Here is a 56,894-nt window from a genome sequence, read left to right as displayed (position 1 = left end):
TCTGGGCCGCCGCGGCGACCTGGGACGGCGTACGCCCCGTCACGGTCCTCGACTGGGCCGAGCCCGCGCTCGCCCTCGGCCGTGAACTCGCCGAAGCCGCACCGCAGTTGAGTTCCGCACAGTGGCGGCGGGAACGCATCGGGGCGTCACTCGCCATCGACGACACCGACCTCGTCACCGTGTCGTATGTCCTGAAGGAGCTGACGGAGGCCGACCGGCGCTCCGTCATCGACGCGGCGGCCGCCGCGGCCACGCAGGCCGTCGTCATCGTGGAGCCGGGCACCCCCGACGGCTACGCGCGCATCATCGAGGCGCGTGACCGGCTGATCGCGGCGGGATACCGCGTCGCCGCACCCTGCCCGCACAGCGCGGCGTGCCCCATCGAGCCCGGCACGGACTGGTGCCACTTCTCGGCGCGCGTCAGCAGGTCGTCCCTGCACCGCCAGGTCAAGGGCGGCTCACTGGCGTACGAGGACGAGAAGTTCAGCTACGTCGCGGCGACCCGCTTCGACCCGGTCCCGCCGGTCGACCGCGTCATCCGCCGGCCGCAGATCCGCAAGGGGCAGGTGCTCCTCGACCTGTGCGGGGCCGAGGAGCGGCTGCGCAGGGAGACCGTGACCAAGCGCCACGGCCCCCTCTACCGCGCGGCACGCGACACGGACTGGGGCGACGCGTGGCCGCCCCGGTCCGCGGGGTGACTCAGGCGCCCCAGGTGCCCTGGTCGACGGCGCAGTTCCAGCCGTTGCCGCGCACGGCGAACTTCACCTTGTAGGTGTTCTTGTTCAGCAGGCGCGTCCGCACCTTGACGCCGAGCTTGGCCTTGCCCGCGAGGCTCTTGTCGTACACCGAGACGGTCTTGGACGTCTTGTGCGTGACCTTGCCGCCCTTGGGCGTCGCCCGGCCGAAGCGGATGTTCTTCACGTTGGTCACGGTGAAGGTGACCTTCTTGAAACTCTTGCTGCTCTTGTTCTTCAGTCCGAAGTACAGGCCCCCGTTGGTCACCCACCCGTTCCTGTCGATCTGGAAGCGGGACGTGTAGACGATGTCGATCGGGCAGCCCGAGCTGCGCGGAGCGGCGCTCGGCGCGGCCGAGGCGGCCCGTGCGGCCGGCCCCTCCGACGCGGAAGCGGCGCCCGCGACGCCGAGCTGACCTGCGGTGAGTGCTCCTGCGGTGGCCAGGACCGCGACGGACGTGCGCATGCGATTCACTGCGCTGATACCTCTTCTTCCCCCGGGGCCCGGGTGGGCCCGCTCTTCGGTTCTCGTGGAGCGACGCGAGAAAGCCGTTCGTGGTTCCCGCGCGCCCGCATTGGTACCACGAGGGCCCGCGGCACGTGGAGTTGACCCACTCCTCACCACGTTTCTCACAACCCTCTTAGAAGCGATGACTATCCACGTCCCCATGACTGCCACGACTGGTTCTCCCGGTTCCCCCGGCCACGCCCGCAGGCGGCCGGGCGGCCGCTTCCTCGCCTCCGCCACCGCCCTTGCCCTCGCCGCGGCCGGAGCCACCACCTACGCCTTCACCGCCGACGCCGAGCCCCCGCACGGCCACCGGGTCGAACTCGCCGTCGACGGCGGCACGGCGTACGTCGACACCGCCTCCCTCGCCGTACGCGCCCACACCCGCGACGGCCGCGACGTCACCCTCTCCGAAGCCGCCGGCACCGACCTCGGCCGACCCGGCCCGGTCACCCGTACCGGCAAGGAGCGAGCCCGCTGGAGCTACCCCGAGCGCGGCATCGACGTCACCGCCCGCACCGACCACGGCCGCCTCTCCCTGCGGCTGAGGGCGCACCGCGACACCGCCGTCAGCTGGCCCGTCACCGGCACCGACGCCACCGCGTCCGCCCTCCAACTCCCGCGCGGGGAAGGCCTGGACATCCCCCTGGAGGACGCCTTCTGGACCACCGGCGAGGGTGCGCTCGCGGGCAGCTCCGTGGACGTCGGCGCCGATCTGACCCTGCCACTGTGGGGCTACTCCCTCGGCGGGCGCACCGGCGTCAGCTACCTCACCCCCACCGGCATCGGCACGACCCTCGGCTTCACCGCCCCCGGCGGCCGGCTGCGCGCCACGGCCGAGCACACCTTCGACGGCGGCGACGGCACCCGCGACTACTCCGTCACCTTGGCACTGACCGACGGCAACCCGGTCGCGCCCGCCACCGACTACCGCTCCTACCTCGCCGAGCGCGGCCGGCTGGGCAGCCTCAAGCGGAAGATCGCCGCGAACCCCGCCACCGGCCGCCTTCTCGGCGCCTTCCACGCCTACACCTGGGGTGAGGCCCGCAAGACCACCGGGATCGAGCAGCTCAAAAGGCTCGGCATCGACCGGATGTGGCTCGGCTACGACGGGAAGCCGTACCCGGACAAGGCGGCGGTGAGCGCCGCGAAGCAGGCCGGGTACCTCATCGGGCCCTACGACTCCTTCGCCAACGGCCAGGACCCGAAGACCGCCGATGCCCCGAACTCCGTCTGGCCCGGCACCGTCTACCCGGACTTCTGCGTACGGGACGCCGAGGGCGGGCCGGTGACCGGCTTCGGCGGACGTGGCTGCTACGTCAGCTCACAGGCCTTCGAGCGGGCGGAGAAGAAGCACCACTACCTCGCCGACCGCACCCGCTCCATGGTCGCCAACGGCGCCGACAGCTACTTCCTCGACGTCGACGCCACCGGTGAACTCTTCCGCGACCACGGCAAGGGCCACCGCATGACCAAGGCCGAGGACCGCGCGAACCGCCTCGCGCGGATGCGGCGCATCGCGGACACCGGCCTCGTCCTCGGCTCGGAGACCGCGCAGCCCTGGGCGAACAGGGCCCTGGCCTTCGACCACGGCGGGGCGACGCCGGTCGCCGACGGCATGTGGAAGCTCCAGAAGGACCGCGAGAAGTGGGGCGGTTACTACCCGGAGAGCGCGCCGGGCGTCTTCTTCAAGCCGGTCGACCTCCCCGCCGGACTCGCCAAGGCGATGTACGACCCGCGCTACCGCGTCCCGCTGTACGAGACCGCGCTGCACGGCTCGCTCGTCAACACCGAGCGCTGGGAGCTCTCGTACGAGAAACTGCCCGCGCAGAAGACCACCCGCGCCCTGCTCGCGATGCTGTACAACACGCCCCTCAACTACGTCCTGGACGGCCCCTCGCTGAGGAAGCACGGCACCGAACTGGCCGCCCTCCAGAAGTACTTCTCGCCCCTGCACAAGGCGGCCGGCACCGAACAGCTCACCTCCTTCCGGCAGTTGACCAAGGACCGCACAGTCCAGCGGACGGTCTTCGGCCGCGGCACGCTGACCGTCACGGCCAACTTCGGCACCACGGCGTACGGCGGACTGCCGGGCGGCTGCGTCGACGCCCGCCTCAAGGGCGACGACGAGCCGCGCCGGCTCTGCCCGGCCGCACTCCAAGAGGGTTAGGCCCGCAGCTCCTGCGTGCAGCACTTCACGCTGCCGCCGCCCTTGAGCAACTCGCCCAGGTCCATCCCGATGGGTTCGTAGCCGCGCTCGCGCAGCGGCCCGAAGAGCCCCACCGCGGCCTGCGGGAGCAGCACGTGGAGCCCGTCGGAGACGGCGTTGAGCCCGAGGGCCTCGGCGTCGGCCTCTTCGGCGATCACCGCGTCGGGGAACAGGCGCCGCAGGACCGCCTGGCTGCCGGGCGAGAAGGCGGGCGGGTAGTACATGACCTCGTCCGCCGCGTCGTCCAGGACCGCGAGCGCGGTGTCCAGGTGGTAGTAGCGCGGGTCGATCAGGTCGAGCCCGATCACCGGGCGGCCGAAGAATTCCTGCGCCTCGCCGTGCGAGAGCGGACTGGCCCGGAAGCCGCGGCCGGCCAGGACGTAGGAGGAGGTGACGGCGAAGTCGCCCTCGCCCTCGTTGATGTGGACGGGTTCGTGGATCTCGGCGAAGCCGTGCGCGCGGAACCACTCCAGGTGGGCCGCCGCCTCCTCCTCGCGCTCGCGGTAGGCGAAGCGCGCGCCGAGCACCCGCCCCTCGATGACGGTCGCGCCGTTCGCGGCGAAGACCATGTCCGGCAGCCCGGGGCGGGGGGTGAGCTCCTCGACGGTGTGGCCGAGCGAGCGGTAGCGGTCACGCAGGTCTTCCCACTGGGCGACGGCGAGCGGGACGTCGACGGGCTTCGCGGGATCCATCCAGGGGTTGATGGAGTAAGTGACCTTGAAGTGTGCCGGTGAGCACATCAGATAGCGCCGGGGTGTGGCGCGCCGAGGAGAGCGAGGAAAACGGGACAAAGAAGGCTCCTCACGTACCGCTGGGTCAGGTGCTGCCCGGTGTGGGTCAGCTGCTGTCCATGGTGAGGCAGCAGCCGCGTCCTGTGGGGCGGTTACTGCCATGATGCGTGTGCCATGGTGCGTCCTGCGATGTTCGCGCGCTGTGCACCGAACGGGTGGTTGCCGCGCGAGACGGCGCGTATTGCTTAGACGGTACGTCTCGGTTCGGCGCTGCTACATTCGACGCCATGGCCCAGAAGACCACCCCGGACTCCACCCGCCGCAGCGAACGCTCGCGCCGCGCCATCTACGACGCCGCCCTCGCCCTCGTCGGCGAGGTCGGCTACGCCAAGCTGACGATCGAGGCCATCGCGGCCCGCGCCGGTGTCGGCAAGCAGACGATCTACCGCTGGTGGTCGTCCAAGGGCGCCGTGCTCCTCGACGCCTTCCTCGACCTCGCCGAGCAGGCCGCCGAGGCCGCGAGCGCGGGCCACGACACGGTCCAGACCGAGATCCCCGACTCGGGGGACCTGGAGGCCGACCTCAAGTTCGTGATGCGGGCCACCGTCGACGAGTTCAACGACCCCAAGTACGACGCCCCCTACCGCGCGCTCGCCGCCGAGGGGCTGCTCAACCCCGAGCTGGGCCGGGAATTCGTGGAGAAACTCCTCGAACCGCAGCTCCAGCTCTTCGTCGACCGTGTGCGCCGGGCCCAGGACGCCGGGCAGGTGAGGCCCGACGTCGACCCCCGCATCGCCCTGGAGCTGTGGGCGAGCCCGCTCGCCCAGCGCTGGCTGATGCGCTCGGGCGCCCTGACCCACGAATACGTCGACAAGCTCGTCGAGTACGCGCTCCACGGCATCGCCCCGCGCCCCGCCTGATCACGCGCGCTTCAGCGCCTGTACCGCTTGGCCGGCGTACGCGCGAGCCGTTTGCCGGGCGTACGGGTGAGCCACGGGGCGGGCGTACGCGTGAGCCGTTTGACCGGGGTGCGGGCGAGGAGCCCGGGAGCGTCCGTGATGACGCCGTTGCAGCCCAGCCGCAGCACCCGGTCACGCTGGCGCGCCGTGGTCACCGTGTGCGCCCACACGCGTGGGATGCCCGAGTTCACCGCGCGCAGCAGATCGCGGTCGCGCGCCTTGTGGTCCACGTCCAGGACGTCCACATACGGCCGCCAGCGCTCGGGCCGGTCGGTGCGCATCTGCGCCTTGGAGCGCCACAGCTGGGTCAGCAGGCCCAGGCGGTGGGCCCGGCGCGCGACCGCGGGGCTGTTGGAGTTCACGAAGACCGAGCGGGTCAGGCCGCGGGCGCGGATCAGCCCGGCCAGCTCCCGGAGGCTCCGCGGATCCTTGGCCTCCAGCATCAGCATGATCCGACCGCCGAACCGGTCCAGGACCTCCTCGACCGTCGGTGCCCGCTCCGGACGCCACCGGCCGGGCAGCGAGGCGGCGGGCCGCAGCAGGACGCCGTGCCAGCCGGCCCGGTCCATCAGCCGCACCGGGCCCGCCGCGTACGTGGTGCGGTCCAGGGTCTCGTCGTGCATGACCACCAGCGTGCCGTCGCGCAGCATCCGCGTATCGAAGTCGATGACCTGCGCGGTGCCGCGTTCGTACGCGGCCAGCAGCCCCGCCATGCTGTTCTCCGGCACCTCCAGGGCGCCGCCGCGGTGCGCGGTGTAGACGACGCGGGGCAGCGCGTCCACGGTCAGGGGGGAGCGGCCCCACTCGATCGGGGCGAGGAAGCCGCTCGGTGCCGCGACGGCCAGCGCCGTGAGGCCTGTCAGCGCAGTCCTAATGACCATGGCGACACCGTAGGTGGGCAAATCAGTACTTGCCACACAATGGCGTCCAATGTGGTCCGCCGTCGGCATCGCCCCGAGCACCCCGGATGTGGGCTCCGGCCCCCGGAGGCGCAGGATGGTGGGACCATGGGTCATGCTTTCGGCACAACGGCGAGGTGAGGGGCTAGATGGGCGCGGAGTTCGGCAGCCGGTCCGGCGGGCAGGGCAAGATTTCCCAGTGGCTCCGGCGTCGCCCCAAGGACACGGCCGGGGATGACAGGGCCCGCGAGGACCTGCTGCTCGCCGCCGCCGCGGCCGGGCTGCCGCTCGCCCCGGCCGCGTACCCCTCGGGCTACCGATGTTCCTGCGACCGCATCGGCTGCCCCACGCCCGCCCGCCACCCCGTCTCCTTCGCCTGGCAGACGCAGTCCACGACCGACCGCGGCCAGATCGAGCGCTGGGCCCGCCATCAGCCGCAGGCCAACTTCATCACCGCGACCGGCATGGTCCACGACGTCCTGGACGTGCCGCTGAACGCCGGGCGCGAGGCCCTGCGGCGCCTCCTCGCGGCCGGTATCGACGTCGGCCCCGTCGCCGAGTCGGGCGATGACCGGATGCTCTTCTACACCGCCACCCGAGGCACCCCCGAGGACGAGGACGAGTGGTGGCCCTGCGAGCTGGACTGCCACCCCGAGACGATGGACGAGCACCCGGGCCTGCGCTGGCACTGCCGCGGCTCGTACGTCCTGGTGCCGCCCGCCAAGCTCCCCGGTGACCTGGACGTGCGCTGGGTGCGCGGGCCCGAGCATCCGCTGCCGGACCCGCTGACGCTCCTGGAGACGCTCACCGACGAATGCGCGCGGGTCGCGGGAGAGCCCCAGCAGGACATCGCCGCCTGGCCGCTGCGGGGCTGACGGACGGCGCCGTCCGGGTTCTACTCGCCCTTCGCCCCCGTGAGCCCCTGGATGCGGCCGAGGAACGCCACCTTGTCGCCGCCGGACCGCGCCGGGTCCACGACCACCTGGTTGGCGGCGCGGGTCAGCAGCAGGGACTGCCGCACCTCGCCCTTGAGCAGCGCCTTGGCGTCCGCGTCGACCCTCGGGCTCAGGCCCTTGAAAGCGGTCTGCTTCTCGTAGTGGCGCGTGGAGAAGAACACCAGCGCGCCGCCGTCCTCGGTGCGCAGCCCCAGCGGCGCGAACGAACCGGCGTTCTGCGGCTCGTCGATGTACTGCACCGCAAGACCGGCCCGCTTGGTGTTCTTGTCGCGGATCGCCTTCCAGCCGCTCGTGTGGTCGCCCGGCGCGAAGTCCTCGCCGCCCGACTTCAGATACGACGTGTACTTCTCGCCGAGAGCCGCGGGGGATATCGCGAGGTTCTTCGCGGCCACGTCCACCGGCTCCGCCCAGCCGTCCTTGTCCTTCCTCAGCTCGGGCATCTTCTTCGGCGACACCAGGTTCAGGTACGTGGCCCGCCACACCTCGTCCGGGCCCGCCTTGGTGAAGACCCACAGCCAGCGCAGGTCCGAGCGGCGGTTGGCCTTGGTGTCCGCCATGAACCAGCGGGGCCAGCCGGCCTTCTTCGGGATCGAGTACGTCACGTCCGTCAGTTCCAGCGGCACATGCTGCTTGTTGCCGCCCGGGTGCTGCACGCCCCGCGACTTCAGGCCCGCCTGGTTGATGGCGCCCAGCGGACCCGTGATCCGGGCCGCGTCGAGCGTCGGATCCAGCTCCTTGTCCGCCTTGTTGTACGCGGCGAGGAAGTCCTTCAGCGCCTTGGCCGCCTCGGCCTTCGTCGCCGCCGGGACGACCTCGCGCTCGCCGTGCACCGTCACACAACCGGTCGACGTCATCGCCAAGGAGGTCACCGCTGCCGCCGCCGCGACCGGACGGCAGTGACCGCGGAGCCTGCGCACCTTACTCATGGGGTCCCTTCACCTACGCCCTTTCCGGGCCCGAACCCTACCGGGGCCGCACAGCCGCCTCGGCCCCGGTGGGGGGCTCGGCCGCCGCCCGCGCCGGGGCGAAGAAGAACACCAGCGTCGGCACCAGATACAGCAGCCAGACCACGACCTGGAGAACCGTCGGATCCGGCTGGAAGTTGAACACGCCCTTCAGGAGCGTGCCGTACCAACTGTCCGGCGGGATCGTCGCGCTGACGTCGAACGCCTTGTCCCGCAGACCGCCGACGAACTCCGCCTCCTGGAGGTCGTGCACGCCGTACGCGAGGACACCCGCCGCCACGACGACCAGCATCGCGCCGGTCCAGGTGAAGAACCTCGCGAGGTCGATGCGGACCGCGCCCCTGTAGAACAGCCAGCCCATCGCCACCGCCGTCAGCAGCCCGAGGACCACGCCGATCAGCGGCCCGTGCGAACCGTCGCCGGAGGCCCGCACCGACGCCCAGACGAACAGGGCCGTCTCCAGGCCCTCCCGGCCCACCGCGAGGAAGGCCGTCGCCACCAGCGCGGCCGTGCCCATCCGGAGCGCCGCGTCCAGCTTGCCGTGCAGCTCCGCCCTCAAGTGCCGTGCGGTGCGCCGCATCCAGAAGACCATCCACGTCACCAGGCCCACGGCGATGATCGACAGCGAACCGCCGAGCGCCTCCTGTGCCTTGAACGTCAGCTCCTGCGAACCGAAGGTGAGCGCGCAGCCGAAGCCGAGCGCCAGCGCCACCGCGACGCCGATACCGGCCCAGACCGGCACCAGCGCGTCCCGCCGCTCCGTCTTCACCAGATACGCGATGAGGATGCAGACGACCAGACTGGCCTCGAGCCCCTCACGCAGACCTATCAGATAGTTGCCGAAGCTGAACATCCGTTCATGCCTTCCCGGTGAACAGGCCCCTGCCCCACCAGTCGTCCTCGTCGCGGACGCCCGGCGGGACCGCGAAGACCGCGGAACCCACGTGCTGGATGTATTCGTTGAGCGCGTCGGAGCGCGCCAGGTTGCGCTGCACCGGAATGAATCCGGTGCGTACGTCCCGCTGGTAGGCGAGGAAGAACAGCCCCGCGTCCAGGCGGCCGAGGCCGTCGGTGCCGTCCGTGAAGGAGTAGCCGCGCCGCAGGATCGTCGCCCCGCCGTTGGCGTCGGGGTGCGCGAGCCGGACGTGCGCGTCGGGCTTCATCGCCTTCAGGAACGGCTCGTCGTGCTCCTTGGCCCTGCCGACCGGCGCGCCCTCGCCCTTGTCGCGCCCGAACACGTCCTCCTGCTCACCGAGCGAAGTCCGGTCCCACGTCTCGATGTTCATCCGGATGCGCCGCGCCACGAGATACGAGCCGCCCGCCATCCAGTCCGGCCCGTCCTTCTCGCCGACCCACACGTGCTTGGCGAGCGCCGCGCGGTCCTGCCCCGAGACGTTGCGCGTGCCGTCCTTGAAACCGAACAGGTTACGAGGGGTCTGCGCGTCCGGTGTCGTCGACGACGTCTTGCCGAAGCCGAGCTGCGACCAGCGCACCGCGACCTTCCCGAAGCCGATGCGGGCGAGGTTGCGGACGGCGTGCACGGCGACCTGCGGGTCGTCCGCGCAGGCCTGCACGCACAGGTCACCGCCGCTGCGGGCCTTGTCGAGGTTGTCGCCGGGGAACTTGGGCAGGTCGACCAGGGCCTTCGGTCGCCTGCCGGACAGGTCGAACCGCTCGAACAGGGAGGGGCCGAAGCCGATCGTCAGCGTCAGCCGGGACGGCGGGAGACCGAGCGCCTCTCCGGTGTCGTCCGGCGGCGCCTCGGCGAGCCCGCCGTGGGCGCCCGCGCCGACCGTGCGCCCCGCCGTCATCCGCGCCGCGGCCTTCGTCCACTCCTTGAGGAGCCCCACGAACTCCTCGCGGTCGTCCGTCTTCACGTCGAACGCCGCGAAGTGCAGCCGGTCCTGCACGGCGGTCGCGATCCCGGCCTGGTGCGCGCCGTGGAAGGGGACGGCACCCCCGGCGGGCGCCACGTCATCATCGCCACCGCGCGCCATCGCGGCCGCGCCGCCGGCCGCCGCCGCGCCGAGCGCGAGCCCGGCACCGCCCCAGCCGAGCAGCGCACGCCGCGACGGCGGCCGGATGTCGTCGTCAGCCATCGTTCCCCCTTGCCGCTACTTGGACTTCGCGACGGCCGCGGCCAGCTTCGACAGCGGCTCCGCGAGGGCGTTCACACCGTCGGACAGTTCCTTGCGGTCCGCCTTGCCGACCTTGTCGTACGAGGTGAACTCGTAGGAGTCCGCACCGCCTTCGCGGTACTTCTCCAGGAGCTTGTCCAGGGCCGCGAACTGCTTGTCGAGCTCCTTCGTGAGCTTCGGGTCGTTCTCGGCGGCCACCGGCTTCAGCAGCGCGTAGGACTTCTCGGCGCCCTCGACGTTGGCCTTGAAGTCGACCAGGTCGGTGTGCGAGTAGCGCTCCTCCTCACCGGTGACCTTGCCGGTGGCGACCTCGTCCAGGAGCTCCTTGGCGCCGTTGGCCATGGAGGTCGGGGTGATGACGGCCTTGCCGACGCGGTTCTGCCAGTCCTTCAGATCCTTGTCGAGAAGGGTGGCCAGCTCCTTCTCGCGCTTGCCGATCTTCTTGTCCTGCCACAGGGCCCGCTCCAGACGGTGCCAGCCCGTCCAGTCCTTCTCCGCGTCCTGGCCGTCCTCCAGACCGTCCTCGCGGACGTCGACCTTCGGGTCGATGTCACCGAAGGACTCCGCCACCGGCTCGGTGCGCTCCCAGCCGACGCGGGAGGCGGCGTACGCCTTCTTCGCGGCCGGCAGGTCGCCCGCGCGCACCGCGTCGGTGAAGGCCTTCGCCTTCGGCAGCGTCGCGTCGGCCTGCTCCTGCGCGTACGAGCGGTAGGCGGCGACGGCCTCGTCCAGCCGGGGGTCGCGCTTCGCGGTCGTGCCGCCACCCGTGACGGTGACCTTCTGGCGGATGCCGTCGCCCTTCATCCCGGGCTTGCAGGCTATCTCGTACGCACCGGCCTTCACCTCGGCGGTGAGCTTCTGCTTCGTGCCCGGACCGATGTTCTCGCGCTCGCTGACGATGCGGTCGTCGGGGAAGAGGAGGTAGACCTCGGTGACCTTGGATCCCTTGTTCTCGATGGCCAGCTCCACGTGACCGGCGGAGAGCTTCTTCTTGGAGACCTCGCACGTGTCGTCGGTGGCCGTCACGCGCACGCTGTTCGCGCCGCCGCCCTTGGCGTCGCTCTTCTCCGTGCAGCCCGTGACGGCGGTCAGGGCCGCGACGGTCGCGACGGCGGTGACGACGGACAGGCGGGCGGGGCGCACGGGTCGCATAGAGGGCTCCAAGAGGGATTCACGGACGAGTGCCGGGCCCCACCACAAGCCAGCGAGGCGGACCTAACTTAACCGACCCTTACCTCGGCGATACCCGCCCGTTCCGTGATTCGGCTCTCACGTCGCGCCACGGCTCACGGGCCGATCACGGGCGGCTGATGGGGCGCCCATGACCGGGCAAAGCGCCGGTCAAGGGCTGCGGCGGGGAGTGACGACGGGGGCGCCGGTGCGCGGGTGCGGGAAGACCTCGACCGGCTGCCGGTACACCTCCGAGAGCAGCCTCTCCTCGAATACGTCACCGGGGGCGCCCTCCGCCGCGAGCGCCCCGCCCCGCAGCACCGCGACCCGGTCCGCGTACGCCGCCGCGAGGCCGAGGTCGTGCAGGACCACCACGACCGCGTCACCGGCGGCGGCCCGCTCCCGGCAGATCCCGAGGACCAGCTCCTGGTGGCGCAGATCGAGCGCGGCGGTCGGCTCGTCGAGCAGCAGCAGCGGGGCGCGCTGGGCGAGGACGCGGGCGAGCGCGACGCGGGCCCGCTCGCCGCCGCTGAGCGCGGAGAACGGACGTACGGCGAAGTCACCGACCTCGGTGGCCGCCATCGCCTCGCGCACGATTCGGTCGTCGTCGTCCGCCAGGCGCGTCCCGGCCCACGGCGCCCGCCCCATCCGGACGACGTCCTCGACCGCGAAGGGGAACGAGAGCGCGGCGGACTGCGGCAACACGGCTCGCCGCAGGGCGAGTTCGGCCGCCGTCCAGTCGGCCGCCGGGCGCCCGCAGACACGTACGGCCCCGGCCCCGGCCGGCAGGTCGGCGGCGAGCGCGGCCAGCAGCGTCGACTTCCCCGCGCCGTTCGGCCCGACCAGGGCCAGCACCTCGCCCGCGCGGGCGGCCACGGACACCCCCGCGAGGACCTCACGGCCGCCGAGCCGCACTCGCAGGCCCTCGGCCTCGGCGAGCACGTCACCGGCGGCGCTCGACCCCGGCAGCGCACGCCCCCGCCCCGCGAGGAGCTTCCTGCCCAGCTGTCCGATCACGCCCAACCACCCTGCCTGCGACGGGTCCTGCGCAGCAGCCAGAAGAAGAACGGGCTGCCGAAGAGAGCGGTGAGCACACCCAGCGGCAGCTCGGCGGGCGCGGCCACCGTACGCGCGGCCAGGTCGGCCGCGACAAGCACCACCGCACCGCCGAGCGCGCTGCCGGGCACGAGGAAGCGGTGCCCGGGGCCCGCCGCCATCCGCAGCAGGTGCGGGACGAGGAGGCCCACGAAGGTGATGATCCCGGCGACGGCCACGGCGGCCGCCGTCAGCAGCGCCACCACCAGGACCAGCACGAGCCGCAGCCGCTCGACGTCCACACCCAGGTGCCGGGCGGGCCGCTCGCCGAGCGCGAGCAGGTCGAGCCTGCGGGAGAAGAAGGGCGCGACGGCCAGACCGAGCAGCGCGCACGGCAGCACGGCCAGCACCTTCGGCCAGGTCGCCCCCGCGAGCGAACCCAGCTGCCAGAACGTGATCTGGCTCAGCTGCGCGTTGTCCGCGAAGAAGACGCACAGGCCGATGAGCGCGCCCGCGAACGCGTTCACGGCGATGCCGGTGAGGATCAGCGTGACGACTTCCGTCCGGCCGCCCTCGCGCGACATCACGTACACGAGGAGAACCGTCGCGAGCCCGGCGACGAACGCGCAGACGGTCACCGTCCAGTTGCCGAAGAAGTTCAGCCCCAGCGCGATGGAGGCGACCGCGCCGACCGCCGCGCCCGACGAGATGCCGATGACGCCGGGCTCGGCGAGCGGATTGCCGAACACGCCCTGCATCAGAGCTCCGGCGCAGCCGAGCGAGGCACCGACGAGCAGGGCGAGTACGACGCGGGGCAGGCGCACGTTCCACAGCACGCTCTCGCCGACCCGGTCCAGCGGGGCGCCGCCGACCCCCATGCGGTGCTGGACGGAGGAGACGACGTCGCCGAGAGGGATGTCGTACGCGCCGATCCCCGCGGAGAGCAGGCAGAGCAGGGTGAGGGCGGTGAGCAGCCCCACGACCAGCGGGAGGGCCGCCCGGCGGCGGCGCGGGGCCGCTGCGGCGGGGGTGGCCGGGGTGGCCGCTTTGGTCAGCACGGTCACTTGGTGTCCCCGTGGAGCTGCTCGACCAGGGACTTCAGCACCTGATCGGTGCGCGGCCCGTAGTTGAGGAGCACGCCGTCGTCGATCGAGACGACGCGGCGGTCCAGGCCGGCCGGGGTCTCGGCGACGCCGGGGACCTTCAGCAGGCCGTCGACGCCGTTCACCGAAGCCAGGCCTTTCGTCATCACGAGGATCGCGTCGGGCGCGGCCTCGGCGAGCGCCTCGCTGGTGATCGCGGTGAAGTCCTTCTTCAGCCCCGACTCCTTGCCCGCGTCGACCGCGCCCGCCGCCTCCAGGAGCGAACTCGCACCGGAATCACGGCCGCCGAGCAGGTAGACGGAGGCTGAACCGCGCAGATAGAGGAAGGCGACCCGCGGCTTCTTCGCGCGGCCCCCGGCGGGGATGCCCTTCCGGGCCGCGTCGATCCGTCGCTCCGTACGCCGCGTCAGTTCGGCACCGGACTTCTCGACGCCCAGGGTCTTGGCCACCGCCTCGATCCGCGGGCTCACGTCGTCGAGGCTCTTCGCGGGGTCGAACACGACGAGGGGGACGCCGGCGTCCCGGATCTGGTCGATGGCCTCGGCGGGCCCCGTGGTGGTGTCGGCGAGGACGACCGTCGGCTTGAGCGAGAGCACGCTCTCCGCCGACACGTCGTGGGCGCGCGTCACCACCGGCAGCTTCTCGGCCTGTTCGAAGGTGGCGGTGATGTCGCGGGCCACGACGTTCTCGCCGAGTCCGAGGGTGAAGACGATCTCGTTGAGGCTGCCGGTGAGCGGCACGATGCGGTCGGCGTCCCGCACCGTCACCCGGCGCCCGTCGGCGGAGGTGACGGTCACGGGCAGCTCGGGCTTCGCACCGCTCTTCACGGGCTCGACCCGGTCGGGCGCGGCGGCCCGCGACGCCGCCTTGCGTGGCTGCGCGGAGGCGTCGCCGTCCGGCGCGGCGCACGCCGTGAGGCCGAGGGCGAGCGCGGCGGCCCACGCGCCGGCGATACGGAGTGAGCGCGGCATACGCACCGAAGTCCACCGTCCTGTCGTGCGGTTGAGGTTCGAGGGAACCGGGGCGGGGTTCCAGCTGAAGCGATCGTAGTTTAGGTTAGCCTTACCTAATTAACTAGTCCGTCACCCCGCCGTGGAGGAGCCCCCCATGCTGTCGTCGAGACAGTCGACACAGTCGAGACAGGCACGCGCCCGTTCCCGCGTCCGCGCCGCGGCCGTGGCCGTGCTCACCGCCCTGCTGGCGGCGCTGCTCCCGGCGGCCGCCGCGCACGCGGAAGACCGCACGGTGCAAGGCGGACGGCTCGACTGGGGCGTCAAGACCTCCTTCCAGAGCTACGTCACCGGGCCCATCGCCCAGGGCGCCTCGACGCTCCAGGGCGGGGCCGTGACCGTCGGTGGCAGCCAGTTCCGCTTCCACTCGGCGAAGGGCTCGTACGACCCGGGCAGCGGGGCGTTCAGCGCGGGCTTCTCGGGCGGGGTGCGTTTCACCGGCCACAAGAAGGGCGGCTCGTACGAGCTGGACCTGACGATCAGCCGCCCCACGGTGAAGGTCTCCAAAGGCTCCGGGACGCTCTACGCCGACATGGTCAGCAAGGAGAAGGGCACCGGCAAGGTCACCTCGACCGCGCAGGTGCCACTGGCCGCGCTCGACGTCCGCGGCATCAACATGAAGGGCGGCACCGGCCCCATCGCCCTCAACAACCTTCCCGCCACCCTCACTTCGCAGGGCGCCAAGGCCTTCGCCGGTTACTACACGGCGGGCACGGCGCTCGACCCGGTGAGCCTGTCGACGGACCTCGTCGCGAAGTCCGGGACGGGGAAGGCCCCGAAGGCGAAGTCCGGCAAGGCGAAGGACGCCGAGGGCAAGTCCGGCAAGGCGAAGGACGGCGAGCGGGCGGCGGGCCGCATCGAGGACGCCGCCGTCGACTGGGGTGTGCGCCGCACGTTCCGGGAGTACGTCACCGGATCCATCGCCCAGGGCGAGTGGAAGCTCTCCGGCGGGGCCGAGGACGGGGGAGCGCTCTTCCGCTTCCCCAAGGGCGAGGGCACGTACGACGCGAAGAAGCGGTACCTCGCCGCGGAATTCGCGGGCGCCGTCCGCTTCACCGGCGAGCACGGCCTGGACCTCACGCTGAGCGGGATCGCCGTCGAAGTGAAGGACGGCAAGGGGACGTTGTATGCGGACGTCGACGACGGTGAGGATGGCGCCGGTGGTGATGAGGGCGTCATGAAGAAGGCCCCGCTCGTCACCTTCGCCGCCTCCGAGAAGGAGCTGCGGCCCGAGGACGGCTTGGTCTCGCTCACCGAGGTGCCCTCGAAGCTCACCACCGACGGGGCCAAGGCCTTCGGCGGCATGTACAAGGCCGGCGCCGACATGGACCCGCTCTCCCTCGCCGTCGCCCTCGACGCGGACGCCACGCTGCCCGCGCTCCCGGACCTCGGCTCCTCCGCGAGCCCCGCCCCGGCCCCGCGGCCGAAGAAGGCCGCCGCCCCCGAGGCCGAGAACGCGGCGGACGCCTCCGACTCCGCCGGTTCCTCGTCGAACGCCGTACCGATCGGGGTCGGCGCGGGCGTGGCGGTGCTGCTCGCGGCGGCGGTCGCGTTCGGAGTCGTACGCAAGAAGCGCGCGCGGGGCGGCGCGAACGCCTCGGACTCCTGACCCTCACGCCTCACTTCCACCTCTCCCAACATCCACCTCTCCCCACTTCCACCTCTCTCAAGGAGGAGCCTGACCATGTCCACGAACCGTCGCCCCCTCACCCTCGCGGCAGCCGTCGCCACGGCCGTCACGCTCGGCGCGTCAGCCCTCGCGCTCCCGGCGCTCGCCGCCGACGACGGCGGCAAGGCGGGCCCGCCGAAGCTGGAGCTCAAGGACGGCACGCTGGACTGGGGGCTGAAGGAGTCGTTCCGCAAGTACGTCACCGGCATGGCCCACGGCACGGTCGAGGCGACGGACGGCGCCAAGCAGGCGGCGGACAACGGGGTGTTCACCTTCACCGGCGGCACGGGTACGTACGACACCGGGACGCACGCCACCGCCACCGCGTTCAAGGGTGCCGTGCGGTTCGCCTCCACCGCCCACCGCTTCGACATCAAGATCGCCGACGTGAAGGTGCGTACAGAGGGGAAGACCGGTGCCATCCAGGCCGACGTCACCCTGAACGGCGCCACGCAGAACGACATCGATCTCGCCGCTCTCGATCTGAGTGCGGTCCGGCCCGGTCAGGGCGAGGGCGGCGCGATGACCTTCAAGGACATCCCGACGACGCTCACGGCGGACGGCGCCAAGGCGTTCAACGGCATGTACCAGGCGGGGGACAAGCTCGACCCGGCCACCCTCACGGTGAAGGCGGGCGGCACACCGACGGACAAGCCGACCGACAAGCCGACCGATAAGCCCACGGACAAGCCCACCGATAAGCCGACGGACAAGCCTGATCCCATCCCAACCCCCACGCGCACTACGGCCCCCACCGGCACCCCCACCCCCGAACGCACCACGGGCCAGGTCGTCGACGGCAGCCTCTCCTGGGGACTGAAGAAGACCTTCCGCACCTACATCTCCTCCGGTGGCGAGGTGACCGTCGCGGGCGGCGCCGAGAAGATCTCCGGCGGCTACGAGTTCCCCCACGCCAAGGCGACCGTGGACTCCGGCGCGAAGAAGGTCGACGCGTCCTTCGGCGGCAGCGTCCGCTTCACGTACAAGGCGCACGGCATCGACATGAAGTTCAGCGACCTCAAGGTGCGGGCGAAGGGTTCCAAGGGCACCCTGGTCGCCGACGTCACCACGCCCAAGGGCACCAACAACGACGTCAAGTTCGCGACGCTCGACCTCACCAAGGCCTCGTACCGGGCGAAGGGCGACGTCGTCCGGCTGACCAAGGTGCCGGCGGCGTTCACGGCGGCCGGCGCGGAGCAGTTCGCCAACGGCGCCGTCGGCTCCATGTACAAGGCGGGCCAGCGGATCGACCCGGTGACGGTCGCGCTGTCCCTCTCCGAGGGCGCCGAACTCGCCCCGGACGGCGGCCAGAGCGGCGGCGGGACGACCGACAGTACCGGAACAACCGGCTCCGGATCTGTGGGCGGCGACACGGTCGGCGGTTCACCCGGCGACGCGGGTTCGCTGGCGTCGACCGGCGCCGACATCCCCTCGGCCGCGCTGCTCGGCACGGCGGGGGCGGCCGTGGTGGCGGGCGCGGGCGCGGTGTACGTCGCCAGGCGCAAGCGGGGCACGGAACTGGCGTGACGCCTCAAGTCCCGGTTTGAATGCCCGGGTGACTGAACGGCACGGCTTGGCTGCTCGACGTGCCCGAACCAGTGACGCGGGCCGGGGTGGTGTCGGCGCGGCAGGACGGGGAGTTCAGCTGGATCGCGGCGCGCGGCGTGGGCGCCGCCGAGGACCCTGCGGCGGTACGGGACGGCAGCGGAGGTCGACGCGCTGGACGTACCGCCGCGGGGGGTGGGGGCACCTCCCACGCCTTTCGGGCAGTGGGAGAGGAGCTACGCCTGGGCGTGGGAGGACGAGGCGGCCGGGCGGGTGCGCGCGAGGGCCTTTCCCGGCCGGGACGACGGCATCGACGAGGACGAGGCGACGGGCGCGGCACAGGCCGGTGCCTCCGCGTAGTTCAGCTCACGCGCTGAGCGGGAACTCCTCGCCCAGCTCGCGGAAGACGGCGGTGTTCAAGGCGAAGGCGCGCTTGCACTCGTCCACGATCCGCTTCTTCTCCAGCTCGTCCGTGACGACCGCGTCGATCCCGTCGAGCAGTTCGCGGTAGCCCCGCTTGAACGCGGCCGGGTTGGAGATCCCCTCGAACACGTAGAAGCGCACGCCGTCGCCCTTGCGTGCGAAGCCCCAGGTCTGCTCGGCCTTGCCGCGGATGATCTGGCCGCCGGAGAGGTCGCCGAGGTAGCGGGTGTAGTGGTGGGCGACATAGCCGCCGGGCCAGGTGCGCGCGCACTCCTCGACCCGCGCCGCGTACGCGGCCGTGGCGGGCAGGGGGGTGAGGCCGCCGCGCCAGTCCGCGCCCCGCAGATGCGCGAGGTCACGCTCCAGCTCGCTCACGCGCAGCAGCTCGGGCCGGATGAACGGCCCCGCGATGGGGTCCTCGCTCAGCGCCTCCGCGCCGTCCTCCAGGGCGCGGTAGACGAACCACAGCTGTTCCGTGTAGCGGGCGTAGGCGTCGACGCCGAGCCGGCCGCCGAGCAGGTCGCTCATGAAGGTGGAGGTCTCGGCCTCGGTGTGCTGCTCGTGCGACGCGGTGCGGATCACCGTCGAGAAGGGTGTGGACGGCGTGAGCGGCGTATCCATGAGGGGCCTCCAGGAGCCGGATGACGGGTGGCGGGAACCAGCGACCGTGGGGAGATCATGGCAAGTTAGGCTTACCTAAGTCAACTGGTTCCCGACGTCCTGTCGGTAAAAACGCTACCCGTTTCCGGATGGGGCAACCACCGCTGCGCCTCACGAGCCTCAAGCGGCTCACGCGGCTCAGGGAAGCGTGAGGATCTCCGCCCCGGTGTCCGTCACCACCAGCGTGTGCTCGAACTGCGCGGTCCGCTTCCTGTCCTTGGTGACGACGGTCCAGCCGTCGTCCCACATGTCGTACTCGTGCGTGCCGAGGGTCAGCATCGGCTCGATCGTGAACGTCATGCCGGGCTGGATGGTGGTCGTCGCGTGCGGGCTGTCGTAGTGGGGGACGATCAGTCCGGAGTGGAAGGACGTGTTGATGCCGTGACCGGTGAAGTCACGCACGACGCCGTAGCCGAACCGCTTGGCGTACGACTCGATGACGCGGCCGATGATGTTGATCTGGCGGCCGGGCCTGACGGCCTTGATGGCGCGGTTGAGGGACTCGCGGGTCCGCTCGACGAGCAGCTTCGACTCCTCGTCGACGTCGCCGACGAGGTAGGTGGCGTTGTTGTCGCCGTGCACGCCGCCGATGTACGCCGTGACGTCGAGGTTGATGATGTCGCCGTCCTTGAGGACGGTGGAGTCCGGGATTCCGTGGCAGATGACTTCGTTGACCGAGCTGCACAGCGACTTCGGGAAGCCGCGGTAGCCGAGCGTGGAGGGGTAGGCGCCGTGGTCGCACATGTACTCGTGCGCGACACGGTCCAGCTCATCGGTGGTCACACCGGGCGCGATGTGCTTCGCGGCCTCTTCCATGGCGCGGGCGGCGATGCGGCCCGCGGTACGCATCAGTTCGATGGTCTCGGGGGTCTGCACCTCGGGCCCCGTGTACGGGGTGGGGGCGGGTTTTCCCACGTACTCCGGGCGCCTGATGTTGCCGGGTACGGAGCGGACGGGGGAGAGCTCCCCTGGGACGAGCAGTGACTGGCCAGACATGCGAGCGAGTCTAGCCAGCCGTCGTGGGGCAGCATGGCGTCAGAGAGCGGGACCGGAACGGATGACGGGAGCGGGCGGTCATGGCGCTGTTCAAGAAGCGGACGGTCGGCAAGCCGGGCGAGTGGTACTACTGCCTGGAGCACAAGAAGGTCGAAGAGGGCCCCGAGTGTCCCGGCAAGGACCGGATGGGCCCCTACGCCTCGCGCGCGGACGCCGAACAGGCGATGCGGACGGCCGCGGAGCGGAACCTCGAATGGGAGAACGACCCGCGGTGGCACGACACGGTGGGGCGCGGCGAGGACGACTGATCCCGCCGGGGCTCCGGCGGGACGGGGTGGTCCGGGGCCCGCGCGGTCCGCTGCGAGGGGCCGGGGGTGGGGGCCTGGATGCCCCCGAGGCCCCGGACGCCCGGGAGGCTCCCGGTAGCCCCGTGAGCCCGGTGGCCCCGCGACGCCCCGGAAGCTACGGCGTCGCCGTCGCCCTCGCCGCGTCCCGTTGCCGGCGGAGCCTCGCGTCCGGGTCCGTCGTGGCGTCGTACGAGACGAGCCGCGGCAGCGCCGCCGCGAGGGCGGCGACCGAGGCCACGCAGGCGACGCCGCCGGACCAGATGGCGGACCGGGTGCCGGTCCAGCCCGCCGCCGCGCCCGCGCGGACCTGCCCCAGCTGCGGGCCGACGCTGTAGGACAGCACCTCTATGCCGGCGAGGCGGCCCCGCAGCTCGTCGGGGATCGTCTGGTTCCAGATGGTGGAGCGGCCGAGGCCGCTCAGCATGTCCCCGGCGCCCGCCAGCGCCAGGCACCCCAGCACCGCCCACACGTTCGCGAACCAGCCCGCCGCCGTGATCGCGAGCCCCCACCCCGCCGCCCCGAACACCACGAGCAGCCCGTGCCGCCGCACCCGCGACGTCCAGCCGCTGGTGAGGCCGAGCAGCAGCGACCCCACCGCCCCGGCCGCGTACATCAGGCCGAGTGACCACTCGGCGTCCAGCTCGTCCGCGAGGAACGGGAAGACCGCGTTCGGGTAGGCGAAGAACATCGCCGCCATGTCCACCGCGTACGTCCCGAGGAGTACCGGCCGCGACCACGCGTACCGCGCGCCTTCCGCGAGGCCCCTCAGCGACGGCTTCTGCGCGTCGCGCGCGGCGGGCGCCGGGGAGAGCCGGGTGCACAGCAGGACCGAGACGGTGAAGCCGACCACCGTCACGGCGTACGCGGACGCGTGCCCGGCAAACGCGACGACGAGACCCGCGAGCGACGGGCCTGCGATCGCGCCCACGTTCCAGCGGAACGAGTTCAGCGCCGCGGCCGCCGTCAGCTGGTCGTGCGGCACGATCCGCGCCATCAGGGAGTCGAGCGCCGGGCGTTGCAGCCCGGCGAGCGCCGAGACGCCGGCCGCGACGACGTACAGGGGCCACAGCAGAGGGGACGGCAGCAGCGCGTTGACCAGTAGGACCACGGCCAGCAGGCCCAGCGCGGCCTCGCTCAGGAGGATCACCTTGCGCCGGTCCACGGCGTCGGCGAGGGCGCCGCCGTACAGCCCGAAGACGATCAGCGGCACGAGCTCCACCGCGCCCATCGCCCCCACCGCGAGCGGCGAGTCCGTCAGCTCCTTGATCTGCAACGGCAGCGCGACCATCGCCATGAAGCTGCCGAAGTACGTGACGAGCCCCTGCACCCACAGCAGCCGGAAGTCACGCGTGGAGCGCCACGGGGAGAGGTCGGGCAGGATCGCGGAGAGAGGCACGAGAACTCATGTTCAGCGCCGCCCGGCGCACCGGGCAACCGAATTTCCGCGGCGCGGGGACCGCTCACCACCGCGTCGGCGGCGGTGACGTCAGCTGATCGGCGAGGCGCGAGAGCCGGTCGCGGAAGCGGCGGCGCCCCCGCGCCACGGGCAGCGCGTTCTCCCCGGCGGCTGCGCTCACCAGGTGCTGCACCGTGTCCAGATCGAGGTCGTGTGCCGTTCCGGAGTCCTCCCCGGGGACCGCCAGCGCCTCGTGGGACAGGGCGCTCAGGTCCCGGTCGCCGGAGCCGAGCGCGAGCACGGTCGCCCCGGCCCGCCGCGCGTCGTGCACCCGCGTGAGCAACCCGGCGTCCGGCGCCTCCGGCGCCACGACCAGCAGCGTCTCGCCGCGCCGCGCGGCCTCGATCCGGCCGAGGCCGGTCGACAGGTGCGCGGGATCGGAGGCGAGGACCCGGTGCCGTACGAGAGTGGGGGTCAGCTCCGGCGTGCCGGACCAGGCCGCCTCGTCCACCAGGTGGGCGGCCAGATGCCAGGGTTCGTAGGCCCGGGTCCCGACGAGCAGCAGTCCGCCGCCGTGCGGCACCACGGACGACCGCAGGGACCCCGCGAAGCGGCGCGTGGCGCCGAGCCACTCGGTCCCCGCGAGCACTTCGCGCAACAGTGCCACCCGTACGGCGTCCATGGCGCCGCATCTTGCCCCGACAGGTCAGTCGTGACCGGGAGTTCACCCGGAATTCCCCCGGAGTGGGGAAGGGCGGGGGATGACTTATGAGACGTCTGTTCCCTTCCGCGCGGGCCGCGAGGGCTACGCGAGCTTCCGCATACCGGCCGTCGTCACCACCGCCCGCGGCACCGTCCTCGCCTTCTGCGAGGGCCGCGTCGGCTCCCAGGAGGACTTCGGCGACATCGACATCGTCCTCAAGCGCTCCTTCGACGGCGGCCGCACCTGGGGCCCGCTCCAGACCGTCGGCAAGAACGGCACCGACCTCGCGGGCAACCCCGCCCCCGTCGTCCTCGCCACCGGCCGGATCCTGCTCGTCCACGTCAGGAACGCCGCCTCCGCCACCGAGGACGCCATCCGCCGCGGCAAGGTCTCCGCGGCCGCCGGGCGGCGCGTGTGGGTGCAGCACAGCGACGACGACGGCCGCACCTGGTCCGCCCCGCGCGAGATCACCGGCCAGGTGAAGAAGACGAACTGGCGGTGGTACGCCACCACACCCGGCCACGCCATCCAGCTCACCACCGGCCGCGTCGTCGTCCCCGCCAACCACTCCCTGCCGCCGACGGGGACGGACAACGGCACCGAGGGCAAGTACAACGGCGGCCACTGCCTGCTCAGCGACGACTCCGGCGCCACCTGGAGCATCGGCTACACCGACGACAACACCAACGGCTACATCAACGTGAACGAGACCACCGCCGCCGAACTCCCCGACGGACGCCTGTACTTCAACACCCGCAACGACTCCCCGGCCCCCGGCAACCGCGCCGACGCCCACTCCCGCGACGGCGGCCGCAGCCTCGTCAGGCCCTTCCGCCCGCAGGCCGGTCTCACCGGGCCCGTGGTCGAGGGCAGCGTCCTCCAGGTGCGTGACCCCGACGTACTCCTCTTCTCCGGTCCCGCCGACCCCGGCTTCCGCGCCCTGATGACCGTGCGCCGTTCCACCGACTCCGGCACCACCTGGCGGACCGCCCACACGGTCGACGGGCTGCCGGCCGCGTACTCCGATCTCGTACGCCTCGACGAGGAGAGCGTCGGGCTCCTCTACGAGACGGGCGACTTCAGCGCGTACGAGACGATCACCTTCCGCCGGATCCCGTTGGGGGAACTCGTGTAGCCGGCTGTGACCGGTGAGTAAGGTCGCCCCATGACCTCTACAGACAGTGCCGCGAACAGTGCCGCGGACAGTGCGCAGAAGGCTCCCGCCAAGGCCCCGGCCAAGGATCCCTGGGAGCTGCCCGACGTGTCCGGGCTCGTCGTGGGTGTCCTCGGCGGCACCGGCGACCAGGGGCGCGGCCTCGCCTACCGCCTCGCCCGCGCCGGCCAGAAGGTGATCATCGGCTCCCGCGCGGCGGAGCGCGCGCAGGCCGCCGCCGACGAGCTGGGCCTCGGCGTCGAGGGCGCCGAGAACGCGGAGTGCGCCCGGCGCAGCGACATCGTGATCGTCGCCGTGCCGTGGGAGGGCCACGGCAAGACCCTCGAAGCGCTGCGGGAGGACCTGCGCGGCAAGCTCGTGATCGACTGCGTGAACCCGCTCGGCTTCGACAAGAAGGGCGCCTACGCCCTCAAGCCCGAGGAGGGCAGCGCCGCCGAGCAGGCCGCCGCCCTGCTGCCGGACTCCCGCGTCACGGCCGCCTTCCACCACCTGTCGGCCGTGCTGCTCCAGGACGCCGACGTCGAGGAGATCGACACCGACGTCATGGTCCTCGGCGAGAGCCGCGCCGACACGGACGTCGTGCAGGCGCTCGCCGCCCGTATCCCCGGCATGCGCGGCGTCTTCGCCGGCCGGCTGCGCAATGCCCACCAGGTGGAGTCCCTGGTCGCCAACCTGATCTCCGTCAACCGCCGCTACAAGGCGCACGCGGGGCTGCGGGTCACCGACGTGTAGGAACCCGGAGGGACGTGGCGGGGCGGGCGGCGGCATGGGGGACAGGAGGCATGGGGGACACTGGAGGGGTACGTCAGCCATGCCTCGCCCCGACAGGAGCCGACCCCCATGCCCCGCCTCGCTCTGTACGCCCTCGTGGTCTGCGCGCTCGCCGTCGCCGCCGCCGTGATCTCCTTCGTGCAGGGCAGCTGGCTCGGGATCGTATGGGTGCTGCTCGCGGGGCTCTCGTCGAACATGGCGTGGTTCTACCTGCGGCGGGCGAAGCTGCGCGGGGGCACGTCCGCCCCTACGGGCTGAGCGGCGGCGGGACCTCCTCCGTGCCGTCCCAGAAGCGGTACAGGTCCCGGCCCCAGTAGGTGTCCCACTCGTCGACGCCGAGGCCGCGCAGGATCGCGTCGATCGCGTCGAAGAAGGCGCCGTTGACCTCCGGGATCCACAGCACCGCGAAGACCGCGAGAAGCCCGAACGGCGCGAACGGCTCCACCTGCCGCCGGATCCTGTACGACAGCCAGGGCTCGATCACGCCGTACCCGTCGAGGCCCGGGATGGGCAGCGAGTTCAGGATCGCCGCCGTGACCTGGAGCAGGGCGAGGAACGCGAGGGCGTAGCGGAACGCGTCCGGCACGCCGTCGAGGGCGCCCAGCCAGAACGGCGCCGTGCAGACCACCGCGAACAGCACGTTCGTCAGCGGGCCCGCCGCCGAGATCAGGCTGTGCTTCCAGCGGCCCCGGATCCGGCCCCGCTCGATGAAGACGGCGCCGCCGGGCAGGCCGATGCCGCCCATGATCACGAAGACGACGGGCAGCACGATGCTGAGCAGCGCGTGCGTGTACTTGAGCGGGTTGAGCGTCAGGTAGCCCTTCGCGCCGATCGAGATGTCGCCGCTGTGCAGGGCCGTGCGGGCGTGCGCGTACTCGTGCAGGCAGAGGGAGACGATCCAGGCCGCCGTCACGAAGAGGAACACGGCGAGCCCGGGATTGTCCGAGAAGCCGGTCCAGGTGGCCCAGCCGGAGACCGCCGTGACGGCGGCGATCCCGAGGAAGACGGGACTGATCCGCCGGTCGGAGCGTCGGATGGGGGCGGTGGTCATGGGGCGGGGCTCCTGGGGTCGCGGGTCTGCCCGACCGTAGCGGGCGTACGGCGAAAACGTCTCGCACATGCCGGGGAGTTCCGGGGAAGCTGGGGTCATGGCGCTGTGGAAGGTGATGTACGAGGACTGGCAGATGGAGTGCTGCGGGGAGCCGTTCGCCGTGGGGGACGAGGTGGCGTGGCCGCTGCGGGTCGACGGCGACCGCCTGGACGACGCGGCCTGGGCGGCCGACCGCAGCGAGATCGAGGGCCCGGTGGTGCGGCTGGACGCGCTGGAGGGGGACTGGGCGGAGGGCGACGGTGACCTAGAGGGCGACGGTGACTTCGAGGGCGGCGGCTTCGAGGGCGACGGCGGCTTCGTGGACGACGGCGGCTTCGTGGACGACGGCGGCTTCGGGGGCCCCGACAGTCAGGACTCCGACAGCCAGGGCGCCGACGGGGAGGGCGCTGGCGGGGAGGGCGCCGAGAGTCAGGGTGCCGACGGGGAGGGCGCCGGCGGGGAGGACGTCGAGAGTCAGGGCGCCGGCGGGGAAGACGCCGACGGCGAGGGCGGCTTCGAGGAGCCGTGGGAGCCCGCGGTCGTCCAGGCCCACGGCATCACCGTCCCGTGGAACCGCCCGGCCCCCAGCCCGCCCGAGCCCGTCCGGCTCACCGGTCTGCTCACCGTCGAGCGGCACGGCGGCCGGTGGCCGGACACGGTCGGCAGGGTCCGTGCCATCCACATCGTCACGCAGGGCTTCGCCGAGACCGCCGAGGGCTCGCGGACGTACCAGCCGGTGCCCGGCGAGCGGCGGCTGCGCCCCGTCGAGTCGTGCCCGAAGTGGTTCCAGGCGGAGGAGCGGTCCCGTACGACACAGGGGCCGGGATACCGGCGGGAGGAGACCGGCGTCCTGGTGGAGCTGGAGGTCCGCGAAGCCTGAACGGCGCGCGGGGGCAGGGGAGTCGAGCGGCGCGGGGCCCTCGGACGGGCGCACGGCGCACGGCGGCCACGCGCGGAAGGGACAATGGGCCGGTGCGTTACCGCGTTCTCGGGACGACCCGAGCTGTCCGCGCCGACGGAACATCCGTTCCCATCGGCGGTGCGCGCCTGCGCGCCCTCCTGGCGGCGCTCGCCCTGCGCGCGGACCGTGCGGTGCCCGCCGCGGTCCTGGTCGACGAGGTATGGGGCGCCGAGCCGCCCGCCGACGCGAGCGGCGCCCTCCAGGCGCTGGTGGGCCGGCTCCGCAGGATCCTCGGCGCCGACCGCGTCGCCTCGGTGGACGGCGGCTACCGGCTGTGCGCGAGCCCCGACGACGTGGACGTCTTCCGCTTCGACCGGCTGGTCGGCGAGGGCGGCCGCGCCCTGGCCGACGGCGACCCGGCCAAGGCGGCCGCCCTGCTCGACGAAGCGCTCGCCCTGTGGAGCGGCGAGGCCCTCGCCGACCTGCCGGACCGCGCGGCCGACGCCGCCCGCTGGCAGGCACGCCGCCTCGACGCCCGCCGCGCCGGGCTGGCCGCGGCTCTCGCACTCGGCCGGGCGGAACAGGTCCTGCCCGAACTCACCGCCCTCTGCGGCACCCACCCCCTGGACGAGCCGCTCCAGGCCCTGCGGCTGCGCGCCCTACGGGACGCCGGCCGCCCGGCGGAGGCGCTCGCCGCGTACGAGGACATACGGCGCGGCATGGCGGACCGGCTCGGAGTCGACCCAGGCGCCGAACTCCAGGCGCTGCACGCGGAGTTGCTGCACGGCCGGCCTGTCGCGCCGCGGGCTGCCGAGCCGCAGCCGGCAGAGCCGGTACAGCCGCTACGGCCACGGCCACGGCCGCCCGGCAACCTCCGCGCCCGCCTCACCTCCTTCGTCGGGCGCGAGGCCGACATCGAGGCGCTACGGGCCGACCTCACGCGCGCCCGGCTCGTCACGCTGCTCGGGCCCGGCGGCGCCGGGAAGACCCGGCTCTCCCAGGAGGCCGCCGAGACCCTCGCCGCCGACGTCCCGGACGGCGTGTGGCTGGCCGAACTCGCGCCCGTGGAGGATCCGGCGGACGTCCCCGAGGCCGTCCTGACCGCGCTCGGCGCCCGCGAGACCGTGCTGCGCGGCGCCGGCGCCGAGGAGATGCGGGCCCTGTCGGAGCGGCACGGCGAGGACCCCGTCGCCCGGCTCGTCGAGCACTGCGCCGGGCGCCGCATGCTCGTCATCCTGGACAACTGCGAACACGTCGTGGAGGCCGCGGCCCGCCTCGCCGACGAACTCCTCGGCCGCTGCCCCGGCCTGACCGTCCTCGCCACCAGCAGGGAACCCCTCGGGGTCCCCGGCGAGTCGCTGCGGCCCGTCGAGCCGCTGCCCGAGCCCGTCGCGGTGCGGCTGTTCGCCGAGCGTGGGGCCGCCGCCCGGCCCGGGTTCACCGTGGACGAAGACCCGGCCGCCGCGGCCGAGATCTGCCGGCGCCTCGACGGCCTGCCGCTCGCCATCGAACTGGCCGCCGCCCGCCTGCGACTGCTCACCCTCCGCCAGATCGCCGACCGCCTCGACGACCGCTTCCGGCTCCTGACCAGCGGCGCCCGCACCGTCCTGCCCCGCCAGCAGACCCTGCGGGCCGTCGTCGACTGGTCCTGGGACCTGCTCGACGCCCCCGAACGGGCCGTCCTGCGGCGGCTTTCCGTCTTCGCGGGCGGCTGCGACCTCGCCGCCGCCGAAGCGGTCTGCGCGCACGGCGATAGCGACAACAGCCACAACAGCCACAACAGCGGCAACAGCCACAACAGCGACAACAACGGCGCCAGCGGCGACAGCCCGTACGACGTCGCCGACTCGCTCGGGTCCCTCGTCGACAAGTCCCTTGTCGTCGCCGCCCCTTCGCCGCTGCCCGGCGCGGGCATGCGCTACCAGCTGCTCGAAACCGTCGCCGAGTACGCGGGCGAGCGGCTCGACGAAGCCGGGGACCGCGCCGACGCCGAACGCGCGCACCTCGTGCACTACCGCGAGCTCGCCCGCACCACCGACCCCGAACTGCGCGGCAGCGGACAGCTCACCGCCGTCGAGCGCCTCGAAATCGAGTACGAGAACCTGCGCACCGCCCTGCGGCATGCCGTGGCCGCGGGCGATGAACAGGAGACGCTCTGCCTGGTCCTGTCCCTGTGCTGGTTCTGGGAGATCCGCGGGCTGCGCCTGGAGGCCCGAAACTGGTCCCGCGACGCCATGGCCCTCGGCCCCGACCCCTTCGCCCCGCCCGTCGTCCCCGCGCCCCCGCTCGACGAACCGTGCACCGCCGCGCCCCCGCCCATGCGCCCCGAGGTCCTCGACGAGGCGCGCCGCGGCGTACGCCTCCTCGACCTCGCCTGCATGGACATGGACATGGACGCGTGGCAGACCCCGGAGGCCGAGGAGCGGCTGCGCGGCATCCGGGAGGCCTACCGGCCGGGACTGCCGCAGACCTGCCGCATCCCGGGCAGCCTCTGGTTCTTCGCCGTGATGCTCGGCGGCGACGCGGACATGCTGCGCGCCACGCTCGACAAGACCGTCGAGACCTGCCGGGAGCTCGGCTACGCCTGGGAGCTGGCCGGCGCCCTCCAGATGCGCGCCAACATCCTCGCGAGCCACGCCGGCCGGGCGGGCGAGGCGAGCCGTGACGCGGACGAGGCGCTGCGGGGCTTCACCCGGCTCGGCGACGCGTGGGGCATCGCCGAGGCGCTCTCCGCGCGGGGCGAGTCACGGGAGCGCTGCGGCCGGTTCGCCCTCGCCGCCGAGGACTACGAGGCCGCCATCGCCTACGCCGAACAGCTGGGCGCCCAGAGTCAGGTGGAGGTGCTCAGGGCCCGCCTCGGCTCGGCCCTGATGGAATCGGCCGACGGCTTCGAGCGGGGCGAGGCGATACTGCGGGACGTCCTCGCGGGCAGCGGCCGGGCGCACACCGGTGAGGCCGTGCCCGCGGCCCGGCTCTTCCTCCTCGGCGCGCTCGGCCGCACCGGCCGCCTCGACGAGGCACGGGAACACCTGCGGTGGCTGCGCGAGGAGATCACCGTGGTCGGCTACACCGTCTTCGACAGCTTCGTGCTCGGCCTCCAGGCCTGGCTGGACACTCTCGACGGCCGGTGCGCCGAGGGCGTGGCCGTGGCACGCGTCGCCATCCAGGAGGCCCGCGCGCCCCTGTCGTTGATGGTCGCGCCGCACGGCGTCGCCGTCCAACTGCGCATCGCCGCCCGCGCGCTGGCCGGGCTGGACGGCGGCAGCCGCGCCGCCGACGCCGCCCGGCTGCTCGCGGTGGCCGAACGGGAGCACCCCGCGGGCCACTTCCCGAACGCGATGGAGCGGGAGATCCACGAGGACGCGGCCCGGCTCGCCCGCGCCGCGCTCGGCGCCGCCGCGTACGAGGCCGCGTACGCCGAGGGCGGTGACCTCACACTCGACGAGGCCACCGCCCTGTGCACGGCAACGGCGCCGAGCCGCTGATCAGTTCTTGGTGCGGAACTTGTGGATGGCGATCGGCGCCATCACCAGTGTCAGCGCCGCCGACCAGCCGACCGTCACCCAGATGTCGTGCGCGATGGGGCCACCGATCATCAGGCCGCGCGCGGAGTCCGCGAGCGCGGACAGCGGGTTGTAGTCGGTGAAGGCCTGGAGCCAGCCCGGCATCGACTTCGTCGGCGCGAAGATCGACGAACCGAACTGGAGCGGCATCAGGACGAGGAAGCCCATCGCCTGCACGGACTGGGCGCTCTTCATCGTGACGCCGAGGACCAGGAAGATCCACATGATGGCCGTGCCGAAGAGCGTGGAGAGGCCCACCGCGGCGAACAGACCGCCCCAGTTCGTGATGTCGAAGCCCACCAGGACACCGACGATCATCATGATCGTCGTCGCGATGAGCAGCCGGATCACCTCCACCACGATCTTGGCGAAGAGCACCGAACCCTGGCCGATCGGCAGGGTGCGGAAGCGGTCCATGATGCCGTTCTGGAAGTCCTGGTTGAAGCCGGTGCCGACGGCCATGGCGATGTTCATGCTCATCATCGCCATCATGCCGGGGACCACGTACTGCACGTACTTGTCCTGACCGCCGCCGAGCGCCTGCCCGATCGAACCGCCGAAGACGTACACGAACAGGAGCGTGAAGACGATCGGCATCAGGACCGCGTCGAACATCGACTCCGGGTCCTGGCGTATCCACAGCAGATTTCGGCGCACCAGCGCGCCGGTGTGGCGGACGTGGGCGCGCGGGCCTATGCGGGCGTCGGCCTCCTGGCCCTTGGCGAGGGGCGGCGGCGTGAGAGTGGTGCTGCTCATACGGCAACCTCCTCGAGTTCGGGGCGGGCGTCCTGCGGGGCGCCGGCCTTCTGGCCGGTGATGGAGAGGAACACCTCGTCCAGGCTGGGCAGTTCGGTGGCGATCGAACCGATCGTGATGCCGCGCGCGGAGACCGCGCCGACCACGGCGGTCAGCTGCTCGTCGCTGAGGATGGGGACGAGGACCGTGCCGGACTCGATGTCCACGGTGGACGTGGCGAGACCGGTCAGGCCGAGGTCGTCCAGGGTGTTCGCCAGCGGGCGCAGCTCCAGCGGGTCGACCGGGCGGATCCGCAGCGTGCGGCCGCCGACCTTCGCCTTCAGCTCGTCGATGCCGCCGCTTGCGATGACCTTGCCGCGGTCGATGACCGTCAGCTCGGAGGCCAACTGCTCGGCCTCCTCCATGTACTGGGTGGTCAGCAGCACGGTGACGCCGTCGGCGACCATCCGCTTGACCTCGGCCCACACCTCGTTGCGGGTGCGGGGGTCGAGGCCGGTCGTCGGCTCGTCCAGGTAGAGGACGGCCGGGCTGCCGATCATGGAGGCGGCCAGGTCGAGGCGGCGGCGCATACCGCCGGAGTACGTGTTCGCCGGGCGCTTGGCGGCCTCGGTGAGGGAGAACCGCTCGAGCAGGCCGTCGGCCCGGGACCAGGCCTCCTTGCGGGACAGGTCGAGCAGCCGCCCGATCATGTACAGGTTCTCGCGGCCCGACAGCTTCTCGTCCACCGAGGCGTACTGGCCGGTCAGGCCTATGACCCGGCGGAGCTGGCGGGGCTGGCGGGTCACGTCGTACCCGGCGACGACGGCGGTGCCGGCGTCCGGAGTTATCAGGGTGGACAGGCAGCGTACGAGGGTGGTCTTACCGGCGCCGTTCGGGCCGAGTACGCCGAGGACGGTGCCCTCGCGTACGTCCAGGTCCACGCCGTCCAGTGCCTTGGTCTCGCCGTAGTGCTTGACCAGTCCCCTTACGGTGACCGCGCTCCCTGCGCTGTCGGGGTTCTTGTCGATTCGCGTCATGCGGTACAAGGTGCCATGCGGCACCGACAAACCGCCGACATCCTGCCGACAGGGTTTGTACGGGGGGATGTGGGCCGGGGGTATCCCCTGTCCCGCCGCTTCGCGCCGGATGTCTCCCTCCCGCCCGCCCGTTGCGCGGCGGCTGCCCCCTGTCCCGCCGCTTCGCGCCGGGTGTTTTCCCTCCCGCCCGCCCGTTGCTCGGCGGCTGCCTCCTGTGCCGTCGCTGCGCGCCGGGTGTTTCCCTCCCGCCCGCCCGTTGCTCGGCGGCTGCCTCCTGTCCCGCCGCTTCGCGCCGGGTGTTTTCCCTCCCACCCGCCCGTTGCTCGGCAGCTGCCCTCTGTCCCGCCGCTTCGCGCCGGGTGTTTTCCCTCCCACCCGCCCGTTGCTCGGCAGCTGCCCCCTGTCCCGTCGCTTCGCGCCGGGTGTTTCCCGCCCGCCCGTCCGTTGCTCGGCGGCTGTCCCCTGTGCCGTCGCTTCGCGCCGGGTGTTTCCCTCCCGCCCGCCCGTTGCTCGCCAGCCGCCCCCTGTCCCGCCGCTTCGCGCCGATCGTGGGTGTTCCTACAGTCCTGTCTCCGCCGCCGGGTAAACGGGTGGGTGGGTGGGAAAGCATCCGCCGCGCAGCGGCGGGACAGGACACAGCCGCCGGGACACCGACCCAAAGGGGCAGCTGCCGGGACCCCGGCTAAAGGGGCAGTCCGAGGGCACCGGGGGCGTCGGCAAAAGGGGGCAGCCCGTCGACGGGGGACTATCGACGGGCTGCCGTTGTACCGCGGTGGTCATGTGTACCGCCAGGCCGCGCAGCGACCCGCGGCCAGGGCCCCACGCCTAGTGGACCGCGTGCTCCGCCGCCGGGAACGCCCCGCCCACCACATCGTCGGCGAACGCCTTGGCCGCGTCGGTCATGACGCCCCGCAGGTCCGCGTACTGCTTGACGAACCGCGGCATCTTCCCGCCGGTGAGGCCCAGCATGTCCGTCCAGACCAGTACCTGCGCGTCGCACTCGGCGCCCGCCCCGATCCCGACGGTCGGGATGTGCAGGGAGCGGGTGACCTCGGCGGCGAGCTCCGCGGGGACCAGTTCGAGGACGACCGCGAACGCGCCGGCGTCCTGCGCGGCCTTGGCGTCGTTGAGCAGCCGGTGGGCCGCTTCGTCGCCGCGGCCCTGGACGCGGTAGCCCATGGTGTTCACGGACTGCGGGGTGAGTCCGAGGTGGGACATGACAGGGATGCCGGACTGGACCAGCAGCTCGGTCTGGGCCAGTGACCGCTCCCCGCCCTCCAGCTTGACCGCGCCGACGCCCGCCTCCTTCACCAGGCGGGTCGCCGAGCGCAGGGCCTGGACGGGGCCTTCCTGGTAGGAGCCGAACGGCAGGTCGCCGACGATCAGGGCACGCGAGGTGCCCCGCACGACCGCGGCCGACAGCATGGCCATCTGGTCGAGGGTGACGGGCACGGTGGTCTCGTACCCGAGGTGGCAGTTGCCCGCCGAGTCGCCGACGAGCATGACGGGGATGCCCGCCTCGTCGAAGACGGACGCGGTCATCGCGTCGTAGGCGGTGAGCATCGGCCATTTCTCGCCGCGCTCCTTGGCGGCGGTGATGTCGCGCACGGTGATGCGCCGGGTGCCCTTGCCGCCGTACAGCGCCTTGCTGCTGTCGGGGCTCGCGGGGGCTTCGGTGCTCTTCTGGGCAGCCGAGAGCTGCGTCATCGCAACGGCTCCTTCTGTCATCTCGAGGCGCCCTGACGGCGTCCCCGGATCACCTCCATGGTGGCACCAGGTGGCGCCCGGCGGCTAGGGGGCCCCGGGGCCGGGTAAATTCTTTCCAATACGAGACGGTCTCGTATCGAAACGGGTTTACGGTGGATCCCATGTCAACCTCTCCCTCGCCCACCCCTCCCCGCATACCGGAAGCCGTGCACCGGCGCCGCTGGGCGATCCTCGGCGTGCTCATGCTCAGCCTGCTGATCGTCGTCCTCGACAACTCGATCCTGAACGTCGCCATCAAGACGATCTCCACACCCGAACCCACCGGCATCGGCGCCACCCAGGGTGAGCTGGAGTGGGCGATCAACTCCTACACGCTGGTCTTCGCGGGCCTGCTCTTCACCGCCGGGCTGCTCGGCGACCGGCTCGGCCGCAAGAAGGTCCTGCTCGCGGGGCTCATCGTCTTCGGCATCGGATCGGCGTTCGCCGCACAGTCCGGCTCACCCGTCGAACTCATCGCGTTCCGCGCGGTGATGGGCCTCGGCGCGGCCTTCGTGATGCCGGCCACGCTCGCCGTCCTGATGAACGTCTTCGAGCGCGACGAGCAGCCCAAGGCCATCGGCATCTGGGCGGGCGGCGTCGGCCTCGCCATCGCCATCGGCCCGATCACCGGCGGTGTCCTGCTCGACCACTTCTGGTGGGGCTCGGTCTTCCTCATCAACGTACCGATCGTGATCGTCGCGGTGGCCCTCATGGTGTGGCTGGTGCCGGACTCGCGCGATCCGAAGCCGGGGCGCGTCGACCTCGTCGGCGTCGCGCTCTCCGTCGTCGGCCTCGTCCTGCTCGTCTACGGCATCATCAAGGGCGGTCAGCTCGCCGACTTCACGGACCCGGCCGTGCTCGGCACCGTCCTCGCGGGCCTCGCCGTCCTCGTCGTCTTCGTGCTGTACGAGAAGCGCTGCGACCACCCGTCCGTCGACATCTCGTACTTCAAGAACAAGGTGTTCTCGGCGGCGATCAGTGCCATCGCGCTCGTCTTCTTCGCGCTGATGGGCGTCACCTTCTTCTCGGTCTTCTACACCCAGAGCGTGCGCGGCTACTCGCCGCTCCAGACCGGCTTGCTGATGCTGCCGCTCGCCGTGGCCCAGCTCGTCTTCGCGCCGCGCGCCCGCCTGGTCGTCGACCGGTTCGGCGTACGGGCCGTGTGCACCGGCGGCCTGCTCCTGGTGATGGCGACCCTCGCGGCCTTCTCGTTCCTCGACGCGGATACGCCGATCTGGGTCCTGGAGGTCATCTTCTTCCTGATGGGCACCGGCATGGCGCACATCATGACGCCCACCAGTGTCGTGATCATGCAGGCCCTGCCGCGCGAGAAGGCCGGCTCGGCCTCCGCGCTCAGCAACACCTTCCGGCAGGTCGGCGGCGCGCTCGGCATCGCCGTCCTCGGCTCGGTGCTGTCCACCGCGTACCGCAACGGCGTCGAGGACAAACTGGCGCTGCTGCCCGCCGGCGCCCGGCACACCGCGGGCGAGTCCATCGAGGCGACCCTCGGCGTCGCGGCGAAGCTCGGTCCGCGGGGCGAGCCGCTCGTGACGGCCGCCAACGACTCGTTCCTGCACGCCATGCACGTCACGGCGCTGTGGGGCGCGGGCGTCGCCGCGATCGGCACGGTGGTCGTCTTCCTGTTCCTGCCGGGACGTACGCCGGCGGAGCCCGGCCCTCAGGAGCGGGAGGCCGAGCCGGTGGGTGTCGCCGGCCGTTGAGGGAGAATCGCCCCGGCAGCCGGCGCGGAGAGAGACGGAGACGACGTGGTCCACATCGCCAAGGGGGACGCACACGCGAAGGCCCCCCGGGGCCGTCCCCGGAGCGAGGCCGTGGAGCAGGCCATCATCGAAGGGGTGGTGCGGCTCCTGGAGGAGGGCGTGCCGCTCACCGAACTGTCCATCGAGCGCATCGCCCGGACCGCGGGCGTCGGCAAGGCCACCATCTACCGGCGCTGGGACGGCAAGGAGGCACTCTTCGTCGACGTGCTGCGCGTCTTCGAGGAGCCGGACCCCGAGCTGCCCGGCACCTCGATGCGCGACGACCTCGTCTGCCTCCTGGAGGGGCTGCGCAGGCGCGGCCTGAACATGCGTTCCTCGGCCCTGCTGCACAACGTCTTCGCGCAGATGAAGGCCCTGCCCAAACTCTGGGCGGCGTACCACACCACTGTCGTCGACCCCCGCCGCCGCGCCACCTACGAGGTGCTGCGGCGGGGCGTCGCGGACGGCGAGCTGCGTGCGGACGTGGACATCGAGATGGCCAACGACCTCATGGTCGGGCCGATGCTGGTGCGCACGGTCATGCGGCCCGACGCGCCGCTCGACGACGGCCTCGCCGAGCGGATCGTCGACACGGTCCTCGAAGGGCTGAGGCCGCAGGTCTGATGGCGCGGCGGGGCCGACGGGAGTATGCGGGTTTCGTCACAGCACCCGCTGTCCCGTGCTGTTCAGGAACCTGTCGCGCCGCCCCGATCGTCCTGGTGCCTGTACGGCCGTCGTGGACGGCAGGGACGACACCGTTCATCCCCTAGGGTTTCAGGGGCGGACCGACGGTGTGCACGGCAGGCAGTGAGGCGACGAGGGTATGGCGCAGGCGTATATGACGGAGACGGGCAGCGACGGCTCGGGGCCGGAGCGTCCCGAATCCCGGTTCCGGCGCCTGCTCGACGGCTGGCGCGGCGACCCGGGCATCTGGAAGCGCGGCCTGGTCACCGCGGGGGCCGCGGTGCTCATCGCGCTGGTGATGCTCTTCCACGCGCAGATCCCCAACAACGTCGGCAACCTCGGCAGCCTGACCGAGACGTTCCTGCCGTGGCTCGGCGTCTTCGTTCCGGTACTGCTGGTGATCGCGGTGGTCCGCAAGTCCGCCACCGCGCTGATCGCGCTGCTGCTGCCGGTGGTCATCTGGCTGAACTCGTTCGGCGGCCTGATCAGCGACAAGTCGGGCACCGGCGGCGATCTCACGGTCGCCACGCACAACGTCAACGCGGACAACGCCGACCCGACCGGCACCGCCCAGGACGTCGCCGCGTCCGGCGCCGACGTGATCGCCCTGGAGGAACTGACCGCCGACGCCGTCCCCACGTACGAGAGGGCGCTGTCGCGGCAGTACAAGTACCACGCGGTGGAGGGCACCGTCGGGCTGTGGAGCAAGTACCCCATCTCCGGCACGAGGCCCGTCGACATCAAGCTGGGCTGGGTCCGCGCGATGCGTACGACGGTCGAGACGCCCAAGGGTGACGTCGCCGTCTACGTCGCGCACCTGCCGTCCGTGCGCGTCAAGCTCGACGCGGGCTTCACCGCCAACCAGCGCGACAACAGCGCCGACGCGCTCGGCGAGGCGATCGCCGACGAGCAGCTCGGCAAGGTCGTCCTGCTCGGTGACCTCAACGGCACCATGAACGACCGCGCGCTGAACGCGGTCACCTCCCAGATGCGCTCCACCCAGGGTGCGGCGGGCAACGGCTTCGGCTTCAGCTGGCCCGCGTCGTTCCCGATGGCGCGCATCGACCAGATCATGGTCAAGGGCGTCGAGCCGGTCTCCTCCTGGACGCTCCCGGAGACGAGCAGCGACCACCTGCCGATCGCGGCGCGGGTGGACCTCTCCTCGTAACGTCCCGGTCGTTCGTTCTTGACCCCACGGAATACTGGGTACGCGAGACTTTGTTCCGTACGTAAACTTACGGATTCCCCCGCTCTTCCCCTCTCGCTTCTCCCTCTCGCTCTCTCGCTGTTCCCCCGCTTCCGTGGAAGGTACTTCTTCATGCCCCTGGCCCTGCTCGCCCTCGCCGTGGGCGCCTTCGGCATCGGCACGACCGAGTTCGTGATGATGGGCCTGTTGCCCAACGTCGCGGACGACCTGCACATATCCATCCCGACCGCCGGGCACCTCGTCTCCGCGTACGCGCTCGGCGTCGTCATCGGTGCCCCGCTGCTCGCCGCCGTCACCGCGAAGCTGCCGCGCCGCCGGGTCCTCATCGGCCTGATGGTGCTGTTCGTCGTCGGCAACGCCCTGTCCGCCGTGGCCCCCGACAACACGTCGCTGCTGGCCGCGCGCTTCCTGAGCGGACTGCCGCACGGCGCGTTCTTCGGCGTCGGCGCGGTCGTCGCCACGGGGCTCGTCGCCCCGGAGCGCAAGGCCCGCTCGGTCTCGCTCATGTTCCTCGGCCTGACCGTCGCCAACATCGTCGGCGTGCCGGTCGCCACCGCCATGGGGCAGCAGCTCGGCTGGCGCGCCACGTTCCTCGCGGTCAGCGCGATCGGCCTCGTCGCCATCGCCGCGCTCGCCCTGCTGGTCCCGGCCGACCATGGCCACGGCGACGCGGTGGGCCTGCGCGGCGAGCTGCGGGCGCTCGGCAGCGTCCCGGTGTGGTTGGCGCTCGGTACGACCGTCGCGGGCTTCGGCGCGCTCTTCGCGGCGTACAGCTACATCACGCCGATGCTGACGGACGCCGCGGGCTACGCCGAATCCAGCGTCACGTTGCTGCTGGCGCTGTTCGGCGTGGGCGCCACCGCGGGCAACCTCCTCGGCGGCCGGCTCGCGGACCACTCCCTGCGGGGAACGCTCTTCGGCGGCCTGATCGCGCTGGCCGCGGTCCTCGCCCTCTTCCCGCTGCTCATGAGCACCGGGTGGAGCGCGGCGCTCGCGGTCATGCTGCTCGGCATGGCGGCGTTCACCACGGGCTCGCCGCTCCAGCTGATGGTCATGGAGAAGGCGTCGGCGGCCCCGTCCCTGGCCTCATCCGCCAACCAGGCGGCGTTCAACCTCGCCAACGCGGGCGGCGCCTGGATCGGCGGCCTCGCCCTGGCGGCGGGCTTCGGCGTGACGTCACCGGCGGTGACGGGCGCGGTCCTCGCGGTCCTCGGCCTCGCGGTGGCCGCGGCGGCCTACGCGGTCGACCGCCGGGCCACGCCGCAGTCGACGCCGGCGCGCCTGGTCGCCACCGGCACGACACACCACCGGGAGCCGTCCCACCGCTGAGCGGTCCGGCGGCCGGTGGCGCGCCGTCGTCGACGCCTTCCCCGGGGCCGCCGGCCTCAGCCGGAGGCGGTCTCGCGCCAGCGGTTGGTGATGGGGAGGCGGCGGTCCTTGCCGAAGCCCTTCGCGGAGATCTTCGTGCCCGGCGGGTACTGGCGGCGTTTGTACTCCGCCGTGTCCACCATCCGCAGCGTCTTCGTGACCAGCTCCCGGTCGAAGCCCGCCGCCACGATCGCGTCGGCGCCCTGGTCCCGGTCGACGTAGAGCTCAAGGATGGCGTCGAGGACCGGATAGTCCGGCAGTGAGTCCGTGTCGACCTGGTCGGGGCGCAGCTCCGCGCTCGGCGGCTTGCTGATGGAGTTCTCCGGGATGGGCGGCGTCTGCCCACGCTCCTGCGCGGCGCGGTTGCGCCACTCCGCGAGCCGGAAGATCGACGTCTTGTAGACGTCCTTGATGGGGCCGTAGGCGCCCACGGAGTCGCCGTAGAGCGTGGAGTAGCCCACCGCCAGCTCGGACTTGTTGCCGGGCGCGAGCACGATGTGGCCCTCCTGGTTGGAGATCGCCATCAGCATCGTGCCGCGCAGGCGCGACTGGAGGTTCTCCTCGGCGAGCCCGGTCAGCCCGAGCGAGCCCATGTACGCGTCGAACATCGGGGCGATCGGCACCGTGCGGAAGTTGAGCCCCGTGCGGCGCGCCAGCTCCTCCGCGTCGCCGATGGAGTGCTCGGACGAGTAACGGGACGGCATGGCCACCCCGTACACGTTCCGCGCGCCCAGCGCGTCGCACGCGATGGCGGCGGTGAGCGCCGAGTCGATGCCGCCGGACAGCCCGATCAGGACGCTGCTGAAGCCGTTCTTCGCGGCGTACGCCCGCAGGCCCACGACCAGCGCCGAGTACACCTCCTCGTCGTCGTCCAGCCGCTCGGCGTACCCGCCGGTGAGCTCCGCCTCGTACGCGGGCAGGGGCTCCTCGGAGACCGTGACGTGCTCGATGCGCAGCCCGTCGTCGACGACGCCGGACGGCGGCACGGGGGCGGCGGCGGGCAGCTCCAAGTCCAGGACCACGCAGCCCTCGGCGAACTGCGGGGCGCGCGCGACGACTTCGCCGTCCTTGTCGACGACGATCGAGTCGCCGTCGAAGACCAGCTCGTCCTGCCCGCCGATCATCGCGAGGTACGCGGTGGTGCAGCCGGCCTCCTGCGCCCGCTTGCGCACGAGCTCCAGCCGCTGGTCGTCCTTGTTCTGCTCGTACGGCGAGGCGTTGATGGAGAGCAGCAGGCCGGCCCCCGCGCTGCGGGTGGCGGGCACGCGGCCGCCGTCCTGCCAGAGGTCCTCGCAGATGGCGAGGGCGACGTCGACGCCGTGCACCCGCAGGACCGGCAGGGTCTCGCCCGGCACGAAGTAACGGAACTCGTCGAACACGCCGTAGTTGGGCAGGTGGTGCTTGGAGAACGTCAGCACGACCTCGCCCCGGTGCAGCACGGCGCCGGCGTTGCGCGGTGCGCCCGCGGGCTGGCCGTAGCGGGGCTTGGCCTCCTCGGTGCGGTCGAGATAGCCGACGACGACGGGCAACTCCCCGAAGCCCTCGTCCCGCAGCCGGGCGGCGAGCGCGTGCAGCGCGTCCCGCGAGGCCTGGACGAAGGACGACCGCAGGGCGAGGTCCTCCACGGGATACCCGGTCAGCGCCATCTCGGGAAACGCGACGAGATGCGCCCCCTGCTCGGCGGAGTGCCGGGTCCAGTGGACGATCGCCTCGGCGTTCCCGGCGAGATCGCCGACGGTGGAGTCGATCTGGTTCAGGGCGAGACGTAGTTGAGGCACGCGCCCAGTGTAATCGTCAGAGCGACGCGATGCCTGCGGGGCCTGGGGCCGCCCCACCCAGGACAGCGGTGGTCCGGGTGGGGTGCCCCTTGTCTCTGGCCCGCCCTGCCTCCGGGCCCATGGCCGGGGGCGCCGTCAGGCGCGGTAACCGAGCACCGTCATCATCCCCGCCTCCGAGTGGTACACGTTGTGGCAGTGGACCATCCACAGGCCCGGGTTGTCCGCCTCGAAGTCCACCGTCAGCGTGCCGTTCGGCAGGATGATCGCGGTGTCCTTGCGGGGGCCGTTCGCCGCGTTCGTCAGGGCGAAGGTGTGGCCGTGGAGGTGTACGGGGTGCCACATCGAGGTGGAGTTGGCGAAGGCCAGGCGGACCCGCTCGCCCGCGCGCAGCGGATGGCGCCGGTCGGGGGCGTAGGGCTTCTTGTCGAAGGCCCAGTCGTACTTCGCCATGCCACCCGTCAGGCGGAGCCTGATCGTGCGGTCCGGCTTGCGGGACGGCAGGGCGACGGACTCGGCCGCCCGCAGTTCGTCCGCGGTCAGGAGGCGGCCCGTCAGCTCCTTGGGGCGGGCCGACGCGGACGGCGCGGCCCCGCCGCCCGAGCGCAGCACCGCGAGCGCCGCCGCCTTCTTGCCCTCGGCCACCGCGGTCAGCGGGAAGGCGCCGTCCTTGGCGGTGACCAGGACGTCGTACCGCTCGCCCATGCCGAGCAGCAGCGCGTCCGTCTTCGCGTGCTCCACGGGGAAGCCGTCGGTGTGCGTCACCGTCATCTCGTGGCCGCCGAGCGCCACGCGGAAGGCCGTGTCACCACCGGCGTTGATGATCCGCAGGCGGATGCGGTCGCCGGGGCGGGCGCGGAACTGCGAGGGGGCCTCCGCCGTACGCCCGTTGATCAGGTAGTGCGGGTACGCGACGTCGCCCGCGTCGCCCCCGAGGAGGTCGCTCTTGGCGCCCATCATCATCCGCGAGGGCCGGGAGGTCCGCTTCGGCTTCGGGGAGGGCTCGGTCCGCGCCGCCGCGTGCGACATGCCGCCGTGGCCGCCGTGGTCCATGCCGCCCTCGTCGGCGCCGCCGCCCCCGCTTCCGCCCATGTCGTGGCCGGCCATGCCCTTGCTCAGCTCCGCGAGCACGCCGTCCGGGGTCGAGCCGTCCACTCCGTCGACCCAGTCGTCGAGGACGACCACCCACTCCTTGTCGTACTTCAGCGGCTCCTTCGGGTCCTCGACGATCAAAGGCGCGTACAGCCCGCGGTCCTGCTGGGTGCCGGAGTGCGGATGGAACCAGTACGTCCCCGGGTCCGGCACCGTGAAGCGGTAGGCGAAGTCCGCCCCGGGCTTGATGTCCCGCTGGGTGAGGCCGGGGACGCCGTCCATGTCGTTGCGCAGGGCGATGCCGTGCCAGTGCAGGGACGTGGCCTCGGGGAGGTGGTTGGCGAGGGTGAGCGCGAGGGTGTCGCCCGCGGTGACGCGGACCTCCTTGCCGGGCAGCCCGTCCCCATACGCCCAGGTGCGGACCTCGCGGCCGCCGAGGTCGAGCCGGGTCTCCATGGCCATCAGCTTCACTTCGCGGACCCGGCCGCCCCGGTCCCGCTTCTTCTCGGCGGCGGCGACCTCGGCGCCCGCCGGGTCCACATAGCCCCCGGGGCCGGACCCGCCGCTCCCACTGTGGCCTCCGCCATGGCCGCCGCCCGCGTCCGAGCCGGAACAGGCCGTCAGGATGCCCGCCCCGGCGACGACGGCCGCAGCCGTGGCCGTGGCACCGAGCAGAACCCGGCGGGAGGGAGCGCGCCGCGGCTCCGCGTGCTGGTGGGGCCGGTGGTGCTCAGGCCGCTGGTGGCGCTCAGAGTGCTTGTCGTGCGCGGGACGCTTGTCGTGCGTGGCGTGCATGTCGTGCTTGTCGTGCTTGTCGTGCATCGTCGGTGACACCTCGTCATGGTGGCGCGTGCGAATGGGCGCATCCGCTGCTTCTGGTGCACCGCTCGACACCCATGGGTTCCCACCGGAACCGCACGAGTTCTCCGGGCAGCGCGAAGCAGCCGGTGCGCCGGCCTAGATGCGCAGCACCGACAGACGGGAGAGCAGGACACGCGGCGGGGGCGCCTCGGGCCGCGGGGCACTCGGGCGCCCGACCGCGGGGGCACGGGCGAGCGTCCCGCCGGGCCGCGACAGCCCCGTCCGCACCAGCAGTACGAGCGTGAAGGCTCCCAGCACCGCCAGGCAGACGGAGAGCGGATCCATCCCCATGCCCGCCGCCCCGTCCCGCGAGGGCGACTGCGGCTGCGACTGTGACCGCGACTCCAGCGTTGAGGCCGAGACGGGCGCCGGATCAGGGGCGGACACGGCCGCATGGCCGACGCCGTGCCCCATGGCCTCGGCCCCGTGACCGCCACCGCGAGCAGCCGCAGCCGCAGCCGCGTGCGACGTATGCCCGCCCGACGTATGCCCGCCCGAGGAATGCTCCCCCGAGGGATGCCCCAACGTATGCATGGTGACGATCCCGAGGAGCAGCGCGGCGAGCAGCAGCCACTGCCCGTACCCCGTGCGGTTCCTCGTCCTCGCCATGGGGGCACCCTACCCCCACCGGGTATGGGGCGACATGCGGGCTCCGGCCCCTGCGTCGATCATGAACGCATGACGACTACGGACGAACCGGAGCAGACCGGAGCCGGCACCCTCCCGGAGCCGGACCCCGCGATCCCACGGCAGTTCATCTCCTGGGTGACGCTCGCCTTCATGACCACCGCGTCCGTGGCCAGCCTCCGCCCTTCCCCCTCGATGGCCATCTACGGACTCGCGGCGGTCTTCCTCTACCTGCTGCCCGCCGTGGTCTTCCTGCTCCCCACCGCCCTCGTCGGCGCCGAACTCGCCTCCGGGTGGCCGGGCGGCATCTACCGGTGGGTGAGCGAGGCGCTCGGCAAACCCCTGGGGTTCGTCGCCGTGTGGTGCCAGTTCGCCATGACCATCGCGTACTACCCGAGCCTGCTTGCCTACGTCGCCTCGACGTTCGCCTACGTCGTCCACCCCAGCCTCGCCGAGAACGGCCTCTACGTGGCGATCGTCATCGTCGTCATCTACTGGACGGGCGTGTGGATCACCTGCCGGGGCACCAGGACCGTCGCCGGGCTCTCCTCCCTCGGGCTGATCATCGGCACCCTCGTCCCCGGCGTCGTACTCGTCGCCCTCGGCATCGTCTTCCTGGGGCAGGGCAACCCCTCCGCCGCGCCGATGAGCGCCGACCACTGGCTGCCGCCCTGGACCGGGCTCGCCAGCCTGGTCCTCATCGTCAACAACTTCCTCTCCTACGCGGGCATGGAGATGAACGGCGTCCACGTGTCGTCGCTGCGCCACCCCCGGGCCGAGTACCCGCGGTCGATCTTCCTGGCCACCGGCCTCGTCCTGCTGATCTTCATCCTTCCGGCCCTCGCCATCAGCTGGGTCATGCCGTCCGGGGACCTCAGCCTCACGGCCGGCCTGATGCAGGCCTTCCAGGCGTTCTTCGACCACTTCCACATCGGCTGGATGACGAAGGTCGTCGGCGTCATGCTCGTCATGGCGGCGCTCGGCGGCATGCTCACGTGGCTCGCGGGGCCCGCCAAGGGGCTCGTCGCGCTGTCCCGGCAGGAGGGCTATCTGCCGCCCGTCCTGCAGAAGTTCAACAAGGCGGGCGTACCGCGGAACATCATGGTCGCCCAGGGCGTCGTCACCACCCTGATCGGCGTCATGTACGCCTTCAGTGACGACGTGTCGAGTGCCTACTGGATGTTCTCGGTCATCACCGTGCAGATCTATCTCATCGCCTACCTGCTGATGTTCGTGGCCGTCGTACGGCTCCGGAAGTCGCAGCCGCACGTGCCGCGCGGCTTCGTGGTCCCCGCCGTGACCGTCGTCGCGGGCGTCGGGTTCGTCGCGTCGGTGCTCGCGCTCGCCATCGGATTCGTGCCGCCCGACCAGTTCGGCGAGGGGCCGCTGTGGCGCTATCTGCTGATCGTCGGCGGGGGCCTGCTCGCCCTCGGCGTGCTGGCGCCCGCCGCCTTCCTCAAGTTCCGCAAACCGGGGTGGATCCACCCGGACCACCGGCCCTCGCGACCGGCGGCCTAGCATGGGCCCTCCGAGCTTCCCCTCCACGACGGCGGACGCCCCCATGCCCGCACGGCCGACACGGCGGCAGGCCGGCGGCCCACGGCGGCCCCGCCTCGCCCTCCCGGGCCTCCTCCTGCTCGGCGCGCTCCTGTACACCACCTGGGCGATCGAGGCGTTCCTGCCGACCGGCCTGGCGCCCCTCCAGACGTACGTCAGTGAACTCGCCGCCGAGGACCAGCCATACGGCACGTTCTTCCGCACCGCGGACCTGCTGGCGGGGCTCCTCGTCCTCGCGGCGGCGGTGGGCGCGCTGCTGTGGCTGCCGCGCCGGGGATGGACCACGGCGGGCTGGGCCGGGCTCGCGCTGTACGGGGCGGCCACCGCGGCCGACTCCCGGCTGCCGCTGAGCTGCGCGCCGACCGCCGACGCCGCGTGCGCCGCGCGGGAGGCGGCGGGCACCGTCCCCTGGACGCACTCCGCGCACGCCTTCAGCAGCGCCCTCGCGATCGGCGGGGCGCTGCTCGGCATGGTGCTGCTCACCGTCGCGGCACGGCGCGGCGCGGGGACGTGGCCCGCGCTCGCCCGCACCGGGCCCGCCCTGGTCGTCCTCGAACTGGCCGCCACCGCGTGGACGCTGGCCTCCGTCGCCGCGTTCGAGGCGGGGCGCGGGACATGGGGGCTCGGGGTCGGGCAGCGGCTCCAGGTGCTGTTCATCGCGGTCTGGACCGTGGTCCTCGCCTGGTCCCTGGCGGCCGCCGCGTCCTCGGCGCCGCCCTCGTCCTCCACCGAGCGGCGCGGATGACCTTCGTACGCATTGGCGGAGTGCCGCACCACGTAGCGGTGACCGGGAGCGGGCCGGTGTGTGTGCTGAGCGCCGGGCTCGGGCTCGGCTGGTTCGACTGGGACCCGGTGGTGCCGCTGCTCGCGCCGCACCGGACCGTCGTCCGCTTCGACCGCCCCGGGCTCGGACTGAGCGGGCACGCGCGCGTGGCGCCCACGTTGCGGGGCGAGGCGGAGCGGATCCTGCGGGTGCTGGACGCGGTGGGCCTCGGCGGGGAGCGGGCGACGGTGGTGGGGCACTCGCTCGCCGGGTTCCACGCGGAGGCGTTCACGCGGCTTCATCCGGGGCGCACGGCCGGGCTCGTCCTCGTCGACTCCAGTGTCGAGGAGCGGCCACGGGTGCGGGTACCTCGCGGGGCGCGGGTGGCGGGCACGCGCGCGTGCGGGGCGTTGCTGTGTGCGGCGGGGGTGCCGCGCGCCGTGGGGCCCACGCTGCGGAGGCTGACGGCGCCGACGCCGTGGGCGCGGGTGTACGGGACCGGGCGGGTGTGGCGGGCGGCGCTCATGGAGTACGTGACGTATGGCGACGCGGCGGTGGAACTGGCTCGGCTGCGGGTGGCCGTGCCGTTGCCCGTCGGGGTGCCGGTGACGGTGCTCGCGGCCTACGCGGAGGGTTCGGGGGAGTGGCTGGGACGTCAGCGGGGGCTGGCCGCACGTCTCGGCGGGACCTTCCGGGTGGCCGTGCCCGCGGGGCACCTGGTGATGCGGGACCGTCCTGCGGACGTGGCGGCGGCGATCCTCGGAGCGCGCCCCTGAAAGGAGCGCGGGGAACTGCGCGCTCGGCCCCCACGGCCCGCAGCAGCACACACCACTCAGCCCCCGGCGGCCCCCCGAACCGCCCGCACACTCTCCCGGATCACGATATGCGTGCCCAGCAGATGGCGTTCCTGGCCCGTGCGCGGGGCGCCGGACAGGGCGCGGCGAACCGCGGTGCGGCCCATCTCCTCGGCCGGGATGTGGACGGTCGTCAGACCAGGGGTGATGTCCCCGGCCACGGGGTCGTCGTTGTAGCCGACCACCGACATGTCCTGCGGCACCCGCAGCCCGTACTCCCGCAACGCGATGATCGCCGCCGCCGCGGCCCGGTCGTCCCCCGCGAAGACCGCCGTGAAGTCCGGTTTCCCGTCCGCCCGCGCCAGCAGGTCCCGCATCGCCCGGTAGCCGAAGTTCTGCCCGAAGCCGACGCCGTGGAGCAGCGCCTCGTCGCGCGGCACCCCGTGGTCGGCGAGCGCCCGGAGGTAACCGGCGAGGCGGTCCTCACCGGTGGTGTTCCCCGGCTGATAGCCGATCAGCGCGATCCGCCGGTGGCCTGCGCCCAGAAGGTGGCTGGTGACGGCGTGGGCGCCCGCTTCGTTGTCGTACTCGACGACCAGCGCGGGCACGTCGGGCGCCGGTGCGGGACGGCCGCACAGGACGAGCCGGGAGCCCGCCGCCGCGAGGACCTCGGCGTAGCGTGCCATCCGCTGCCGGTACTCGTCGTCCTGCGTGACGCCGCCGACGAGCACCACGGCCTCGGCGGCCTGTTCCCGCATCATCTGGACGAGGGCCAGCTCGCGCGCCGGGTCGCTGCCCGTGGAGGAGACCAGCGTGAGGCGGCCGTGCTGGGCGGCCTCCATCTCCACACCCTGCGCGACCTGCGCGTAGAAGGCGCCCACCACGTCGAGCATGAGCACCGCGATCGTCTTGCGTCCGGCGCCCGCCAACGCGCGCGCGTGCGCGTTGGCGACGTAGTCCAGGTCCTTGACCGCCCGCAGCACCTTGGCGCGCGACGCCGTGGACGTCGGGTAGTTGCCCGCCAGGACCCGCGAGACGGTCGCTACCGAGACGCCCGCGCGCGCGGCCACGTCACGGATGGTGACCCGCTCTCCCATGTGTCTCCCTCACTCGGCAACCACAGCGGCCCGAGGCGCAGTTGTCCCCCGGCGACCCCGCCCCGGACCCGTCGCCCCGGACCCGTCGGACCCATCATCCCGCGCCCCGCCGCCGGCTCAGTGCGCGGCCTCGTACTCCTTCAGGAACTCCTCGGCGGAGCGCTCGCCGCCCTGGGACCGCCACTTCTTGTAGATGCCGTCCCAGTCGGAGAGTTTCTTGCGCCCCGCGACGACCGCCGTGACACCGTCGGTGATGATCTGGTCCATCGTGGCGCTCTGCCGGTTGTACGTCTCCGACATCAGGCCCCAGTGGTCGTCGGGCACCAGCAGCGGGACGACCTTCTTCTGCCAGGCGTGCAGCCGCTTCGTGAGGTCGGGAAAGCCCGGGTAGTACAGCGGCTGGGGCGCGTCCATGAGGTACGGGAAGGGCAGGTTGGTCCGCGAGTCGACGAGGCCCAGCTCGGTGGCGACCGGATCGCCCGCCCTGTCGTACCGGAAGTGGGTGCCCTCGACTCCGTAGTGCATCAGCTCGTACTCCTTGGTGCCGAACGGCGAGGCGAGCCAGTTCAGTACGCGCAGCATCAGCTTGACGCGCTCCTTGGAGGCCTTCTTGATGACGGTGTAGCCGAAACAGCCGCGGTTCTGCTGGTAGACGGGGGTGACCCCGTCCACCGCGTACGGCTCGGCGACGTCGAGCGTGAACTCCCCCTTGATGCCCTGGGCGTTGGAGACGACGGCGCCCCAGCCGTCCGTCATCGAGCGGACCGTCCCGTTGTGGAACTGCGTCTTCAGGTCGACCTGGGAGATCGAGGTGGCGTCGGGGTTGTACGAGCCGTCCTGGCGCAGCCCGGCCATGTACTCCAGGGCGGCCTTGAACGCGTCGGTGCCGTACATGTCGGTGGCCTTGCCGTCCTTGATCCGCCACTGGTTGGGCGCGCCGTGCCACATCGCGTGGTAGAGGTACCCGAAGAAGCCCACCGTGGACGCGCCGAGGCCGAACCGCTTGTCCTGGGTCGCCTCCTCGGCCATCGCGCGGAAGTCGGGGGCGGACATGCCGGGCCGGTAACCGGCCTCGTCGAAGGCCTCACGGTTGATGAACATGGCGCCGTGCACCTTGGCACGCTCGACCGGCAGTCCGTAGATGCGCCCGGCGATGCGGCCCATGCCCTCCCAGGCGTACGTCGGGATGTTGGCGAGGTTGGGGTAGTCCTTGACGGCGTCGCCGGACAGGTGCTCGCTCAGGTCGGCGCAGCGGGCCTTCACGAACTGCGACTCCCTCGGCAGCACGTACCCGCCTCCGAAGTTGATCATGTCTGGGAGGTCATCGCCCGACATCAGCGTGGACATCTTGGGGCGGAAGTCCGCGTCCGGCACGACGGTGAACTCGATCTCCACGCCCAGGGCCTCGTTCACCGCCTGCCAGTACTTATTGCGGCCGACGGGCTTCGGCGGGGTGCCGTAGGTGATGGTCATGACCCGGATCTTCTGCTTGCCGTCGCCCGGCTTCTCGCTCACGGCACGGACGAGCTTCTCGGGGTACTTCGTGTACCCGGCCTGGACACCCTCCTTGGTCGGCGCCAGGTCGGGGGAGGGGCCGTCGGCCGGCGTGTACGCGGGCCAGGGCACCGCCTTCTTGCCCGCGTTGGAGACGGCGCCACCGCCGCCGGAGCCGGTCGAGCAGGCGGTGAGGACGGACGGGGCGGCCAGGGCGGCGCCGCCGACGGCTATGGAGCGCAGCAGGGTGCGCCGTGACATCGGGGATCCGGACACGTGAAGGCCCTTCTGGACGATGAGCGGGAATGCTCAGCTCTTGATGGCGCCGGTGAGCACGCCCTTGGTGAAGTACTTCTGGAGGAAGGGGTAGACGACCAGGATCGGCACCGTGGCGATCACCAGGACGGCCATCTGCGTCGTCTGCGGGGCGGAGACCATGCCGGCCTCGCTCAGGCCCGTGTCGGCGATCTGCGAGCCGCCGATGACGTACGTACGGAGCACCTGGGAGAGCGGCCAGTGGTCCGACTCCATGTAGATCGAGGCATGGAACCAGGCGTTCCAATAGCTCACGGCGTAGAAGAGGGAGACCACGGCGAGGGCCGCCTTGGAGAGCGGGAGCACGATCCGCCACAGGATGTGCCAGTCACCCGCGCCGTCGAGCCTGGCCGCCTCGTACAGCTCCTCGGGGATGCCCTGGAAGAAGCCGCGCAGCACGATCAGATTGAAGACGTTGATGAGTACGGGGGCGATGAGCGCGGCATAGGTGTCCATCATCCCCATGCCTTTGACCAGCAAGAACGCGGGGATCATGCCGGGCGGGAAGAGGAAGGTGAAGAGGATGAGCAGCAGGACGGGCCTGCCGCCGAAGACACCGGGGCGGGCGAGGGCGTAGGCGAGGAAGGTGGTGCACGCGAGGGAGAACAGCGTGCCCACGACGGTGAGGCCCACGCTCACGCCCAGCGCCTTGGTGACGATGCCGCCGCTCAGGATGGTGCGGTAGGCGCGCAGCGTCGGGTCGCTCGGCCACAGCACCCAGCCGCCGTTGTCCACGACCTCGCGGTTGGAGGCCAGCGACGTCGAGACGATGACGAGGAAGGGGATCAGGACCAGCCCGAGCACGATCACGACCGCCACGGCCTTGGCGGCCTTGGTCGCGAACCGGGGCTTCTCCATCCAGGCGGGCCGCGTGCTCTGGCCGGCACTCACCTGAGTCTTCAGGATGCTGCTCACTTATAGACCCCCTGCTCGCCGAGCCGGTGGGCGACGCGGTTGGCGGCGAAGACGAGCGCCGCGCCGACGACGCCCTTGAACAGGCCAGCGGCCGCCGCGTATCCGGTGTCGCCGCCGACGATGCCCTGCCAGAACACGAAGGTGTCGAGCACCTCACCGACCTCAGGGCCGACCGACTGGCGTTGCAGCAGCATCTGTTCGAAGCCGACGGAGAGGATGTCGCCGAGCCGCATGATCAGCAGCAGGATGATGATGGGCCGGATGCCGGGCAGCGTGACGTGCCAGAAGCGGCGCCAGGGACCGGCCCCGTCGATCGCCGATGCCTCGTACAACTGCTCGTCGACCTGCATGAGCGCGGCGAGGAAGATGATGGTCCCCCATCCGGCGTCCTTCCAGATCACCTCGAACACGACGAGCGGCTTGTACGCGTCCGGGTTGCCGATGATGTCGACGGTGTGCAGCCCGGAGTCGCTCAGGAAGGTGTTCAACAGGCCGGTGTCGCTGAGCACTTGCTGGAAGAGGGCGACCACGACGACCCATGACAGGAAGTGCGGCAGATAGATCACGGACTGCGTGAAGCGGCGCAGCAGGTCCGAGGTCAGGCTGTGCAGGAGCAGGGCGAGAGCGAGTGGTGCCGGGAAGAAGAAGACGAGCTGGAGCACGGCGATGAACAGGGTGTTCCAGGTCGCGCGCCAGAAGTCCGGGTCGCCGAACATCCGCTCGAAATTCGCGGTGCCGACCCAGGGGCTGGCCCACAGGCCGTCGAAGGGGACGTACTCCTTGAAGGCCACCGCGTTGGCGATGAAGGCGCCGTAGTGGAAGACCAGGAAGTACACCAGTCCCGGCACCATGAGCAGGACCAGGAAGCGGGTGCGCCGAAACCGTTTCCACAGCTCGTCGTGGACTGGTTCGTCTCCGCTTGACCCGCTGACACGCCTGCCGGGCGGCTTCACCGCCGCGGTTTCCGCCCCGTCCTTCGTCACCGTGGGCACGGCAACCCCTCCGTCGTCGGAATAAGGTGCCCGGAATCTAAAGCGGTTACTGCGCTCGGTCAACCCCCTTGGCCCAGCGATGCCTTGACCTCGCTCTCGAATTAGTCCTAGCCTCCAGACGCTGGTGAGTAACCGGTTACTACGAGGGACGGTCACGCGTGGCAGATCAGGCACAGCAGGCGGAGCGGGCCGGCGGACCGCCGATCACGGCCCTGGCGATGGGCGCCGAGGTCGCGGCCCGGGCCTTCCCTCCGGACCTACGTGAACGGCTGAGTTCCCATGTGGAGTTGGTGCCCGGAGTGCTGACCGGTCCGCTCACCGGACCTGCGGCGCGGGCGGTGCTCGCCGGGGCGGAGATCCTGGTCACGGGCTGGGAGTGCCCGCCGCTGACCCCCGAGGTCCTGGCGTACGCGCCGCGTCTGCGGGCGGTCGTGCACGCGGCGGGGTCGGTCAAGGCGATGGTGACGGAGGCGGTGTGGGAGCGCGGCATCGTCGTCTCCTCGGCGGCGGATGCCAACGCGGATCCTGTGGTGGCCTTCACCCTGGCGGCGATCACGTTCGCGGCGAAGGGGGCGTTGCGGGCGGCCGCCGGGTACGTGGACGGGTGGCCGTCGTTCGCCGAGCGCGCCGGGGCCGACGGGTGCACCGTCGGTGTCGTCGGGGCGTCCCGCATCGGGCGGCGCGTGATCGCTGCGCTGGGGGCCTGCGACGCGGGGTATCGCGTGCTGCTCACGGACCCTTACGTGACGCCCGCCGAGGCTGCGTCGCTCGGCGTGGAACTGGCCCCGCTCCCCGAACTGTGCGCCCGCAGCACCGTCGTCACGGTGCACGCGCCGCAACTCCCCGAGACCCGTGGCCTCTTGAGCGAGGCCATGCTGAAGCTGATCCCGGACGGCGGGTCCGTCATCAACACGGCCCGCGGCTCACTCGTCGACACGGAGGCGTTGGCGCGGGAGTGCGGGGCGGGGCGCCTCGACGCGTTCCTGGACGTCACGGATCCCGAGCCGCTGCCCGCGGGGCATGTCCTGCTGCGGCTCCCGAACGTCCTCGTCACGCCGCATATCGCGGGGGCGCAGGGGAGTGAGGTGCGGCGGCTCGGCGAGTACGCGGTCGCCGAGGTCGAACGGTACGTGGCCGGAGTGCCACTCCGCGGCCGCCTCCTCCGCAAGGACCTGCGGCGCGTGGCCTAGCGGCGGTGCGGTGGCCCGGCCATGCGGTGCCCGCGCACGCCACGGGGCGCGGCCCAGCGGGCGCCGTGGTCCGGCCATGCGGTGCCTGCGCACGCTACGGGGCGCGGCCCAGCGGGTGCCGTGGTCCGAGCCATGCGGTGCCCGCGCACGCCCCTGACCGCACCGCAAGGACATCTCCCACCCAACCCGCCCGTCACCCAGCGGCGGCGCAGCCCCGTAGGAGCCTCGGCGCGGTGGCTCCGGTCCGCAGCCGTGATCGAGACCCGAGGGGACGTGGCGGTGTGTCCGCCCGGAGCACAGTGGTGCAGCGCCGAGCTCCGAAGCAGCGAGGCGCCGACGCCAAGATAGCGAGGACGGACACACCGCCGCGGCCCCGCCCCTCGACGAACTGAGGACGCGTCCGGGGACCCGTCGGACCGGGAGCCGCGTACGGGCCCCGCCCCTCGACGAGCCGAGGACGCGTCCGGGGACCCGTCGGACCGGGAGCCGCGTACGGCCCCCGCCCCTCGACGAACCGAGGACGCGGCCGGAGACCCCCGCCGGACCGGGAGCCGCGTACGGACCCCGCCCCCGACGAACAGGAAGCCGCGCACTAGCCTGCGCCCGGTTCACGGCTCGGCGCCGCCGGCGGCCCGTGGCGGCCCGCCGTTACAGAGCGACCGATCAGCAGGCACTATGGGCACAGAGCGGCACGCGGCACGGCTCGGCGCCCGGCGGCACGGGTCCGCAACGCGTTCGAAACCGGGTAGTGGGATGCTCGTGTGCCCGAGGTGTCACATGACGCGGGAGCAGGCGGCCTGACCAGCAAGGATGGGTGGAATCGGAAGATGGACAAGCAGCAGGAATTCGTGCTCCGTACGCTGGAGGAGCGCGACATCCGGTTCGTACGCCTGTGGTTCACGGATGTCCTCGGCTTCCTGAAGTCGGTGGCCGTGGCCCCGGCCGAGCTGGAGCAGGCCTTCGACGAGGGCATCGGCTTCGACGGCTCGGCGATCGAGGGTTTCGCCCGGGTGTACGAGTCGGACATGATCGCCAAGCCGGACCCGTCGACGTTCCAGGTGCTGCCCTGGCGCGCGGAGGCGCCCGGCACCGCCCGCATGTTCTGCGACATCCTGATGCCGGACGGCTCCCCGTCCTTCGCCGACCCGCGCTACGTACTCAAGCGCGCCCTCGCCAAGACCTCCGACCTCGGCTTCACCTTCTACACCCACCCCGAGATCGAGTTCTTCCTGCTCAAGGACAAGCCGCTGGACGGCTCGCGGCCGACGCCCGCCGACAACTCCGGCTACTTCGACCACACCCCGCAGAACGTGGGCATGGACTTCCGCCGCCAGGCCATCACGATGCTCGAATCCATGGGCATCTCGGTCGAGTTCAGCCACCACGAGGGCGCCCCCGGCCAGCAGGAGATCGACCTGCGGTACGCGGACGCGCTCTCCACGGCCGACAACATCATGACGTTCCGCCTGGTCATGAAGCAGGTCGCGCTGGAGCAGGGCGTCCAGGCCACCTTCATGCCCAAGCCGTTCTCCGAGCACCCCGGCTCGGGCATGCACACGCACCTGTCCCTCTTCGAGGGCGACCGCAACGCGTTCTACGAGTCGGGCGCCGAGTACCAGCTCTCCAAGGTCGGCCGCTCCTTCATCGCGGGCCTGCTGCGGCACGCCGCGGAGATCTCGGCGGTCACCAACCAGTGGGTGAACTCCTACAAGCGCATCTGGGGCGGCTCCGAGCGCACGGCGGGCGCGGGCGGCGAGGCCCCCTCGTACATCTGCTGGGGCCACAACAACCGCTCCGCGCTGATCCGCGTGCCCATGTACAAGCCGGGCAAGACCGGCTCGGCGCGCGTCGAGGTCCGCTCGATCGACTCGGGCGCCAACCCCTACCTGACGTACGCGGTGCTGCTCGCCGCCGGGCTCAAGGGCATCGAGGAGGGCTACGAACTCCCGCCGGGCGCCGACGACGACGTGTGGGCGCTCTCGGATGCCGAGCGCCGCGCGATGGGGATCGAGCCGCTGCCGCAGAACCTGGGCGAGGCGATCGCGCTCATGGAGAAGTCGGAGCTGGTCGCCGAGACGCTGGGCGAGCATGTCTACGACTTCTTCCTGCGGAACAAGAAGCAGGAGTGGGAGGAGTACCGCAGCGAGGTCACGGCCTTCGAGCTGCGGAAGAACCTGCCGGTTCTCTGAGGCCGGAGCCGTTGCCGGAAGGTTCCCGAGGTCCGGGTTCCCGGGCGGGGTACCAATTTTTCTGGTCACGGTGGGCACGGGATGCATCAACCGCCCTCGCCACGCGGCACGAACGTTCGGGAACTCTCCGTACGCGCAGGTGAAACAGTGTCGGTGAGGTATGCCGATCGCGGCTGACCCCACCGGCAGTCGTACGAGTGGGGCGGGGGTGCATCAACCCCGCGAGGGCCTCGGGATCCGGTGCCACCATGTTGCCGACGGGCGCTCGCCGGCGCCCTGTCGGACAACCGTCCGTGGCTGAACCGGGCAGGAAACCCGGGCACTTCGAGATCCAGAGGTACCTCATGCACTCACATCGGCGTCCGCCGTGCGTCGCGCCCAAGCCCGCTGTCCGTCCGGACGGCCAGCGGGCCGTCATCGTCATCGTGGTCCTGGTACTCGGCGCCGCGCTGGCGCTCACCGGAATGCCCGTCATCGTGGTGGCCGAAGTCCTGGCGACCTGCGGTCTGATCGGCGCTCATCTGGCCCGACGCGCTCCGGTCGCGCCCGAAGGACTGTGACCGGGGCCGGCCGTGGCACGTCCGGAGCAGCCCATCTCCACCTCCGACCCGGGCCTGGAGGAGCTCGCCGAGTGGCTGCGCAGGCAGCGCCGGGCGGCAGCGCTGACCCATCGGGAAATGGCGCAGCGGTGCGGGCACGCCTTCTCCGCCACCACCTTCTCCCGTGCCGCCAGCGGGCGCCGGATTCCCCGGCTGCCGGTCGTGGAGGCGTATGCCCGGGTCTGTGGGGCCCCGGCCGGTGAGGCGCGGCGGCTGTGGCAGGCCGCTCGCTACGCCGAGTACCGGCGGAGGAATCCCGGGGCCGGTGTGCCCAGGCCGGACCAGATCTACAGGCGGGACGACCTGATCCATGCGCTGCGCGAGCTCTACCACAGGGCAGGGGCGATGCCCGTCGACGAGATGGAACGCCGGGCCGGTCGCCACGGTGAGCTGCCGCACAGCACGGTGCTGCGGATGCTGGCGGGCAGGTCCATGCTCGACCTCGCGCAGCTCACGGCCTTCTTGCGGGTGTGCGCGGTGACCGACGGCGTGGAGGTGGAGCGGTGGCGCGGTGCCTGGCGCCGCGCCCGGCGACGTAAGGACATGGAACGCCAGGGGAACCGTCTGGCGCGCATGCACGAAGCGTCGGCGCGCAGCCGCCGAAGCGCCCGCGACAAGGACGCGGCCACCGCCGGGGGCGGCTCCGCGACCCACCCCCGGTTTCTCCCTCTCCCGCACGCCGCCCTCGCGGGGTCGTGGCAGCAGCGCACGGTCCCGTAGGGAGCGCGCACGCCGCCCCCGCACCGCTCAACCGGAGGTGATCGCCTCCCGCAGCGGTGTGGCCGCGCGGACCCGGTACTCCTGGATCGCCCAGCCGTTGCCGTCCGGGTCCTTGAAGTACATGAACGTGCCGCCGTCCTGCGGCGCGTGCTGCACCGGCTCCGTGACGTCCAGGCCGCGCGCGGTCAGCTCCGCGTGTGCCGCCTTCGCGTCGGCCACGCACAGCTGCATGCCCTGGTAGGAGCCGGGCGCCGGTGCCGGGCCGTCCATCGACTCCCAGAGCGTGTCGGACAGGGCGATGGAGCAGCCCGAGCCCGGCGGGGTCAGCTGGACGATGCGCAGGCCCGGCGCGACCTCGGCGTCGATGTCGACGTGGAAACCCAGCTTGTCGCGGTAGAACTCCTTGGCCCGGTCGATGTCGCTGACCGGCAGCGGGATCACTTCGAGTGTGTATTCCATGGCCGCAGTACATCAGGGGCCCCGGCCCCTGTGAGCGTTCCGCCGCGATGTCCGTCACGCGAAGCGCCACCGCTGGCTGAACGGTTCCGGCGCTTCTTCGACCGTCCTCCGCGAGGGCGGGCCGCGCACGTGCGCCCAGCGCGCCGGTCAGGCCGTAGGCTCACCCTGAGGAGTGATCGAACGGAGGCGCGGACCATGACGCTGCCGCAAGGGCGCAGAAGCAGTACGTTCACGCGGCTGCTGCGGCACGGTTTCACGGATCCGTCCGCGGCGGAACGGCTCCTGGACGCCCCGGAGCTGAGCGCCGTCCGTTCCGACCCGCTGCTCCTGGACGCGCTGGGCGCCACCGCCGACCCCGACCTGGCGCTGCTCGGGCTCGTACGTCTCGTGGAGGCGCAGGAGGACGAGGCCGGCCGGCGGGAACTGCTCGACACCCTCGTCACCGCCAAGCCGCTGCGCGACCGCCTGCTCGGGGTGATGGGCGCCTCCGAGGCGCTCGCCGACCACCTCGCCCGTCACCCCCGGGACTGGCGGGCCCTCGCCACCTACGAGTCGGCCGACCTGCACCCCGGCGTGGCCGACTTCGAGCGCGGGCTCGCCGACGCCACCGACCCGGTCTCGCTGCGGGTCGCCTACCGCCGCTGCCTGCTGGCGATCGCGGCCCGTGACGTGTGCGGCACCACCGACGTGGCCGAGGCCGCGGCCGAGCTCGCGGACCTCGCGACGGCGACGCTGCGCGCGGCGCTCGCCATGGCCTGCGCGGCGGCCCCCGGCGACGCCGCGCAGTGCAGGCTCGCGGTCATCGCGATGGGCAAGTGCGGCGGCCACGAGCTGAACTACGTCTCCGACGTCGACGTCATCTTCGTCGCCGAGCCCACTGAAGGCGGGGCGAGCGTGGCGGGCGCCGACGAGGGCAAGGCGCTGCGCGCCGCGACACGCCTCGCCTCGCACATGATGCGGATCTGCTCCGAGACGAACGTCGAGGGCACCATCTGGCCCGTCGACGCCAACCTCCGCCCCGAGGGCAGGAACGGCCCGCTGGTGCGGACCCTCTCCAGCCACCTCGCCTACTACCAGCGGTGGGCGAAGACGTGGGAGTTCCAGGCGCTGCTCAAGGCCCGCCCGGTCGCGGGCGACCTGGCGCTCGGCGAGGAGTACGTCGCCACCCTCGCGCCGCTGGTCTGGCACGCCGCCGAGCGCGAGAACTTCGTGCCGGACGTGCAGAAGATGCGCCGCAGGGTCGTCGAGAACATCCCGGCGGGG

The 56,894-nt window shown here is 72.0% G+C and carries 49 protein-coding genes and 2 pseudogenes (2 of these 51 running past the window's edge); 25 read left to right on the top strand and 26 right to left on the bottom strand.

The genetic code is table 11. The features are described from left to right. A protein-coding gene (locus ACF062_RS02725) for a small ribosomal subunit Rsm22 family protein (RefSeq protein ID WP_392136459.1) crosses the window boundary here: on the top strand, positions 1–698 show its 3' portion. The gene continues 295 nt to the left of window position 1, outside the view; 698 of the gene's 993 nt are visible here — the last part of the coding sequence; its start codon lies off the left edge, out of view; its stop codon occupies positions 696–698. 1 nt (position 699) lies between these two features. Here ACF062_RS02725 and ACF062_RS02720 read toward each other — a convergent pair whose 3' ends face one another. Further along, the gene (locus ACF062_RS02720) at positions 700–1,200 is read right to left on the bottom strand and encodes a hypothetical protein (RefSeq protein ID WP_223774305.1); all 501 of its coding nucleotides are present in this window, start codon (positions 1,198–1,200) and stop codon (positions 700–702) included. Between the two features lie 202 nt (positions 1,201–1,402). Between ACF062_RS02720 and ACF062_RS02715 the strand changes: the two genes are divergently transcribed. Continuing rightward, the gene (locus ACF062_RS02715; RefSeq protein WP_392134766.1) at positions 1,403–3,412 is read left to right on the top strand and encodes a glycoside hydrolase; all 2,010 of its coding nucleotides are present in this window, start codon (positions 1,403–1,405) and stop codon (positions 3,410–3,412) included. Here the strand turns inward: ACF062_RS02715 and ddaH are convergent. Then, the gene (gene ddaH / locus ACF062_RS02710) at positions 3,409–4,344 is read right to left on the bottom strand and encodes a dimethylargininase (protein ID WP_392134763.1); all 936 of its coding nucleotides are present in this window, start codon (positions 4,342–4,344) and stop codon (positions 3,409–3,411) included. The genes ACF062_RS02715 and ddaH overlap by 4 nt on opposite strands. 125 nt (positions 4,345–4,469) lie before the next feature. On the opposite strand from ddaH, the gene ACF062_RS02705 reads away from it, so the two are divergent. Further along, complete coding sequence (locus ACF062_RS02705; RefSeq protein WP_392134760.1) at positions 4,470–5,102, top strand: TetR/AcrR family transcriptional regulator; 633 nt, start codon at positions 4,470–4,472, stop codon at positions 5,100–5,102. A gap of 11 nt (positions 5,103–5,113) precedes the next feature. Here the strand turns inward: ACF062_RS02705 and ACF062_RS02700 are convergent, their stop codons facing one another. After that, complete coding sequence (locus ACF062_RS02700; protein ID WP_392134757.1) at positions 5,114–6,022, bottom strand: glycerophosphodiester phosphodiesterase; 909 nt, start codon at positions 6,020–6,022, stop codon at positions 5,114–5,116. Positions 6,023–6,189: 167 nt separating this feature from the next. Between ACF062_RS02700 and ACF062_RS02695 the strand changes: the two genes are divergently transcribed. After that, positions 6,190–6,915, top strand: coding sequence for a bifunctional DNA primase/polymerase (locus ACF062_RS02695; RefSeq protein WP_223774301.1), 726 nt, complete (start codon positions 6,190–6,192; stop codon positions 6,913–6,915). 20 nt (positions 6,916–6,935) lie between these two features. On the opposite strand, the gene ACF062_RS02690 is transcribed toward ACF062_RS02695, so the two are convergent. From ACF062_RS02690 to ACF062_RS02660, 7 genes are all read right to left on the bottom strand, one after another. After that, a complete protein-coding gene (locus ACF062_RS02690) occupies positions 6,936–7,922 on the bottom strand; it encodes a hypothetical protein (protein ID WP_392134754.1) in 987 nt (328 codons plus the stop codon). A 37-nt stretch (positions 7,923–7,959) separates the two neighbouring features. Beyond that, positions 7,960–8,814, bottom strand: coding sequence for an iron uptake transporter permease EfeU (gene efeU, locus ACF062_RS02685; protein ID WP_392134751.1), 855 nt, complete (start codon positions 8,812–8,814; stop codon positions 7,960–7,962). A gap of 4 nt (positions 8,815–8,818) precedes the next feature. Continuing rightward, positions 8,819–10,060, bottom strand: coding sequence for an iron uptake transporter deferrochelatase/peroxidase subunit (gene efeB, locus ACF062_RS02680; RefSeq protein ID WP_392134748.1), 1,242 nt, complete (start codon positions 10,058–10,060; stop codon positions 8,819–8,821). Positions 10,061–10,075: 15 nt separating this feature from the next. Continuing rightward, a complete protein-coding gene (efeO, locus tag ACF062_RS02675; protein ID WP_392136456.1) occupies positions 10,076–11,242 on the bottom strand; it encodes an iron uptake system protein EfeO in 1,167 nt (388 codons plus the stop codon). A gap of 198 nt (positions 11,243–11,440) precedes the next feature. Further along, the gene (locus ACF062_RS02670; protein ID WP_392136453.1) at positions 11,441–12,283 is read right to left on the bottom strand and encodes a heme ABC transporter ATP-binding protein; all 843 of its coding nucleotides are present in this window, start codon (positions 12,281–12,283) and stop codon (positions 11,441–11,443) included. Next, positions 12,283–13,362 (bottom strand): FecCD family ABC transporter permease, encoded by a 1,080-nt coding sequence (locus tag ACF062_RS02665; RefSeq protein WP_392134745.1) that lies wholly within the window; start codon positions 13,360–13,362, stop codon positions 12,283–12,285. Before ACF062_RS02665 ends, ACF062_RS02670 begins: the two co-directional genes overlap by 1 nt. Positions 13,363–13,364: 2 nt before the next feature. Beyond that, a complete protein-coding gene (locus ACF062_RS02660; protein WP_392134742.1) occupies positions 13,365–14,378 on the bottom strand; it encodes a hemin ABC transporter substrate-binding protein in 1,014 nt (337 codons plus the stop codon). 136 nt (positions 14,379–14,514) lie between these two features. On the opposite strand from ACF062_RS02660, the gene ACF062_RS02655 reads away from it, so the two are divergent. From ACF062_RS02655 to ACF062_RS02645, 3 genes and pseudogenes are all read left to right on the top strand, one after another. Further along, complete coding sequence (locus ACF062_RS02655) at positions 14,515–16,026, top strand: HtaA domain-containing protein (RefSeq protein ID WP_392134739.1); 1,512 nt, start codon at positions 14,515–14,517, stop codon at positions 16,024–16,026. A gap of 75 nt (positions 16,027–16,101) precedes the next feature. Then, a complete protein-coding gene (locus tag ACF062_RS02650; RefSeq protein ID WP_392134736.1) occupies positions 16,102–17,613 on the top strand; it encodes an HtaA domain-containing protein in 1,512 nt (503 codons plus the stop codon). Between the two features lie 38 nt (positions 17,614–17,651). After that, positions 17,652–17,970 (top strand): annotated as a pseudogene (locus tag ACF062_RS02645) (PhzF family phenazine biosynthesis protein); the annotation flags it as partial. Positions 17,971–17,997: 27 nt separating this feature from the next. Here the strand turns inward: ACF062_RS02645 and ACF062_RS02640 are convergent. Together ACF062_RS02640 and map are read right to left on the bottom strand one after the other, a co-directional pair. Beyond that, positions 17,998–18,675, bottom strand: a complete 678-nt coding sequence (locus tag ACF062_RS02640) for a heme oxygenase (biliverdin-producing) (protein ID WP_392134733.1) — start codon at positions 18,673–18,675, stop codon at positions 17,998–18,000. Between the two features lie 177 nt (positions 18,676–18,852). After that, complete coding sequence (map, locus tag ACF062_RS02635; protein ID WP_392134730.1) at positions 18,853–19,710, bottom strand: type I methionyl aminopeptidase; 858 nt, start codon at positions 19,708–19,710, stop codon at positions 18,853–18,855. Between the two features lie 80 nt (positions 19,711–19,790). On the opposite strand from map, the gene ACF062_RS02630 reads away from it, so the two are divergent. Next, positions 19,791–20,018 (top strand): hypothetical protein, encoded by a 228-nt coding sequence (locus ACF062_RS02630; RefSeq protein ID WP_223774291.1) that lies wholly within the window; start codon positions 19,791–19,793, stop codon positions 20,016–20,018. A gap of 154 nt (positions 20,019–20,172) precedes the next feature. Here ACF062_RS02630 and ACF062_RS02625 read toward each other — a convergent pair whose 3' ends face one another. Both ACF062_RS02625 and ACF062_RS02620 read right to left on the bottom strand, forming a co-directional pair. Continuing rightward, positions 20,173–21,453, bottom strand: a complete 1,281-nt coding sequence (locus ACF062_RS02625; RefSeq protein ID WP_392134727.1) for an MFS transporter — start codon at positions 21,451–21,453, stop codon at positions 20,173–20,175. A gap of 64 nt (positions 21,454–21,517) precedes the next feature. After that, positions 21,518–22,135 carry a hypothetical protein gene (locus tag ACF062_RS02620; protein ID WP_392134724.1) on the bottom strand — a complete coding sequence of 206 codons (618 nt, stop codon included), beginning with the start codon at positions 22,133–22,135 and terminating at the stop codon, positions 21,518–21,520. Positions 22,136–22,214: 79 nt separating this feature from the next. On the opposite strand from ACF062_RS02620, the gene ACF062_RS02615 reads away from it, so the two are divergent. The 3 genes and pseudogenes from ACF062_RS02615 (at position 22,215) to ACF062_RS02605 (ending at position 24,359) form a co-directional block, all read left to right on the top strand. After that, positions 22,215–23,291 carry an exo-alpha-sialidase gene (locus ACF062_RS02615; RefSeq protein ID WP_392134721.1) on the top strand — a complete coding sequence of 359 codons (1,077 nt, stop codon included), beginning with the start codon at positions 22,215–22,217 and terminating at the stop codon, positions 23,289–23,291. A 30-nt stretch (positions 23,292–23,321) separates the two neighbouring features. Further along, entirely contained in the window at positions 23,322–24,062 is a 741-nt protein-coding gene (gene npdG / locus ACF062_RS02610) for an NADPH-dependent F420 reductase (RefSeq protein ID WP_392134718.1), read from the top strand. Between the two features lie 50 nt (positions 24,063–24,112). Further along, positions 24,113–24,359 (top strand): annotated as a pseudogene (locus tag ACF062_RS02605) (hypothetical protein). Here the strand turns inward: ACF062_RS02605 and ACF062_RS02600 are convergent. Then, a complete protein-coding gene (locus tag ACF062_RS02600) occupies positions 24,349–25,152 on the bottom strand; it encodes a site-2 protease family protein (protein WP_392134715.1) in 804 nt (267 codons plus the stop codon). The pseudogene ACF062_RS02605 and the gene ACF062_RS02600 overlap by 11 nt on opposite strands. 97 nt (positions 25,153–25,249) lie before the next feature. On the opposite strand from ACF062_RS02600, the gene ACF062_RS02595 reads away from it, so the two are divergent. After that, positions 25,250–26,071, top strand: coding sequence for a DUF6578 domain-containing protein (locus tag ACF062_RS02595; protein ID WP_392134712.1), 822 nt, complete (start codon positions 25,250–25,252; stop codon positions 26,069–26,071). 92 nt (positions 26,072–26,163) lie between these two features. Continuing rightward, the gene (locus ACF062_RS02590) at positions 26,164–29,577 is read left to right on the top strand and encodes a BTAD domain-containing putative transcriptional regulator (RefSeq protein WP_392134709.1); all 3,414 of its coding nucleotides are present in this window, start codon (positions 26,164–26,166) and stop codon (positions 29,575–29,577) included. Here the strand turns inward: ACF062_RS02590 and ACF062_RS02585 are convergent, their stop codons facing one another. From ACF062_RS02585 to panB, 3 genes are all read right to left on the bottom strand, one after another. Continuing rightward, the gene (locus tag ACF062_RS02585) at positions 29,578–30,411 is read right to left on the bottom strand and encodes an ABC transporter permease (protein ID WP_223774282.1); all 834 of its coding nucleotides are present in this window, start codon (positions 30,409–30,411) and stop codon (positions 29,578–29,580) included. Continuing rightward, complete coding sequence (locus ACF062_RS02580; RefSeq protein WP_392134706.1) at positions 30,408–31,427, bottom strand: ATP-binding cassette domain-containing protein; 1,020 nt, start codon at positions 31,425–31,427, stop codon at positions 30,408–30,410. Before ACF062_RS02580 ends, ACF062_RS02585 begins: the two co-directional genes overlap by 4 nt. Before the next feature lie 825 nt (positions 31,428–32,252). Further along, positions 32,253–33,134, bottom strand: coding sequence for a 3-methyl-2-oxobutanoate hydroxymethyltransferase (gene panB, locus ACF062_RS02575; RefSeq protein ID WP_223774280.1), 882 nt, complete (start codon positions 33,132–33,134; stop codon positions 32,253–32,255). Positions 33,135–33,295: 161 nt separating this feature from the next. On the opposite strand from panB, the gene ACF062_RS02570 reads away from it, so the two are divergent. The 4 genes from ACF062_RS02570 to ACF062_RS02555 all read left to right on the top strand — a co-directional run bounded on the left by ACF062_RS02570 (position 33,296) and on the right by ACF062_RS02555 (position 38,153). Next, a complete protein-coding gene (locus tag ACF062_RS02570; RefSeq protein ID WP_392134702.1) occupies positions 33,296–34,894 on the top strand; it encodes an MFS transporter in 1,599 nt (532 codons plus the stop codon). Positions 34,895–35,005: 111 nt separating this feature from the next. After that, the gene (locus ACF062_RS02565; RefSeq protein WP_392134699.1) at positions 35,006–35,557 is read left to right on the top strand and encodes a TetR/AcrR family transcriptional regulator; all 552 of its coding nucleotides are present in this window, start codon (positions 35,006–35,008) and stop codon (positions 35,555–35,557) included. Between the two features lie 199 nt (positions 35,558–35,756). Further along, complete coding sequence (locus ACF062_RS02560; protein WP_392134696.1) at positions 35,757–36,785, top strand: endonuclease/exonuclease/phosphatase family protein; 1,029 nt, start codon at positions 35,757–35,759, stop codon at positions 36,783–36,785. Between the two features lie 150 nt (positions 36,786–36,935). Next, a complete protein-coding gene (locus tag ACF062_RS02555; protein WP_392134693.1) occupies positions 36,936–38,153 on the top strand; it encodes an MFS transporter in 1,218 nt (405 codons plus the stop codon). 56 nt (positions 38,154–38,209) lie between these two features. On the opposite strand, the gene ACF062_RS02550 is transcribed toward ACF062_RS02555, so the two are convergent. The 3 genes from ACF062_RS02550 to ACF062_RS02540 all read right to left on the bottom strand — a co-directional run bounded on the left by ACF062_RS02550 (position 38,210) and on the right by ACF062_RS02540 (position 42,529). Next, positions 38,210–39,970 (bottom strand): NAD+ synthase, encoded by a 1,761-nt coding sequence (locus ACF062_RS02550; protein ID WP_392134690.1) that lies wholly within the window; start codon positions 39,968–39,970, stop codon positions 38,210–38,212. 135 nt (positions 39,971–40,105) lie between these two features. Continuing rightward, complete coding sequence (locus ACF062_RS02545) at positions 40,106–41,893, bottom strand: multicopper oxidase family protein (protein WP_392134687.1); 1,788 nt, start codon at positions 41,891–41,893, stop codon at positions 40,106–40,108. A gap of 123 nt (positions 41,894–42,016) precedes the next feature. Next, positions 42,017–42,529: a hypothetical protein gene (locus ACF062_RS02540; protein WP_392134684.1), complete on the bottom strand. Its 513-nt coding sequence runs from the start codon at positions 42,527–42,529 to the stop codon at positions 42,017–42,019. A 69-nt stretch (positions 42,530–42,598) separates the two neighbouring features. Here ACF062_RS02540 and ACF062_RS02535 point away from each other — a divergent pair, with 69 nt between their 5' ends. Genes ACF062_RS02535 through ACF062_RS02525 form a run of 3 tightly spaced genes read left to right on the top strand, consistent with a single transcriptional unit; the run spans position 42,599 to position 45,643 of the window. Further along, the gene (locus ACF062_RS02535; RefSeq protein WP_392134681.1) at positions 42,599–44,065 is read left to right on the top strand and encodes an APC family permease; all 1,467 of its coding nucleotides are present in this window, start codon (positions 42,599–42,601) and stop codon (positions 44,063–44,065) included. 43 nt (positions 44,066–44,108) lie between these two features. Then, positions 44,109–44,849, top strand: coding sequence for a DUF998 domain-containing protein (locus ACF062_RS02530; protein ID WP_392134678.1), 741 nt, complete (start codon positions 44,109–44,111; stop codon positions 44,847–44,849). Then, positions 44,846–45,643, top strand: coding sequence for an alpha/beta fold hydrolase (locus tag ACF062_RS02525; RefSeq protein ID WP_392134675.1), 798 nt, complete (start codon positions 44,846–44,848; stop codon positions 45,641–45,643). The genes ACF062_RS02530 and ACF062_RS02525 overlap by 4 nt, the downstream gene beginning before the upstream one ends. A gap of 56 nt (positions 45,644–45,699) precedes the next feature. On the opposite strand, the gene ACF062_RS02520 is transcribed toward ACF062_RS02525, so the two are convergent. The 4 genes from ACF062_RS02520 to ACF062_RS02505 all read right to left on the bottom strand — a co-directional run bounded on the left by ACF062_RS02520 (position 45,700) and on the right by ACF062_RS02505 (position 50,333). After that, positions 45,700–46,758, bottom strand: coding sequence for a LacI family DNA-binding transcriptional regulator (locus tag ACF062_RS02520; protein WP_392134672.1), 1,059 nt, complete (start codon positions 46,756–46,758; stop codon positions 45,700–45,702). A 117-nt stretch (positions 46,759–46,875) separates the two neighbouring features. Further along, entirely contained in the window at positions 46,876–48,528 is a 1,653-nt protein-coding gene (locus tag ACF062_RS02515; protein ID WP_392134669.1) for an extracellular solute-binding protein, read from the bottom strand. A 33-nt stretch (positions 48,529–48,561) separates the two neighbouring features. Beyond that, entirely contained in the window at positions 48,562–49,425 is an 864-nt protein-coding gene (locus tag ACF062_RS02510) for a carbohydrate ABC transporter permease (protein ID WP_392136450.1), read from the bottom strand. Positions 49,426–49,478: 53 nt separating this feature from the next. Further along, positions 49,479–50,333, bottom strand: a complete 855-nt coding sequence (locus tag ACF062_RS02505) for an ABC transporter permease subunit (protein WP_356577355.1) — start codon at positions 50,331–50,333, stop codon at positions 49,479–49,481. A 359-nt stretch (positions 50,334–50,692) separates the two neighbouring features. Between ACF062_RS02505 and ACF062_RS02500 the strand changes: the two genes are divergently transcribed. From ACF062_RS02500 to ACF062_RS02485, 4 genes are all read left to right on the top strand, one after another. Beyond that, on the top strand, positions 50,693–51,664 hold the full coding sequence (locus ACF062_RS02500) for a hydroxyacid dehydrogenase (RefSeq protein ID WP_392136446.1): 972 nt from the start codon (positions 50,693–50,695) through the stop codon (positions 51,662–51,664). Positions 51,665–52,491: 827 nt separating this feature from the next. Continuing rightward, a complete protein-coding gene (locus ACF062_RS02495) occupies positions 52,492–53,853 on the top strand; it encodes a glutamine synthetase family protein (protein ID WP_030786766.1) in 1,362 nt (453 codons plus the stop codon). A gap of 344 nt (positions 53,854–54,197) precedes the next feature. Continuing rightward, complete coding sequence (locus ACF062_RS02490; RefSeq protein WP_392134666.1) at positions 54,198–54,413, top strand: hypothetical protein; 216 nt, start codon at positions 54,198–54,200, stop codon at positions 54,411–54,413. 12 nt (positions 54,414–54,425) lie between these two features. Further along, the gene (locus tag ACF062_RS02485; RefSeq protein ID WP_392134663.1) at positions 54,426–55,172 is read left to right on the top strand and encodes a helix-turn-helix domain-containing protein; all 747 of its coding nucleotides are present in this window, start codon (positions 54,426–54,428) and stop codon (positions 55,170–55,172) included. Positions 55,173–55,199: 27 nt separating this feature from the next. Here the strand turns inward: ACF062_RS02485 and ACF062_RS02480 are convergent, their stop codons facing one another. Continuing rightward, positions 55,200–55,631 carry a VOC family protein gene (locus tag ACF062_RS02480; RefSeq protein WP_392134660.1) on the bottom strand — a complete coding sequence of 144 codons (432 nt, stop codon included), beginning with the start codon at positions 55,629–55,631 and terminating at the stop codon, positions 55,200–55,202. Positions 55,632–55,826: 195 nt separating this feature from the next. Between ACF062_RS02480 and ACF062_RS02475 the strand changes: the two genes are divergently transcribed. Then, on the top strand, positions 55,827–56,894 hold the 5' portion of the coding sequence (locus ACF062_RS02475) for a bifunctional [glutamine synthetase] adenylyltransferase/[glutamine synthetase]-adenylyl-L-tyrosine phosphorylase (RefSeq protein WP_392134657.1). It continues 1,944 nt past the right edge of the window; 1,068 of the gene's 3,012 nt are visible here — the first part of the coding sequence; the start codon lies at positions 55,827–55,829; the stop codon falls past the right edge of the window.

Source organism: Streptomyces sp. NPDC015345, assembly GCF_043078805.1.
Classification (GTDB): domain Bacteria; phylum Actinomycetota; class Actinomycetes; order Streptomycetales; family Streptomycetaceae; genus Streptomyces.
This window is presented reverse-complemented; position numbering and strand designations above follow the sequence as displayed.

Coding starts and splice junctions, on each gene's coding strand:
- ACF062_RS02720 (WP_223774305.1), bottom strand. CDS start 1,200: ATGCGCACGTCCGTCGCGGTCCTGGCCACCGCAGGAGCACTCACCGCA.
- ACF062_RS02715 (WP_392134766.1), top strand. CDS start 1,403: ATGACTGCCACGACTGGTTCTCCCGGTTCCCCCGGCCACGCCCGCAGG.
- ddaH (WP_392134763.1), bottom strand. CDS start 4,344: ATGGCAGTAACCGCCCCACAGGACGCGGCTGCTGCCTCACCATGGACA.
- ACF062_RS02705 (WP_392134760.1), top strand. CDS start 4,470: ATGGCCCAGAAGACCACCCCGGACTCCACCCGCCGCAGCGAACGCTCG.
- ACF062_RS02700 (WP_392134757.1), bottom strand. CDS start 6,022: ATGGTCATTAGGACTGCGCTGACAGGCCTCACGGCGCTGGCCGTCGCG.
- ACF062_RS02695 (WP_223774301.1), top strand. CDS start 6,190: ATGGGCGCGGAGTTCGGCAGCCGGTCCGGCGGGCAGGGCAAGATTTCC.
- ACF062_RS02690 (WP_392134754.1), bottom strand. CDS start 7,922: ATGAGTAAGGTGCGCAGGCTCCGCGGTCACTGCCGTCCGGTCGCGGCG.
- efeU (WP_392134751.1), bottom strand. CDS start 8,814: ATGTTCAGCTTCGGCAACTATCTGATAGGTCTGCGTGAGGGGCTCGAG.
- efeB (WP_392134748.1), bottom strand. CDS start 10,060: ATGGCTGACGACGACATCCGGCCGCCGTCGCGGCGTGCGCTGCTCGGC.
- ACF062_RS02660 (WP_392134742.1), bottom strand. CDS start 14,378: ATGCCGCGCTCACTCCGTATCGCCGGCGCGTGGGCCGCCGCGCTCGCC.
- ACF062_RS02655 (WP_392134739.1), top strand. CDS start 14,515: ATGCTGTCGTCGAGACAGTCGACACAGTCGAGACAGGCACGCGCCCGT.
- ACF062_RS02650 (WP_392134736.1), top strand. CDS start 16,102: ATGTCCACGAACCGTCGCCCCCTCACCCTCGCGGCAGCCGTCGCCACG.
- ACF062_RS02640 (WP_392134733.1), bottom strand. CDS start 18,675: ATGGATACGCCGCTCACGCCGTCCACACCCTTCTCGACGGTGATCCGC.
- map (WP_392134730.1), bottom strand. CDS start 19,710: ATGTCTGGCCAGTCACTGCTCGTCCCAGGGGAGCTCTCCCCCGTCCGC.
- ACF062_RS02630 (WP_223774291.1), top strand. CDS start 19,791: ATGGCGCTGTTCAAGAAGCGGACGGTCGGCAAGCCGGGCGAGTGGTAC.
- ACF062_RS02620 (WP_392134724.1), bottom strand. CDS start 22,135: ATGGACGCCGTACGGGTGGCACTGTTGCGCGAAGTGCTCGCGGGGACC.
- ACF062_RS02615 (WP_392134721.1), top strand. CDS start 22,215: ATGACTTATGAGACGTCTGTTCCCTTCCGCGCGGGCCGCGAGGGCTAC.
- npdG (WP_392134718.1), top strand. CDS start 23,322: ATGACCTCTACAGACAGTGCCGCGAACAGTGCCGCGGACAGTGCGCAG.
- ACF062_RS02600 (WP_392134715.1), bottom strand. CDS start 25,152: ATGACCACCGCCCCCATCCGACGCTCCGACCGGCGGATCAGTCCCGTC.
- ACF062_RS02595 (WP_392134712.1), top strand. CDS start 25,250: ATGGCGCTGTGGAAGGTGATGTACGAGGACTGGCAGATGGAGTGCTGC.
- ACF062_RS02585 (WP_223774282.1), bottom strand. CDS start 30,411: ATGAGCAGCACCACTCTCACGCCGCCGCCCCTCGCCAAGGGCCAGGAG.
- ACF062_RS02580 (WP_392134706.1), bottom strand. CDS start 31,427: ATGACGCGAATCGACAAGAACCCCGACAGCGCAGGGAGCGCGGTCACC.
- panB (WP_223774280.1), bottom strand. CDS start 33,134: ATGACGCAGCTCTCGGCTGCCCAGAAGAGCACCGAAGCCCCCGCGAGC.
- ACF062_RS02570 (WP_392134702.1), top strand. CDS start 33,296: ATGTCAACCTCTCCCTCGCCCACCCCTCCCCGCATACCGGAAGCCGTG.
- ACF062_RS02560 (WP_392134696.1), top strand. CDS start 35,757: ATGGCGCAGGCGTATATGACGGAGACGGGCAGCGACGGCTCGGGGCCG.
- ACF062_RS02555 (WP_392134693.1), top strand. CDS start 36,936: ATGCCCCTGGCCCTGCTCGCCCTCGCCGTGGGCGCCTTCGGCATCGGC.
- ACF062_RS02540 (WP_392134684.1), bottom strand. CDS start 42,529: ATGGCGAGGACGAGGAACCGCACGGGGTACGGGCAGTGGCTGCTGCTC.
- ACF062_RS02535 (WP_392134681.1), top strand. CDS start 42,599: ATGACGACTACGGACGAACCGGAGCAGACCGGAGCCGGCACCCTCCCG.
- ACF062_RS02530 (WP_392134678.1), top strand. CDS start 44,109: ATGCCCGCACGGCCGACACGGCGGCAGGCCGGCGGCCCACGGCGGCCC.
- ACF062_RS02525 (WP_392134675.1), top strand. CDS start 44,846: ATGACCTTCGTACGCATTGGCGGAGTGCCGCACCACGTAGCGGTGACC.
- ACF062_RS02520 (WP_392134672.1), bottom strand. CDS start 46,758: ATGGGAGAGCGGGTCACCATCCGTGACGTGGCCGCGCGCGCGGGCGTC.
- ACF062_RS02510 (WP_392136450.1), bottom strand. CDS start 49,425: ATGGAGAAGCCCCGGTTCGCGACCAAGGCCGCCAAGGCCGTGGCGGTC.
- ACF062_RS02505 (WP_356577355.1), bottom strand. CDS start 50,333: ATGGTGCCGGGACTGGTGTACTTCCTGGTCTTCCACTACGGCGCCTTC.
- ACF062_RS02500 (WP_392136446.1), top strand. CDS start 50,693: ATGGGCGCCGAGGTCGCGGCCCGGGCCTTCCCTCCGGACCTACGTGAA.
- ACF062_RS02495 (WP_030786766.1), top strand. CDS start 52,492: ATGGACAAGCAGCAGGAATTCGTGCTCCGTACGCTGGAGGAGCGCGAC.
- ACF062_RS02490 (WP_392134666.1), top strand. CDS start 54,198: ATGCACTCACATCGGCGTCCGCCGTGCGTCGCGCCCAAGCCCGCTGTC.
- ACF062_RS02480 (WP_392134660.1), bottom strand. CDS start 55,631: ATGGAATACACACTCGAAGTGATCCCGCTGCCGGTCAGCGACATCGAC.